General features: G+C 63.8%; 54 protein-coding genes, 1 tRNA gene and 1 pseudogene. 29 read left to right on the forward strand and 27 right to left on the reverse strand.

All coding sequences use genetic code 11. The features are described 5' to 3' along the window. Window positions 1-172: 172 nt before the first annotated feature. Complete coding sequence (locus FXV83_RS12405; RefSeq protein ID WP_148739462.1) at window positions 173-901, reverse strand: glutathione S-transferase family protein; 729 nt, start codon at window positions 899-901, stop codon at window positions 173-175. A 34-nt stretch (window positions 902-935) separates the two neighbouring features. Next, window positions 936-1,211 (reverse strand): hypothetical protein, encoded by a 276-nt coding sequence (locus FXV83_RS12410; protein WP_148739463.1) that lies wholly within the window; start codon window positions 1,209-1,211, stop codon window positions 936-938. Between the two features lie 112 nt (window positions 1,212-1,323). Between FXV83_RS12410 and FXV83_RS12415 the strand changes: the two genes are divergently transcribed. Then, the gene (locus FXV83_RS12415) at window positions 1,324-2,022 is read left to right on the forward strand and encodes a helix-turn-helix transcriptional regulator (protein WP_148739464.1); all 699 of its coding nucleotides are present in this window, start codon (window positions 1,324-1,326) and stop codon (window positions 2,020-2,022) included. Window positions 2,023-2,024: 2 nt separating this feature from the next. Further along, complete coding sequence (locus FXV83_RS12420) at window positions 2,025-2,351, forward strand: YkgJ family cysteine cluster protein (protein WP_187435859.1); 327 nt, start codon at window positions 2,025-2,027, stop codon at window positions 2,349-2,351. Between the two features lie 81 nt (window positions 2,352-2,432). On the opposite strand, the gene FXV83_RS12425 is transcribed toward FXV83_RS12420, so the two are convergent. Beyond that, window positions 2,433-2,831, reverse strand: a complete 399-nt coding sequence (locus FXV83_RS12425) for a hypothetical protein (protein ID WP_148739466.1) — start codon at window positions 2,829-2,831, stop codon at window positions 2,433-2,435. A 273-nt stretch (window positions 2,832-3,104) separates the two neighbouring features. Further along, the gene (locus FXV83_RS12430; RefSeq protein WP_235939491.1) at window positions 3,105-3,452 is read right to left on the reverse strand and encodes a DUF3307 domain-containing protein; all 348 of its coding nucleotides are present in this window, start codon (window positions 3,450-3,452) and stop codon (window positions 3,105-3,107) included. Between the two features lie 400 nt (window positions 3,453-3,852). Here FXV83_RS12430 and FXV83_RS12435 point away from each other — a divergent pair, with 400 nt between their 5' ends. Both FXV83_RS12435 and FXV83_RS12440 read left to right on the forward strand, forming a co-directional pair. Next, window positions 3,853-5,283 (forward strand): TAXI family TRAP transporter solute-binding subunit, encoded by a 1,431-nt coding sequence (locus FXV83_RS12435; protein ID WP_148739468.1) that lies wholly within the window; start codon window positions 3,853-3,855, stop codon window positions 5,281-5,283. Window positions 5,284-5,403: 120 nt separating this feature from the next. After that, entirely contained in the window at window positions 5,404-5,622 is a 219-nt protein-coding gene (locus tag FXV83_RS12440; protein WP_148739469.1) for a hypothetical protein, read from the forward strand. 4 nt (window positions 5,623-5,626) lie between these two features. On the opposite strand, the gene FXV83_RS12445 is transcribed toward FXV83_RS12440, so the two are convergent. Together FXV83_RS12445 and FXV83_RS12450 are read right to left on the reverse strand one after the other, a co-directional pair. Continuing rightward, window positions 5,627-6,502 carry a DUF6537 domain-containing protein gene (locus tag FXV83_RS12445; protein WP_148739470.1) on the reverse strand — a complete coding sequence of 292 codons (876 nt, stop codon included), beginning with the start codon at window positions 6,500-6,502 and terminating at the stop codon, window positions 5,627-5,629. 30 nt (window positions 6,503-6,532) lie between these two features. After that, window positions 6,533-7,204 (reverse strand): Crp/Fnr family transcriptional regulator, encoded by a 672-nt coding sequence (locus FXV83_RS12450; protein WP_148739471.1) that lies wholly within the window; start codon window positions 7,202-7,204, stop codon window positions 6,533-6,535. A gap of 260 nt (window positions 7,205-7,464) precedes the next feature. Between FXV83_RS12450 and FXV83_RS12455 the strand changes: the two genes are divergently transcribed. Both FXV83_RS12455 and FXV83_RS12460 read left to right on the forward strand, forming a co-directional pair. Then, a complete protein-coding gene (locus FXV83_RS12455) occupies window positions 7,465-8,574 on the forward strand; it encodes a cyclic nucleotide-gated ion channel (protein WP_148739472.1) in 1,110 nt (369 codons plus the stop codon). 12 nt (window positions 8,575-8,586) lie between these two features. Further along, on the forward strand, window positions 8,587-9,372 hold the full coding sequence (locus FXV83_RS12460) for an enoyl-CoA hydratase/isomerase family protein (RefSeq protein WP_148739473.1): 786 nt from the start codon (window positions 8,587-8,589) through the stop codon (window positions 9,370-9,372). 230 nt (window positions 9,373-9,602) lie between these two features. On the opposite strand, the gene FXV83_RS12465 is transcribed toward FXV83_RS12460, so the two are convergent. Further along, the gene (locus FXV83_RS12465) at window positions 9,603-10,247 is read right to left on the reverse strand and encodes a glutathione S-transferase family protein (protein WP_148739474.1); all 645 of its coding nucleotides are present in this window, start codon (window positions 10,245-10,247) and stop codon (window positions 9,603-9,605) included. Between the two features lie 87 nt (window positions 10,248-10,334). On the opposite strand from FXV83_RS12465, the gene FXV83_RS12470 reads away from it, so the two are divergent. Both FXV83_RS12470 and FXV83_RS12475 read left to right on the forward strand, forming a co-directional pair. Further along, the gene (locus tag FXV83_RS12470) at window positions 10,335-11,378 is read left to right on the forward strand and encodes a helix-turn-helix transcriptional regulator (RefSeq protein ID WP_148739475.1); all 1,044 of its coding nucleotides are present in this window, start codon (window positions 10,335-10,337) and stop codon (window positions 11,376-11,378) included. Window positions 11,379-11,476: 98 nt separating this feature from the next. Then, window positions 11,477-11,722, forward strand: a complete 246-nt coding sequence (locus FXV83_RS12475) for a hypothetical protein (RefSeq protein ID WP_148739476.1) — start codon at window positions 11,477-11,479, stop codon at window positions 11,720-11,722. A gap of 68 nt (window positions 11,723-11,790) precedes the next feature. Here FXV83_RS12475 and FXV83_RS12480 read toward each other — a convergent pair whose 3' ends face one another. The 3 genes from FXV83_RS12480 to FXV83_RS12490 form a co-directional block, all read right to left on the reverse strand. Then, window positions 11,791-12,738 (reverse strand): fatty acid desaturase, encoded by a 948-nt coding sequence (locus tag FXV83_RS12480; protein WP_148739477.1) that lies wholly within the window; start codon window positions 12,736-12,738, stop codon window positions 11,791-11,793. A 15-nt stretch (window positions 12,739-12,753) separates the two neighbouring features. Beyond that, window positions 12,754-13,770, reverse strand: coding sequence for an alpha/beta fold hydrolase (locus tag FXV83_RS12485; RefSeq protein ID WP_148739478.1), 1,017 nt, complete (start codon window positions 13,768-13,770; stop codon window positions 12,754-12,756). 154 nt (window positions 13,771-13,924) lie between these two features. Next, window positions 13,925-14,728, reverse strand: coding sequence for an MBL fold metallo-hydrolase (locus tag FXV83_RS12490; protein WP_148739479.1), 804 nt, complete (start codon window positions 14,726-14,728; stop codon window positions 13,925-13,927). 192 nt (window positions 14,729-14,920) lie between these two features. Between FXV83_RS12490 and FXV83_RS12495 the strand changes: the two genes are divergently transcribed. Beyond that, on the forward strand, window positions 14,921-16,123 hold the full coding sequence (locus tag FXV83_RS12495) for an MFS transporter (protein WP_148739480.1): 1,203 nt from the start codon (window positions 14,921-14,923) through the stop codon (window positions 16,121-16,123). 220 nt (window positions 16,124-16,343) lie between these two features. Here the strand turns inward: FXV83_RS12495 and FXV83_RS12500 are convergent, their stop codons facing one another. From FXV83_RS12500 to FXV83_RS12515, 4 genes are all read right to left on the reverse strand, one after another. Beyond that, window positions 16,344-17,957 (reverse strand): acyl-CoA synthetase, encoded by a 1,614-nt coding sequence (locus FXV83_RS12500; RefSeq protein WP_148739481.1) that lies wholly within the window; start codon window positions 17,955-17,957, stop codon window positions 16,344-16,346. 146 nt (window positions 17,958-18,103) lie between these two features. Further along, on the reverse strand, window positions 18,104-18,592 hold the full coding sequence (locus FXV83_RS12505; protein ID WP_148739482.1) for a DUF2059 domain-containing protein: 489 nt from the start codon (window positions 18,590-18,592) through the stop codon (window positions 18,104-18,106). Window positions 18,593-18,628: 36 nt separating this feature from the next. Continuing rightward, window positions 18,629-19,846 carry an OpgC domain-containing protein gene (locus FXV83_RS12510; RefSeq protein ID WP_148739483.1) on the reverse strand — a complete coding sequence of 406 codons (1,218 nt, stop codon included), beginning with the start codon at window positions 19,844-19,846 and terminating at the stop codon, window positions 18,629-18,631. 328 nt (window positions 19,847-20,174) lie between these two features. Continuing rightward, the gene (locus tag FXV83_RS12515; RefSeq protein ID WP_148739514.1) at window positions 20,175-23,234 is read right to left on the reverse strand and encodes an ATP-binding protein; all 3,060 of its coding nucleotides are present in this window, start codon (window positions 23,232-23,234) and stop codon (window positions 20,175-20,177) included. A 260-nt stretch (window positions 23,235-23,494) separates the two neighbouring features. Between FXV83_RS12515 and FXV83_RS12520 the strand changes: the two genes are divergently transcribed. Continuing rightward, window positions 23,495-23,989, forward strand: a complete 495-nt coding sequence (locus FXV83_RS12520; RefSeq protein ID WP_148739484.1) for a hypothetical protein — start codon at window positions 23,495-23,497, stop codon at window positions 23,987-23,989. Between the two features lie 182 nt (window positions 23,990-24,171). Next, entirely contained in the window at window positions 24,172-25,209 is a 1,038-nt protein-coding gene (locus FXV83_RS12525) for a thermonuclease family protein (protein WP_148739485.1), read from the forward strand. Between the two features lie 135 nt (window positions 25,210-25,344). Here the strand turns inward: FXV83_RS12525 and FXV83_RS12530 are convergent, their stop codons facing one another. Continuing rightward, window positions 25,345-26,097: an SDR family NAD(P)-dependent oxidoreductase gene (locus tag FXV83_RS12530; protein ID WP_148739486.1), complete on the reverse strand. Its 753-nt coding sequence runs from the start codon at window positions 26,095-26,097 to the stop codon at window positions 25,345-25,347. A gap of 95 nt (window positions 26,098-26,192) precedes the next feature. Here FXV83_RS12530 and FXV83_RS12535 point away from each other — a divergent pair, with 95 nt between their 5' ends. Further along, window positions 26,193-26,504 carry an ArsR/SmtB family transcription factor gene (locus FXV83_RS12535; protein ID WP_148739487.1) on the forward strand — a complete coding sequence of 104 codons (312 nt, stop codon included), beginning with the start codon at window positions 26,193-26,195 and terminating at the stop codon, window positions 26,502-26,504. Here the strand turns inward: FXV83_RS12535 and FXV83_RS12540 are convergent. After that, window positions 26,476-27,930 (reverse strand): MFS transporter, encoded by a 1,455-nt coding sequence (locus FXV83_RS12540; protein ID WP_148739488.1) that lies wholly within the window; start codon window positions 27,928-27,930, stop codon window positions 26,476-26,478. The two genes, FXV83_RS12535 and FXV83_RS12540, sit on opposite strands and share 29 nt — an antisense overlap. A 212-nt stretch (window positions 27,931-28,142) precedes the next feature. Here FXV83_RS12540 and FXV83_RS12545 point away from each other — a divergent pair, with 212 nt between their 5' ends. Both FXV83_RS12545 and FXV83_RS12550 read left to right on the forward strand, forming a co-directional pair. Further along, window positions 28,143-28,412, forward strand: coding sequence for a hypothetical protein (locus FXV83_RS12545; protein ID WP_148739489.1), 270 nt, complete (start codon window positions 28,143-28,145; stop codon window positions 28,410-28,412). Between the two features lie 20 nt (window positions 28,413-28,432). Next, window positions 28,433-29,341, forward strand: a complete 909-nt coding sequence (locus FXV83_RS12550) for an RNA polymerase sigma factor (protein ID WP_148739490.1) — start codon at window positions 28,433-28,435, stop codon at window positions 29,339-29,341. A 117-nt stretch (window positions 29,342-29,458) separates the two neighbouring features. On the opposite strand, the gene FXV83_RS12560 is transcribed toward FXV83_RS12550, so the two are convergent. Continuing rightward, window positions 29,459-29,535, reverse strand: a tRNA-Met gene (locus FXV83_RS12560). A gap of 393 nt (window positions 29,536-29,928) precedes the next feature. Here FXV83_RS12560 and FXV83_RS12565 point away from each other — a divergent pair. Then, window positions 29,929-30,079: pseudogene (locus tag FXV83_RS12565) on the forward strand (coniferyl aldehyde dehydrogenase); the annotation flags it as partial. A 207-nt stretch (window positions 30,080-30,286) separates the two neighbouring features. Here the strand turns inward: FXV83_RS12565 and FXV83_RS12570 are convergent. After that, window positions 30,287-31,048, reverse strand: coding sequence for an SDR family NAD(P)-dependent oxidoreductase (locus FXV83_RS12570; protein ID WP_148739491.1), 762 nt, complete (start codon window positions 31,046-31,048; stop codon window positions 30,287-30,289). 107 nt (window positions 31,049-31,155) lie between these two features. Here FXV83_RS12570 and FXV83_RS12575 point away from each other — a divergent pair, with 107 nt between their 5' ends. Both FXV83_RS12575 and FXV83_RS12580 read left to right on the forward strand, forming a co-directional pair. Continuing rightward, window positions 31,156-31,668, forward strand: a complete 513-nt coding sequence (locus tag FXV83_RS12575; RefSeq protein ID WP_148739492.1) for a CvpA family protein — start codon at window positions 31,156-31,158, stop codon at window positions 31,666-31,668. Window positions 31,669-31,795: 127 nt separating this feature from the next. Continuing rightward, the gene (locus FXV83_RS12580; protein WP_148739493.1) at window positions 31,796-32,578 is read left to right on the forward strand and encodes an SDR family oxidoreductase; all 783 of its coding nucleotides are present in this window, start codon (window positions 31,796-31,798) and stop codon (window positions 32,576-32,578) included. 178 nt (window positions 32,579-32,756) lie between these two features. Here FXV83_RS12580 and FXV83_RS12585 read toward each other — a convergent pair whose 3' ends face one another. Then, complete coding sequence (locus tag FXV83_RS12585) at window positions 32,757-33,233, reverse strand: DUF3775 domain-containing protein (protein ID WP_148739494.1); 477 nt, start codon at window positions 33,231-33,233, stop codon at window positions 32,757-32,759. 125 nt (window positions 33,234-33,358) lie between these two features. On the opposite strand from FXV83_RS12585, the gene FXV83_RS12590 reads away from it, so the two are divergent. From FXV83_RS12590 to FXV83_RS12625, 8 genes are all read left to right on the forward strand, one after another. Then, on the forward strand, window positions 33,359-34,210 hold the full coding sequence (locus FXV83_RS12590) for an MBL fold metallo-hydrolase (RefSeq protein ID WP_148739495.1): 852 nt from the start codon (window positions 33,359-33,361) through the stop codon (window positions 34,208-34,210). Window positions 34,211-34,398: 188 nt separating this feature from the next. Then, window positions 34,399-35,241, forward strand: a complete 843-nt coding sequence (locus tag FXV83_RS12595; protein WP_148739496.1) for a fumarylacetoacetate hydrolase family protein — start codon at window positions 34,399-34,401, stop codon at window positions 35,239-35,241. 165 nt (window positions 35,242-35,406) lie between these two features. Beyond that, complete coding sequence (locus tag FXV83_RS12600; protein ID WP_148739497.1) at window positions 35,407-36,018, forward strand: glutathione S-transferase family protein; 612 nt, start codon at window positions 35,407-35,409, stop codon at window positions 36,016-36,018. Window positions 36,019-36,033: 15 nt separating this feature from the next. Beyond that, entirely contained in the window at window positions 36,034-36,900 is an 867-nt protein-coding gene (locus FXV83_RS12605) for an MBL fold metallo-hydrolase (protein ID WP_148739498.1), read from the forward strand. Between the two features lie 131 nt (window positions 36,901-37,031). Then, window positions 37,032-38,180: an alpha/beta hydrolase gene (locus tag FXV83_RS12610; protein ID WP_148739499.1), complete on the forward strand. Its 1,149-nt coding sequence runs from the start codon at window positions 37,032-37,034 to the stop codon at window positions 38,178-38,180. A gap of 68 nt (window positions 38,181-38,248) precedes the next feature. Next, entirely contained in the window at window positions 38,249-39,220 is a 972-nt protein-coding gene (mbfA, locus tag FXV83_RS12615) for an iron exporter MbfA (RefSeq protein ID WP_148739500.1), read from the forward strand. Window positions 39,221-39,356: 136 nt separating this feature from the next. Continuing rightward, window positions 39,357-40,829, forward strand: coding sequence for an amidase (locus FXV83_RS12620; protein WP_148739501.1), 1,473 nt, complete (start codon window positions 39,357-39,359; stop codon window positions 40,827-40,829). A 490-nt stretch (window positions 40,830-41,319) separates the two neighbouring features. Further along, a complete protein-coding gene (locus tag FXV83_RS12625) occupies window positions 41,320-42,669 on the forward strand; it encodes a hypothetical protein (RefSeq protein WP_235939489.1) in 1,350 nt (449 codons plus the stop codon). 48 nt (window positions 42,670-42,717) lie between these two features. On the opposite strand, the gene FXV83_RS12630 is transcribed toward FXV83_RS12625, so the two are convergent. From FXV83_RS12630 to FXV83_RS42610, 3 genes are all read right to left on the reverse strand, one after another. Beyond that, window positions 42,718-43,806, reverse strand: coding sequence for a Zn-dependent alcohol dehydrogenase (locus FXV83_RS12630; protein WP_148739503.1), 1,089 nt, complete (start codon window positions 43,804-43,806; stop codon window positions 42,718-42,720). A gap of 193 nt (window positions 43,807-43,999) precedes the next feature. After that, on the reverse strand, window positions 44,000-45,784 hold the full coding sequence (locus tag FXV83_RS12635) for an acyl-CoA dehydrogenase family protein (protein ID WP_148739504.1): 1,785 nt from the start codon (window positions 45,782-45,784) through the stop codon (window positions 44,000-44,002). 45 nt (window positions 45,785-45,829) lie between these two features. Beyond that, window positions 45,830-45,994, reverse strand: coding sequence for a hypothetical protein (locus FXV83_RS42610; RefSeq protein ID WP_187435860.1), 165 nt, complete (start codon window positions 45,992-45,994; stop codon window positions 45,830-45,832). Between the two features lie 35 nt (window positions 45,995-46,029). Between FXV83_RS42610 and FXV83_RS12640 the strand changes: the two genes are divergently transcribed. Beyond that, a complete protein-coding gene (locus FXV83_RS12640; RefSeq protein ID WP_148739505.1) occupies window positions 46,030-46,731 on the forward strand; it encodes an SDR family NAD(P)-dependent oxidoreductase in 702 nt (233 codons plus the stop codon). Window positions 46,732-46,848: 117 nt separating this feature from the next. Then, window positions 46,849-47,679, forward strand: coding sequence for an enoyl-CoA hydratase (locus tag FXV83_RS12645; RefSeq protein WP_148739506.1), 831 nt, complete (start codon window positions 46,849-46,851; stop codon window positions 47,677-47,679). Window positions 47,680-47,818: 139 nt separating this feature from the next. Here the strand turns inward: FXV83_RS12645 and FXV83_RS12650 are convergent, their stop codons facing one another. Together FXV83_RS12650 and FXV83_RS12655 are read right to left on the reverse strand one after the other, a co-directional pair. Continuing rightward, a complete protein-coding gene (locus tag FXV83_RS12650; RefSeq protein ID WP_148739507.1) occupies window positions 47,819-48,442 on the reverse strand; it encodes a GNAT family N-acetyltransferase in 624 nt (207 codons plus the stop codon). 82 nt (window positions 48,443-48,524) lie between these two features. Then, window positions 48,525-48,728 (reverse strand): DUF1127 domain-containing protein, encoded by a 204-nt coding sequence (locus tag FXV83_RS12655; protein WP_148739508.1) that lies wholly within the window; start codon window positions 48,726-48,728, stop codon window positions 48,525-48,527. Window positions 48,729-48,838: 110 nt separating this feature from the next. On the opposite strand from FXV83_RS12655, the gene FXV83_RS12660 reads away from it, so the two are divergent. After that, window positions 48,839-49,738 carry a transcriptional regulator GcvA gene (locus FXV83_RS12660; RefSeq protein WP_148739509.1) on the forward strand — a complete coding sequence of 300 codons (900 nt, stop codon included), beginning with the start codon at window positions 48,839-48,841 and terminating at the stop codon, window positions 49,736-49,738. A gap of 62 nt (window positions 49,739-49,800) precedes the next feature. On the opposite strand, the gene FXV83_RS12665 is transcribed toward FXV83_RS12660, so the two are convergent. From FXV83_RS12665 to FXV83_RS12675, 3 genes are read right to left on the reverse strand one after another with little or no spacing between them, the layout of a single operon-like run. Continuing rightward, a complete protein-coding gene (locus FXV83_RS12665) occupies window positions 49,801-50,214 on the reverse strand; it encodes a Rieske (2Fe-2S) protein (protein WP_148739510.1) in 414 nt (137 codons plus the stop codon). Then, window positions 50,214-51,323, reverse strand: a complete 1,110-nt coding sequence (locus FXV83_RS12670; RefSeq protein WP_148739511.1) for an amidohydrolase family protein — start codon at window positions 51,321-51,323, stop codon at window positions 50,214-50,216. The genes FXV83_RS12665 and FXV83_RS12670 overlap by 1 nt, the downstream gene beginning before the upstream one ends. Before the next feature lie 25 nt (window positions 51,324-51,348). Further along, window positions 51,349-52,407 carry an amidohydrolase family protein gene (locus FXV83_RS12675; RefSeq protein WP_148739512.1) on the reverse strand — a complete coding sequence of 353 codons (1,059 nt, stop codon included), beginning with the start codon at window positions 52,405-52,407 and terminating at the stop codon, window positions 51,349-51,351. Between the two features lie 164 nt (window positions 52,408-52,571). Here FXV83_RS12675 and FXV83_RS12680 point away from each other — a divergent pair, with 164 nt between their 5' ends. Beyond that, window positions 52,572-53,054 (forward strand): CinA family protein, encoded by a 483-nt coding sequence (locus FXV83_RS12680; protein WP_148739513.1) that lies wholly within the window; start codon window positions 52,572-52,574, stop codon window positions 53,052-53,054. The last annotated feature ends 71 nt before the right edge of the window (window positions 53,055-53,125 follow it).

The following is a 53,125-nucleotide window of genomic DNA, read 5'->3' on the forward strand; positions in this document are numbered from 1 at the left end:
GGGAGGGGGGTGCCACACGGGGATTCTTTCCATCGCGCACCGCTTCGGTGCATCATCACAACCGGCACTTTTCCTGGGCTACCCCCCTCCCTAGCCCTCCCCCGCAAGGGGGGAGGGAACGCACCTCCTTCGGCGCGCTAATCGCGCTAGTCGGGTCTCATTCCATCAGGCTTCACGCCGCCTGCCGCAGCGGCGTCCAGGCGAACTCGGGATAATACGTGTCCATCATGCGGTCGACATAGGCAGTGAGGTTTGGAAACCCTTCGGCGCGCTCACGCAGGCGCGATTCGAAGAACGGCGTCAAAATTCCGGCGAGTGCGCCGAACGCGGTCGCATCCATGCCGCTTGGCTTGCTGCCCATCAGATAAGCCTTGTCGCCGAGCTGCACCGAGAGCGCGAACAGCGAGCGCAAGGCGAGATCGACGTCGTCGTCGGGCGCGTGGCGGCCGAGGCCGGAGAGCAGGTAGTTCTCGGCCACACGGAATTGCGCATCCTCGCGTAATTTTTCGCGATTATGCTCCGGTGCACCGTCGAAGAAATGCGCGGGTCCCTTGGCGAAGTTGACCGGATCGACCCAGCGTGCGCCGACCAGCGCCCAATAGACGTGGCTCTCGATCATGCGCTCGAACGCCCAAGCCTGCGCACGCTCGGCAAGCGTCAGCCCGGCGTCGAAGTCGAAGCCGTAGCGGCGCTCGATATGAGCACGGATGAAGGTGGAATCGGCCACCGCCTCGCCGCCATCGTCGATGAAGGGCAATTGTCCCTTGGGCGAGGCCGGCGGCATCGCCCGTTCCTTCCGATACGGCAGTCCCGCCATCTTGAGCTGCACCTCCGTCTTGGTGACGAAGGGGCTGATTTCCGGCAGGCCGAAACCGGTGCCAAAGCCATAAAGTGTGATCATGCAATTCTCCTGGACACGACAGAGTTGATGGAACCTATCGGCCGGCTGCTGCCACCATGGTGGCAGCAGCTGTGATATGTTCTGCGAAACGGGCCCCCCGCCAGGCGCGTCCCATGACATGACGAACGACATGGCGGACCAGCGCATCCGCCGCCTGCGCTACCGCGCGCGTCGCCACGCTCAGGAGCGCAAAGCGGAGGTCAACGGCCATGAGATCGAGGGACACGAGGCGACCGAACGCCCAGGCGTGCAGCGAAGCCTGGGCCCGCCACAGCGGACCGGCCGCTACGAAATGGGTGGGAATGATCATGGACAAATCCTCTTCAGTCGAAGCGTTGTCCCGGTATAGAACTCCCCTGCTGCCAACATCCTGTCAGCATCCACGCGCCGTTTCTTAATTCGCCACTGCAAAGAGAATTGTCATGAGACGCGCCGACCGGCTGTTTCAGATCATCCAGGTGCTGAGGCGCACTCGCAAACCGCTGACGGCGGATGCGATCGCGGCCGAGCTCGAGACCTCGAAGCGCACCATCTATCGCGACATCGCAACGCTGATCGGCCAGCGCGTGCCGATCCGCGGCGAAGCCGGCATGGGCTACATCCTGGAAAAGGGTTTTGACCTGCCGCCTTTGATGCTGACGCCGGACGAGATCGAGGCCGCGGTGCTGGGGGCACAATGGGTTGCGGGCCATGCCGACACGACACTGGCGCGCGCGGCCGAAGACCTGATGGCCAAGATCGCCGACACCGTGCCCGAGCGCCTGCGTCCCTTCGTGCTGGAGCCCGCGAGCCGCGCGCGGCCGAGCTGGAACAAGGAGCCGGACCGCCTCGACATGGCACGTACGCGTACCCAGATCCACGAAGGCAAGAAGATCATGCTGCGCTATCGTGACGAGCAGGGCCGCCCGAGCGAGCGCATGATCTGGCCGATTTCGGTCGGCTATCTCGAAGCGGTCCGCCTGCTTGCGGCCTGGTGCGAGCTGCGCAGCGATTTTCGCAGCTTCCGCACCGACCGCGTGGTGGATGCGACCTATCTCGACGAAAGGTATCCGGAGCGGCGCGACGTGCTGCGCGCGAAATGGCGGCAGAGCCTGGTCTGGGGCCCGCCGAAGGATACGTGACGATGGACGAGACACCCACCATCGATCTTTCGAGCTGCTGTCAGAGTTGCGGCGCCTGTTGCGGCTATTCGGCGAACTGGCCGCGCTTCTCGACCGAGAGCGATGAGGAGCTTGCGGCGATCCCGGAAAAGCTCGTCAACGAACGTCAATCGGGCATGCGTTGCGCGGGCGACCGTTGTTCGGCGTTACAGGGAGAGATCGGAAAATCGACCGCCTGCGGCGTCTACGCCGTGCGGCCAGAGGTATGCCGCACCTGCATGCCTGGCGATGCCGAATGCGCGATGGCGCGGCGGAAATTCGGGCTGCCGGCCATCGAGGCGGCTAGCTAGCGCATGATCCGGAAATGTGTGCAGCGGTTTTCCGGCAAGACGATGCGCCAACAAATATCCTAAGCCGTGATCGATCGCGCTTTAGGCCGGAACGGCTTCCGCGATCTCATCGTCGAACTCGTCCTCGAGCGGTGCAAGCACCGAGAGCGGCTTGGTCGACAGCGTGATCGGCTTGCGGCCCCCCGACAGCGATGGTGCCGATTTCGCCGCGCCCCCGCGCGACAGCGCGTAGAGCGTCGAGCCAACGCGGCCGCCGCTCTCGATCAGATCGCGCTCGGCGCAGCTTGCGGCGATCGCGACGGCCAGCGAGTGCAGATGGCTGCGGCGATAGCAAAACAGCGCCAGCATGGCGCGGACGTCGGGGGCAACAGTCTCAACCAGCCTCGGCAGGCCGCCTTCATTGGCGCGATACATCTCGCCAAGGAGTTCGTCGCGGACCGGGCAGAAATCGCTTTCATAGGCGTCGCGGCTTGAAAACATTGCAGTTCTCCTCGATGCCGAAGATGCAGCGCAATTCTCTAATGAAAGGTTAACCACGCCGCCCGGTAGTCACCCGGGGGCCTTGCGCCCTGTCCGGGAATGAGTAGTCGGGGCGGACGCTTCCCGTGGCCTATCCTTCGAGACGCCCGCCTTGGGCGGGCCCTCAGGATGAGGTCTTCTCGCTGTGAGATCGTCGACCCTCATGGTGAGGAGCGCCGCCTTCGGCGCGTCTCGAACCATAAGGCCGAGCACGCGGCGAAATTCGGCCAAGCCTCAGTTCGCAGCCATGAAAATGGAGAGGCCGAACCCGGTGAGATGGTGCAGCGCCTGGTCGACGCCGATCAGGGTCCAGAACCAGGGATGCTCCTGGTTGACGCCGAAATTGGCCGAGACCAGACCTTTGGCCCGGTCGATCGTGATGTGAATCGCGAAATCGATCACGGCCACGAACCAGAATCTGGGCGCGACGATCAGGATCAGCAGCAGCGCAACGGCAAAGTGAATCAGGCAGTGCACGAGCAACGGCAGGGCCCAGCCGTGCCTCTGGTCCTTGCCGTGCGCCATCCAGGCAGTTTGCAGCACGAAATCGGCTATGATGTGCTTGAAACTGAGCAGCAACATCCAGCCAATGAGCGCTTCAACGGGAATCGCCGATGACAGGGGTGGAAACGACAAGCTGACGCCCTCATTGACGTGACAAGAAAAATTGGAGCGTTCAGCGCAACTTCTTCTTGGACCGGTCAAATCGCCGGGACCTGTGATTTATGACATCTCCCGCGGCGGAATGCAGCCGGGGGAACCGGAAAATCGCCAACTGTGGCTAAACGGCGATAGGACGACCAACCGCCGCGGCGCGTCAAGTAAGGTTACCCTCGGCTCGAAATTTGCATTCCCTCCCCGGAGCGCTATCATCTCCAGGTAGAGGATTATCGTCCTTTTTTCAGACGCTTACGAATATTTGAGCGCATGGACCGGCAAACCGGCGGCGCTCGCCATCCAGAATTAAGGGCAGAGTGCTGCCATGAGTACTGAAGGCCCGACAATATCGACCGAGCAGCCGTCGCGGCGCCCCAAGGTTATCAAGACCAATCAGCAACAAGTCTTGCTATACGTCGTGCTGACCCTGCTGCTGTCGCTTGCCACCGTCTGGGCCGGCCGCACGCTGGTGCATAGTTCAGAGACGCTGACCTTTGCCGTCGGCGCCCCCAACAGCGACGAAGCGCTGTTCGCGGCCAAGCTCGCCACCGTCTTGAAGAACAACGCCTCGCGATTCCGGATCAAGCTCGTCAACAACCCTGACAATGCCAAGGCGGTCGCTCAGTTCGACCGCAAGCAGGCCGATCTGGCCATCCTGCGCACGGATGCCAAGGTGCCGCCGCGGGCGCGCACGCTGGCGATCCTGGAGCACGACCTCGTGCTCCTGCTCGGTCCCGGCAACAAGAAGATCAAATCGCTTGCCGAACTGAAGAAGAAGAAAGTCGCGGTCCTCGCCCAGAACGAATCCTCGCTCGCCTTCGTGCGCAGCATCCTCGACATTCCTGAGGGGCCCGATGCCGCAAAGATCCAGATGGCGCCGCAGGGCGCAACACTCGATAAGCTGTTTGCGCCGGGAAGCGGCTTTGGCGCGGTGGTCGGCATCGTCCACGCCTCCAGAGCGGTGCGGGACAAGGCTTATGAACAGGCCGCCAGGCGCGGCGGCTTCACGCTGAATGCCATCGACGAAGCCAAGGCGCTGGCACGCAAATTCCCCGGCATTTCCGCCGAGACACTGACGGCGGGCACGCTGTCTGCATCACCTGAGATTCCCGACGACGATCTCGACACGATCGGGCTCGAATGGCTCCTGGTGGCGCAATCCAAGATGTCCCTGACAACAGCCGGAGAGCTCGCGCGCATCGTCTACGAGAACAAGTCCGAGCTCGGGCTCGACAGCGGCTTTGCCACCAGGATCGAGCCGGCCTCGGTCGAGAAGGACGCCTATGTGATGGCGCATCAGGGGGCCGCCGACTACATCAACGACGACACCAAGTCGTTCATGGATAAATATAGCGACCTGATGTATCTCGGCGCCGCAGCGCTCAGCGTCATCGGCTCGATCTTCGCCGCGATCTACGCCAAGATCACCAGGATCGCGCCGGAGAAGGCCAGCGAGCTCTCCACCGCCATCCTCGACATCGGCGAACGCATCGAGCACGCCCATTCGCTGGATCAGCTCGAATGTCTCCAGGACGAGCTCGAAGGCATCTTGCGCGGCGCCGTCATAGGACTGCGCGACGGCACAATCAGTACCGACGGGCTCGACACCTTCAAGCTCGGCTACGAGTTCGTCCGCGATGAGATCGGGATGCGCCGCGACTACCTCAAACGCCACGCCAGCGAGGCCGAAAAAGCTGCCTCTCCCTCGCACGACGACACCAACGTCGTGGTGGTGAAGACCGCTCAGAGTGCCTGACCTATCGTCTGCAGAGCTTGGGCCCGGACCAACGGGCCTTTCTGATGGGATCGCCGCCCGGAACTCAGGAACCGTGCCGATTTGCAACCGTTGGCTCACGGCACAACCGGAGAACGCACCATGCGTATGCTCCTTCTTGTCCTCCTCACGGGAATACTGGTTGCGGTCGGTTATTTCGCCTATTCGGCCATGACGGTCGAGGGCGAGCCGATTCCGACGCAAGGGTATGTGGCTTTGGCCCTCGGCGCAGGGTTCTCCGTGATCGTCGGCGTCGGGCTCATGGTGCTGCTGTTCTTCAGCAGCCGCCGCGGCTACGACGAGCCGCCACATTTCAAGTGACGGTTCAGCCCAGCGCCGCCACAGCCGCCTCACCAAGTGTCCGTGCCCTGATCCTGGCAATGGCACGCTTCAGCGCCACCTGCTGGCGGTCCGGCTCGGCTGCGGCGCGGGCCTCGGCCATCGCGCCGGCGAGATCATCAAGCGGCAGCGCGCCGTCGAAGGTCGGCTTCGCCAGACCGTCAATGATGGCATGCCAGTCCGCGAGCCCGTGGCGGTAGGGATCGCCATGGCCGGTGATCATGTTGGCGCTGTCGATGATCGCCGGCACTGCCTGCGGCTGCTTGACCAGCGCGCGCGAGATCATGTGCAGCCAGCGTTCGACCCAGGCCCGCTCCTCGGCATAACGAATCGAGAACAACCGCCAGCGCTTCAGTGCGGCCTCCAGCTTCAGACGCCGGATTCCGATCCAGCTCGCGTTCGAGAAACGGATCGAGACCCGCCGGTGGCGCCATCCGATCATATCGAGTGCGTCGAGCATCGGCTCGCCGGCAATCGCCGGCAGCGCGCCGATCAACTCGTCGAAGCGGAATTTCCTGACCTCGACCGATGGCGGCTTGCCATCGGCAAGCTCCATCAGCTTCAGCTGCGCGATCCGGATCGGATCCTCATAGGCCATCCGCATCGCCATCAGGCGTGCGATATCGCGCAGCGCGCACTCGTCGTTACCGAGGCGGCCGACGAAACGGCAGACCCGGTCGACATAGAGCTGGGCATAGCTCGTGCCCTGATATTCGGTGAGCAGATGAATGCCGTCGCTGACGGCGAGCGCCGCGGCTTCGGGCAGCCCCTCGGGCAGGAATGGCGGCGTATCGTCCTCTTCTCCGATGATGTCCTCGAAGAGGTAACGGAGCGAAGCCAGGATGCCGTCGTCGTTCGACACGCGATCAATTCCCTCAAGCAAGGCGAGGCCTCAAACCGGCTTCGGTCCTGTCGTCGCCATCGCTGCGCTCTGCTGCGCCAGCCGCTGCTCCAGCGTGTTGAGGTTCTGGAACAGGCGCGCGCTTGCAAGCCGCAGGAAGTAGAAGCCGAAGGCCGGGTTCTGCACGTAGAGCTCCTCGACCTTGTTATAGCCGACGCTGAGGACGATTCCGGGCTCGACGCATTCGAGCGTCTGGGTGCGGGTGTTCGACGGCGAAAGCATGCCGAGCTCGCCGACGATGGCGCCGACCGGCAGCTCGATTCCGGATTCGACCAGGCGGAAGCGGCCGCTGACGATATAGGCCATGTCCTCGGCCTTCTCGTCTTTGTAGAACAGAACCTCGCCGGCCTTGTATTTGCGCTCGATCATGAATGGCTTCAGCCAGTCCATCGAGAGGTCGGAATTGACCGACTTGCGGACGTCGCGCACGAGTTGGAGCATCTGATGCAGGCGATAGCCGTTGAGCGCGAGCACCACGGTCTGCACGCCAATCACCAGATAATTATGCGCGGGGATGGCGGTCGCGATCAGGACGAGATTGGTGAGAATGCCGAACACGCGCAGCGGGATCATCGTCCGCATGGTCGTGGTGGCCACCACGAACACCGAGGCGAACAGGGCGCCGGCGGTTCCTGCGTGCTCTGCGATATGTGATGTATCCATCGGGCCAACAACCTTGAATGAATGGAGCGGGCTCGCCGGGGCGAGAAGGCCCGACATCGCGGCCGCGCATCCCATATATGGGGAAACCGCGCGGCTTGTCTGTGATTTGGCTCATTGGATGCGCGGATTCCGCCCCTCACGGCGGTCCGGCACGGCAGCCCACCGCGCGTCGTTGACGACCTCGGCCCGGGCGGGCACTTTGGCACCAACATCCCAGCCGGGACCTCAAATGCCACCCAAAGACCGGGCCGCCTTCGCGCATGTCCAAGCCTCTGATCTCCGCTCTGGCCCAGTTCGTGGCCGCCACAGCCGGCCGCAACATGACCAAGGCGGCCTATCTGGCCGTGACCGTCGGCGTCGGGACCATGGTGCTGTCGACGGTCAACCCCGCTTATGAGGCGGCACACCGCTGGGTCGATGCCCTGCTCTGGGCCTGCCTGATCTACTTCGTGTTCGAATGGCTGGTCCGGCTACGCCACATGGCGCGCCACGGACGGCTCTCGCTCTACCTGTCTTCATCCGCAGGCCTGGTCGATGCGGTCGGGGCGCTCGCCGTGCCGGTGGCGCTGACCGTCGGCCTCGAGCCGAGGACCGCCTGGCTGCTCAGCGTGCTCTGGGTCTTGAAGGTGGTTCCCGGCATTCCCGGCTTGCGGCAGCTTCGCCGGGTCCTCGTGCTGGAATCGGGCCCGCTGCTCAGCGTGCTCGTGATCTTCCTGATGGTGGTCTTCCTCGCCTCCGTCGCCGAATATTTTCTGGAGCGGGACGTGCAGCCGCAGACCTTCGGCAGCGTACCGGCCGCGCTGTGGTGGGCGGTGGTAACCTTGACCACGACCGGCTATGGCGACGCGGTGCCGGTGACCCCGCTCGGACGCATGGTGGCGGCGCTGGTGATGATCTCCGGCCTCGGCGTGTTCGGACTGTGGACCGGCATTCTGGCGACCGGCTTTGCCGCAGAGACCCGGCGCGACAATTTCCTGAAGACCTGGGAATCCGTCAGCAAGGTGCCGTTCTTCGCCGCGCTAGGGCCGGCTGCGATCGCTGACGTCACGCACATGCTGCGGACCATGGAGCTACCCGCCCGCACCATGATCATCCGCAAGGGCACGCAGGGCGACTGCATGTATTTCATCGCTGCCGGCGAGGTCGAGGTCGACCTGCCCGGCAAGAAGGTGCAACTCGGCGAAGGCGCCTTCTTCGGCGAGATGGCGCTGCTCGGCAACAACATGCGCGGTGCCAACGTCTCGACCACGAAGGTGTCGCGGCTGCTGGTGCTCGACCTCGTCGACTTTCGCGTGCTGATGGCGCGGCACCCCGATCTTGCCAACACCATCGACGCGGAAGCCAGGCGCCGCACGCTCGAAAACAGCTAAATGGAGACAAGAATGTCGGATACAGCCGACGCGGCCTCTGGTCCCGTGCTCGAAATTGGCGGCGCCCGCGCCACCATCCGCCTCAACCGTCCCAAGCATCTCAACCGGCTGCAGGCGGAGGACCTCGGCGAGCTGACGAAACTGTTCGACCGGGCCGAGGCCGATCCGGCGGTCCGCGTGCTGGTGCTGACCGGAACGGGACGCGCCTTCTCCGCAGGCTATGACCTCAACTCGGTGGCCGAGCGCGCTGTCAGCGCCAGCGAGCAGGAGAGCGCGGGCTCAGCGTTCGAGGCGGTCGTTAACCGGCTCGAGGATCTCGGCGTGCCGACGATCTGCCGGCTCAATGGCGGCGTCTATGGCGGCTCGACCGACCTCGCCCTCGCCTGCGATTTCCGCATCGGCATCGACAGCGCCGAGATGTTCATGCCGGCGGCGCGGCTCGGACTCCACTACTACAGCAGCGGCATCAAACGCTACGTGACGCGGCTCGGCATCGACAACGCGAAAAAACTGTTCCTCACTGCGCAAAAAATCAGCGCGCCGGAGATGCTGCGGATCGGCTATCTCACCGCCATGGTGCCGGAGGAGGCTCTCGACGAGGAAGTCGACAAGCTCGCGACGATCCTGGCTGGCAATGCCCCGGCCGCGATGCGTAGCATGAAGCGCGCGATCAACGAATTCGCCCGCGGCGAGCTCGACGAGCAAGCTGCCGACCAGCGCCACCGCGACAGCATGCGCGGCGACGAGATCAAGGAAGGCATCAAGGCGTTCGCGGAGAAGCGGCCGCCAAGGTTTTGAGGGGGCGATCGGTCAGGGTGTACGAGCGAGCGCCTCACACTCAACCGTCGTCCCGGACAAGCGCGCCTCAAGCGCGCGCAGATCCGGGACCCATACCGCGGAACCTATCGAATGCGGTTGGTAGGTGTACTGAACTCCGAATCTTCGCCAAACCAAATCCTGTGGTTATGGGTCCCGGGTCTGCGCTGACGCTTGCCCGGGACGACAGTGGAGATTGGCGCGCGCGCCGTTCACCCTCCAACGGCCGCAGCATGCCGCGCCGCCATCTCGGCGTCGGCTGCCGTAATCCGCTGGAATGCAGGCCGCGATGTCATGCGCTCGGCATAGCTTACGAAGACGTCTTTCTTCGGTACGATGCCGAACATCATGGTCCAGCTGAACGCGACGCCCCACAGAACGTCCGCGGCCGTCATACGTTCGCCGAGCAGGTACGGCCCCTTCGACAGTTGCGCCTCGAGCGCGCCAAGCATGGTGTCGTAATCGGCATAGGGCGATTGTGTGATCGGTGCTGGCTCCCGCTGCATGAATTTGTCGATCAGCGCCGGTTCGAACGAGGCGCCGTAGTAGGCGATCCACCGCAGGTAGGGACCGCGCAGCGGATCGTTGAGTCCAGGCGTCAGGCCGGCCTGCGGAAACAGATCGGCAAGATAGATGGTGATCGCGACCTGCTCGGTCACGAGCTCCCCGCCGCGGCGGATCGCCGGCACCTTGCCGAGCGGATTGATGGCGAGATAGGCGGGCTGGCGCTGCTCGCCCGCCTTCATGTTGAGGACATGGAGATCGTAGGGAGCGCCCAACTCCTCCAGCAGCACCCGCGTGCCGGTGGCGCGGCTTTGCGGCGAATAATACAGCGTGATGCGGTTCGGATCGGTCATGGCAGGTCTCCCATCTGGCGGGCTGGCGGTGGCGCATCTCTAGCGGACCATACCTGACATCCCCTGTCAGGTATGGTTTAAAGAACCATGCGTGCGAGCCGGATGCTGTCGATCCTTACCACCCTCCAGGCGCGGGGGCAGGTCACCGCGCCTGAGCTCGCGGAGGCCTGCGAGGTGTCGGTGCGCACGATCTATCGCGACATCGACGCACTCGCGGCGTCCGGCGTACCCGTCTACGCCGACCGCGGCGCGGAGGGCGGCTATCGGCTGCTCGACGGCTACCGGGTGCGGCTGAACGGGCTGTCGCAGAGTGAGGCGGAAGCGCTGTTCCTCGCAGCATTGCCAGGCCCGGCCGCGGCGCTCGGACTGGATGCGGCGATGCTCGCCGCACAGAACAAGATGATGGCTGCGCTGCCGGCCCATTTGCGCCAGGATGCCGGCCGGATGCAGGAGCGTTTTCATCTGGATGCGCCGGGCTGGTTCGGCGAGACGGAAGAACCAAAGCATTTGCGCGCCATCGCCGGCGCGGCTTTACGCGGGACGCTGATCAAGATCCGCTACCAGAGCTGGCGATCGGAGAAGCAGCGCCAGGTCGCGCCGCTCGGGCTCGTGCTGAAGGGCGGCAGCTGGTATCTCGCAGGCGAGGTCGATGGCAGCGTGCGGACCTATCGCGTCGCGCGCGTGCTCGACTGCACGGTGTTGGACGATCGGTTCGATCGTCCAGCCGATTTCGATCTTGCCGCCTATTGGCAGGCAGCAACGCTCCGTCTCGAGGCCGAGATGCATCCCAATGTCGCAATCGTCCGGCTGTCGCCGTTCGGCGTCAAGCTGCTCGATGCGCTGAGCCAGCCTTATGTCAAGGCGCGCATGCAGCTTGAAGAGACCGCCGACGCGGATGGCTGGCGCATTGCCAGAGTGCCGACCGGCAAGACGTCGTGGCACGCCGCAGCCGAATTGCTGCGGCTCGGCCCCGAGGCCGAAGTGCTGGAGCCTGCAGATCTCCGCGAGAAGATCGCGGAGCTGACGCAGGCGATGGCCGCGCGCTATCGCGCATCGTCGCAGGCCGCGGATCCGGCGGCGCGGAAAGCCTCGCGGCGGCGCGTTCTGCCGCAGCCCACGAAACAATCCTGAAACACGATTCTCCCCGGGCGGCTTGAACGCGTCTGCGCTCCGGCTCGACCGAGATGCAGGGACACAACAACGGCTCTGTGCCACACTGGAGAATGAAGATGTTTCGCAAGCTTGCACTTGGTCTGATCGCCGCCGGCTCGCTCGGCGTTGCCGCTCTCGCCCCCACCGCCGCCTCGGCCGGCGGCTTCCATCATCACTGGGGTAACCATTGGGGTCCCGGTTTTGGCTTTGGCGGGGTCTACGTCAACACTGGCGTCAACAACTGCTACCAGGAGCGCGTCGTCCAGACCCGCCACGGCCTGCGCGTGCGCGCGGTGAACGTCTGCGCGTACGGGATCTACTGATATCTGGCGTCCACGACAAAGCCCCGATCGCTCCGCGATTGGGGCTTTGCGCGCTGAACTCGCATTGACTAGCCGGGCTGTCGCTGCCGGCGAAACCAGGCCCAGGTCTCGCGTGTTGTCGCGATGTAGCCGCGGCCGCGATAGACGATCTCGCCGTCGACGATCTCGTTCAGCTTTGGCAGCGCGTGAAAAGGGATTGAGGGATAGGCGTGGTGCTCGACGTGATAGGGCATGTTCCACGCGAACCATTTGACGATCGCGCCGGTATAGGTGGTGCGGGTGTTTTGGAAGGCGCTGCGGGTGCGCTCGCAGCCGGTATGCTCGGCATAGAGATAGGGCCGCAGGAAGGATTGCCCGATGACCAGCGGGACGATCCAGACCCAGAGCAGCAGCGCTGACGAGAACCACAGCGAGAGCGCAAAGAGCGCGACATAGAATCCGGCATAGACGCGTGCCTCAATCAGGATGACCGCACGCTTGTTCTCGGGAATCCAGGGCACGGTGACCTTGCCGCTGATGGCGTGGCCGAGCATCAGCCAGAGACGGCCGGCAACCTGAAGCACACCGCTGTAGGCGATCGCGAGCTGCGTGTCGGATGCCGGTTTGACGCCGACGATGAGCTCCGGGTCCTTGTCCGGATCCTGGGTGTAGCGGTGATGGTCCCAGTGGAACAGGCAGTAATATTCGTAAGGCAACCCGATGATGAAGCCCGAGAGATAGCCGACGGCGAGATTGAGGCTACGGCTCTTGAACGCCGTCTTGTGCGCGGTCTCATGCACCGCCATGAATAGGAAGGCGACGAAATAGCCCTGCACCGCCATCAGCGGCAGCGCCCAGAGCACGCCATAGATCGAGGTAACCTTCCAGATCAGCGTCCCGATCAGCACGACCACGCCGTAATGGCACACGCTGCGCGCGGTGCCTTTGAGGTTTGAGCGAACCGATAATTCGCGCAGCATTGCCGGCGCCAACGGCTTCAGGCGATGGCCGGTCTCCGAAACGGTCGCGTCACTCATGATGGATAGCTCACGTTACTTGCTGAGAAGTTCTGCGATCTCGGCCTTGATGAAGGCGTGATCGCGCGGATTGTTGACGGGGTTGCCGGCACGATGGCCAAGCACCGACGGGATCGGGCGCAGCGCGGCGGATCTAGCATTGACGAGCCGGCCGAGCTCGTCCTCGTTGTCGCGCACGTCGAAATAGCGATCGGTCGCGCCCGGCATCAGCAGCATGTGCGCCTTGATCGCGCCGAGCGCGCGGTCGAAATCGCCGCCGAAAGCGGCGCAGCGGCTGATGTCGCCATTCTGCCAAATGTCGATCTGCGCCAGCAGATCGTTGGCGTCCCGCCGCGCGAAGGTCGCGTCCCAGGAGCGGACGAGATAATCCTCGAGCGAGGTGAAGCCTGCTTCCCGCCAGACCTCGTCGCGATAAAAACCGTGCGACATCGCCCAGCCGGCATAGACACGCCCCATCGCGCGGAAGCCCGCGACTGGCTGTTCGATGAAACGGCCATCGCGGAAGGCGGGATCGGCGGTCAGTGCGGCTTTGACGCCTTCCAGGAAGATGTGGTTGTAGGGCGCGCAGCGTGCGCTGCCGCAGACCACCGCCGCGCGCTCGACCATATCCGGATAGCAGGCCGCCCAGTGATAGGCCTGCATGCCGCCCATCGACCAGCCATAGACCAGCGCGAGCTTCGAGATGCCGAGACGTTCGATGAGCAGACGGTGCTGGACGGCGACTGCATCATGGTAGGTCACTTTCGGAAACGCCGCGTTCGAATTGGACGGCGAGGAAGACAGGCCGTTGCCGAGCAGGTTCGGGATGATGATGAAGTAGCGCGCGGGATCGAGCACGCCGCCGGGCTGGATCAGCCACTCGGTGTCGGTGTGCTGCGCGCTGAACGAGGTCGGATAGAGGATGACATTGTCCTTGGCCGGGCTCAGCGTGCCGTAGGTCTTGTAGGCGAGCTGCAGCGAAGGAAAGGCGGCTCCGGACTGAAGCGCGACGTCGCCCGCCTCGAATATCTCGCCATCGCGCTGCGCCGTCATTTCCAACCCCCGCTCACGCGGCCGCAGATCGCGCCGCTGGTTTGACGATGCATCGATCGTGCCGAGCCCAGGAAACGCGCACCGGCGCGCTTAATAACTGTACCAATAGTACAGTTATTAGATGAAGGCAAGGCGGATCTGAACCAGCCGTGGCTCAGGCGATGGCTGCGATATATCGCTCGACGGACGCTGCGAACGCGGCCTTGGCACCGGCGGCGATGTTGCGGCCCCACCACGCGCCGTAGATGCGGTCGAAGCCGAGCGGCGCGACAGCGTCGGCAATCCGTCGCACCGCGCGGGCATTGAGCGGCATGTAGTTCGGATAGGAATACATGAAGCTGACGAAACGGCGGTCCATTGTCACCTGCGCGATGTCGCCGGTGAGCAGTGCGCCCTTGCCGTCGGCACCGCGCGACCAATGCAGCATGGTGGCGCCAGCGAAGTGACCGCCGGTGCGCAGAAGCAGCAAATCGTCGGAGATACGAAGGCTGTCACCGGTCCAGTGCTCGATCGCGGCGTGCGGCCGCGTCACCCATCGGCGGTCGTCCGCGTGGAGATACACCGGGATGCCGCCGAAGGCATCGCTCCAGTCGGCGAGCGCGCCATAGTAGTGTGGGTGCGAGATCGCGATCGCCTTCAAGCCGCCGAGCGAACGGATATGCGCAACCGCCTCGGGCGTCGCCAGCGGCACGCAGTCCCACATCACGCAGCCATCTGCCTGCGGCACCAGCAACGCGCGCTGGCCGATGGCAAAGCTTGGCTCCAGCGCAAGGCCGGCGAGGCCGAGTTCGTCGCGCCACACCAGGCGATGGCTTTCCGTCAGCGCTTCGCGTGTAAGGAAGGTCTGCCCCTTCCAGTTCACGAACTGCCGTTCATCCTCGCAAATCGGACAGGACGCCGGCGGCGCCCCGCTTGCCGGAAATTGCGCGCCGCAGGTTTCGCAGGTCCAGAGGGACATGCCGTGCTCCCAAGAGAGACGATCCAGCTTCAATAAAGACTTGCCTGCCACAACCGCAAGGGGCCAACCACCCGTGCGAGAACCGGAACTAACCCGATCAGCGCCCGTTACACTCTCATCCACGCCAGAACGATTGGCTGAAAGGAACACGTCCACCTGCCGAATCCCGGCTGAGACCACGTTTTGGTATCGATGACATCGCGGTCCCCCTCCTCGTCCCGTATCTGGCCCCTGCTCGCTCTCAACTTCTTCATGGCCGACATGCAGTCGGGCATCGGACCGTTCGTCGGCGTCTTCCTCCAGGAGCGCGGCTGGGCGAGTGGATTGATCGGCACTGCGATGACGGTGGGCAATGTTGCGGGCATGCTGATCACGACGCCGATCGGCGGTTTCATCGATGCCAGCCGCAACAAGCGGCTGTGGGTCGTCATTCCCGGCATCTGTGTGGTCGCGGCGTCCGCGATCATCCTGATCTCGCAGAATTTCTGGGCCGTCACCTTTTCCCAGGTTGCGCAATCGCTGGCGAGCGCCGCGATCGTTCCGGCGGTGACCGGCATCACGCTCGGCATCGCGAAGCAGAAAGGATTCAATGCGCTGAACGGGCGCAACCAGGCATTCAATCATGCCGGCAACATGGTCGGCGCGGCGGTGTCGGGCTATCTGGGCTATAAATTCGGTTACGTCGCCGTGTTCGTGCTGGCGGCGCTATTCGGCGCCATCGCGGTCGGCTGCGTGATGATGATTCCCGCGAAGGCGATCGACGACCGCGCCGCGCGCGGCAGCAAGGAGGATGATCCCGACAGCCAGCCGGATGCGCTCACGATGCTGCTCAAGCACAAGCCGCTGCTCGTCTTGGCGCTGGCGCTCGCCCTGTTCCATCTCGGCAACGCGGCGATCGTGCCGCTCTACGGGCTTGCGGCGGTGGCCGAAAGCCAGGCCAATGGGCCGAGCTTCGTTGCCACCACCATTGTGATCGCCCAGGGCGTGATGATCGTGACCGCGCTGATCGCGATGCAAGTCGCGAGCAAGCGCAATTACTGGCCGGTGATCCTGGTCTCTTTCATGTTCCTGCCCATTCGCGGCGTGCTCGCATTCTTCGTCACGGGATGGTGGGGCGTCGTGCCGATGCAGGTGCTCGACGGCATCGGCACGGGACTTCAGACCGTCGCCGTCCCCGGCATGGTCGCCCGCTCGCTCAACGGCACCGGGCGCATCAATCTCGGCCAGGGCGCCGTGATCACCGTGCAGGGCGTCGGCGCAAGCCTCAGTGCTGCGCTCGGCGGCTGGATCGCCCAGTGGATCGGCTACGGCCCGACCTTCCTGCTGCTCGGCAGCTTCGGGCTGGCGTCGATGGCGCTATGGCTCGCGTTCGGGGCTGCGGTGAAGAAGTATTGAGGACATCTCACTGTCCCCGCTTGCGGCAGGACAATCGCATATGAGACGAGCGTTGGACGCGCTCAAGCTTCCACAGCGTCATGGCCGGGCTTGTCCCGGCCATCCACGCCTTTTCCGCTGCATGAAGAACGTGGATGCCCGGGACAAGCCCGGGCATGACGACACCTTGCGAGTGTTTAAATGCGATAGTCCTGCGACACGCGGGAGAGACGAAAAGCCCTCACGTGCCAAAATTCTTCTGGATCGCCTTGTCGAGCGTCTCGCCGCCGACGAAGCGCTGGCGCAGCTCGCGCTTGAGCAGCTTGCCGCTCGGGTTCTTCGGCAGGCTGTCGACGAAAATCACGCGCTTCGGCACCTTGAAATGCGCCATCTGGCCGGCGCAGTGCTTGATGACGGAGTCTTCGTCCAGCTTCTCGCCGCTCTTGACCACGACGATGGCGGTCACCGCCTCGATCCAGCGTGGATCCGGCAGGCCCACGACCGCGACCTCGGAGACCGCGGGGATGCGATAGACCATCTCCTCGACCTCACGGCTCGCGACGTTCTCGCCGCCGGTCTTGATCATGTCCTTGACGCGGTCGACCACGGTGATGTGGCCTTCGGCATCGACGGTGGCAAGATCGCCGGAGTGAAACCAGCCGCCGGAGAACGCCGCCGCGGTCTTCACCGGATCGTTGTAATAGCCGGACAACAGATGCGGCGAGCGGTGCACGATCTCGCCGACCTCTCCGACCTTGACGTCCTCCATCGACGTGTTGACCACCCGCGTCTCGACATTGAGCACGGGCTTGCCGGCCGAGCCGGCCTTGCGCAGCTGGTCCTCGGGCCGCAGCACGGTGGCGAGCGGGGCGATCTCGGTCTGGCCGTAGAAATTCCAGAATTTGACGTTGGGCAGGCGGCGCTGGAGCTCCAGCAGCACCTCCACCGGCATGATCGAGGCGCCGTAATAGCCCTTCTGCAATGTCGACAGATCGGTCTTGTCGAAATTCGGCGAGCGCAGCATCGCGATCCAGATCGTCGGCGGCGCGAAGAACGAGGTGATCTTGTGCGCCTGGATCAGCGCCAGGATGTTGTCGGCGCTCGGCTTGCCCGTGATCACGCCGGAGGCGCCGAGGTAAACTTGCGGCCCCAGGAAGACGTCGAGCTGGGCGCAGTGATAGAGCGGCAGCGCGTGCAGGAACTTGTCTTCCACGCTCATTCCGCCGTCGATGATGCAGCTGACATACTGCCACATCACGGCTTCATGGGTCAGCATCGCGCCCTTGGGGAGGGACTCCGTGCCACTGGTATAGACGATCTGCGCGAGATCGCGGCTGTCGACGGAGGCGTCCAGGAATGAGCTGTCATCGTGCAGCAGGTCGTCGAAGGTGGTGAGGCCCGCGGGCGCCGTCGCAGGATCCTCGCCCGGCAGCCAGATCAGCTTTTCGACGGCGCAGTCTTTGGCGCTGGCAGCGCGCGCGGGCTCGACGAAATCGGGGCCGGCCGCGAGCAGCTTGGCGCCGGAGCTCTTCAGGATGAAATTGACCTCATCCGGATTGAGCATGAAGTTGATCGGCACCAGCACCGCGCCGATCCGCGCCACCGCAAAGCGAAGCGCCGCGAAGGCATGCGAGTTGCGCGAGAGCACCGCGACGCGGTCGCCCTTCTTCACGCCGAGGCCGAGCAGGCCACGGCCAAGCCGGTTGCAGATCGCGTCGAGCTCGGCAAAGCTCCAGCTCACGCTGCCGCAGCTCACCGCGAGCTTGTCCGGCTCGCGGCCTGCCGAGCGGCGCAGGAGATCGCCGATGGAATGCTCGCGGGCTTTCGCGATGGTGTGAGTAAGGTCCTCGGCCATATTTCTCCCCATGAAATTCTTGCTTCCGGTGATGATGCACGACCGGAACGTAGGGCTCAAGCCAATGATGGCCCGCAGGTCGGACGAGGAAGCGCCGGCGTATCACCGGACGCTTCGAGTTCGTGGCGCATTGCGCGCCGAAACACTCAGAGCTTGTGTCCCTTCTGGCGCAGTGCCTCGATCAGGCGCTGCTTCAGCTCGTCGGCAGCCTTCTGGCTGACGTCCTGACTGATCTGCGCGCTGGCCTGCGCCAGCGCGTCCGACTTCTCCAAAAACTTCCGCCCTACAGGCCCGGCGTAGAACGCCTCGACCTGGCGCAGCTCGTCGAGGGTGAAGCTCGCGGCGTAGAGGGCCGCGATCTGATCGATCATCGAGGCGACGTACGGTGCATAGATCTCGGACCCGGGCGCCGTCACTACATCGTAGTCACGCTCGATCTCCGGCCTGTCCTGGGCGACCACGGGCCGGAGCTTGAGCAGCAATTGTGGCAACAGGGCACGATACTGGTCCGCAATCTTCAGCGTGACGACGAGCTTGCGCGCCGCATTGATCGCCTCGGGCGACGGCGTTTGCGCCGATGCACCGCAGACGAGGAACAGGAGCGTGCCGGCAATCGTCAACAAGCGTCTGGACATGGACCCCTCCGTGAGAACGCGGGCGGCGCGGTGATTTCAACGGCTCGCAGGCACCGCCGCGGCGGTCGCGGCCGGGACGCTTTCTGATGCGGTCTCGGACTCCTCGACCTCCGTCACCTTTACGAACAGGTTCGGCACCCGCTTGGCGCGATCGAGCAGCCACGCGGCTCCGATCATGATGACGATGCCGGCGATGGAGACGGCGAGCTGCTCCCACACGCCCTTGTTGTACTGGGTCAGGATCCAGTGCGCCGAGAACGACAGGAAGACGCCGAGGCAGAAGATCGGCAGCGAATGCTGGCCGCACAGGATCACAGGGCGCAGCCAGGCCCCGTGCAGCGCCCGCCATTTGCGCGAGATGAAATGGGTGATCCAGACCGCCAGCGCCAGGAAATGCGTGAAGCGCAGCATATCGAGATCGGTCTTGTCGATCGGGTAGATCGCCTTGATCATCCATTTCGGGATCAGCGCCTCGAGGGCGGGGACGTGCCAGGTCATCACGATCAGAAGCGCGAAGGCGAGCCAGGCGGCGGCCAGCGCCATCGTCGCCTTCGACCAGACCCATTTTGCGACCTTGTCGATCTGGCCGATGCCGCACCAGGCCGCGAACACGAACATCAGCTGCCAGCAGTACGGGTTGAAGTACCAGGTCGTGCCGGGCGGATAGGAGGCGATATTCCAGTTGAACCAGCGCGCCAGCACATAGAGCACAGCTGAGGCCGCAAGGGTCAGGTTCGGCCGGCGCACCAGGCACCAGACGATGAAGGGCGCGGCGAACACCAGCGTGATGTAGAGCGGCAGCACGTCGAGATTGACCGGCTTGTATTTCAAAACGATCGCCTGCCCGATCAGCTCGTCCGGATGCGACAGGAAATTGAACACGTTGAATTCGTGCTCGTACATCGGATTGTCGAAACGGCGCGCGGTGCGGGCGATCTGCGCCGTGAACAGAAGGAAAAGCATGATGTGGGCGACATACATCTCGGCCGCGCGCCGCCACAGCCGCTTGAGCGCCGCGAGAAACCAGCCGCCCGCGACGATCGGCCCGTAGATCCAGCCGACGAGATAGCCTGATATGAAGACGAAGAACTCGGCGGCATCGCTGAAGCCGTAATTGCGCAGCGTCAGCCAGGCGACGACGTCGTGCGGGATGTGGTCGAGGAAGATCATCCACAGCCCGATGCCGCGGAACAGATCGAGTCGCAGATCGCGCTCGATTGGCGCCAACAGAGCTTGCTGGTCCCGTGCAATCATGGCCCCGCCTCTTCCGGTGGGCGTCGCGCCGTCGCGGCGCCGATAAAATCGGATGCTAAAAAATGTGAATCAAGAGTCACCTGGCCCTGCGGCTAGGCCAACGGTAGCCGACCTCTGTCCGCGTGCAAGAGGCTTTCAGGGGGCTTTGTCACGGAGCGGACGGCAAGAGCGGGCGGCATGAGCGTGGCGTTCTCTGCCCTGCACAACGGGCAGGGCCTTTAAGAACGGCGAAAACAACCCCATGCACAGTAGCTAAGTCATTGTGCTGCCTGCAAGATTTATCTGACATATCGACTGCGCCGGCACACTGGTGGAGCCGAGAGAAGGATCAGGTCAGCTCATCGCCCCGGGCGAGCATCTCGCTCAACATCGCCTCGGCCTTCTGCCTGAGCGGCAGCGCACCACTCTCGGATGCGATCGCGATGGTGCCGCGCAGGGCAGCGAGAATAGCCGCCTTGTTCTCGTCGCTTGACGGCGGCGTCACCACGGCCTCGCCGAACAGGGCCTCGGCCTCGAGGCCAGCAAACCCCTGCTGTCGGGCGGTGTTGCGCGCCTCGCGCAGCATGTTCTGCGCGGCCTGGACATCGCCGAGCCGGCTGGTGGCAAGCGCCAGGTAGATCGAGCTGCGCAGCACTGCGGAGGTATAGCCGACCGCCTTCGCCTCCTCGCGCGCTTCGCCAAGCATGCCGCGCGCCCGGTCGAACAGTCCCTGCTCCAGATAGGCGATGCCGAGATGGCAGGCGAGCACGGGGACGAACAGCCGGATGCCATGCTTCTGCGCGAGGACAAAACCTTGCTCGAGAATGGCCGCGGCCGCCGCCGGATCGTTGCGGCCGAGCATCAGCCAGCCGCCGCTATAGGCTGCGGCGACGCGGTCATAGGGACGGCCCGTCTCCTCCGCAATCGCGGCGGCCTGCTGCCGAAGCTGCTCGGCGACATCGAGCCCGCCCATGACGGTGTGGGTGAAGCTCTTCATCATGCAGCAGAGCAGGAGCAGGGATCGGGGGGTCGTGCCAATCGGGGCGCCGGCCTCCGCACCCGTCAAATGGGCATGGGCAACAGCCAACGTCTTCTCCGATTCATGATAGCGACCGGCAAGGAAATAGGCCTGTCCCAGGCTATATTGTGCGAGATTGCGCCAGCCGGGATCACCCCACTCTCCCGCGAGACGAACGACTTCCTCGCCGATCGCGACAGCTTCAACGGGCGTACCATAGAAATTCTGTGCACCCGCTCTGACGGTCATCGCCGCCACCTTGCGTCCGATGTCGCCGATGGCATCAGCGCGCCGTTCGGCATCCTTTCCCAGCTCAAGGGCCTCGGCAACGCGGCCAGACCCCGCAAAAGCCAGGCGCGCCTCCATCCGCAGGTCAATGGCATCCGTTTCCCGCGAATGGGACACCGGCATCTTGTCGAGCGAGCCCATCGCGATCTCGAAGTAATCGACCGCATCGGCATATGCCGAGCGGGCCAGACATTTTCGAGCGGCGCTCCTGCCGTGGTGAAACGCCTTCTGCCACTCCTTCGCACGCGTCGCATGATAGCAGAGTGTATCCGGGCCATCGGACCACATCTCTTCGCTCTCGAAGGCCGCTAGAATTGCGGCATGAATGCCCTCGCGCACCTTTTCGACCATCGAGTCGTAGGTCACCTGTCGAACCATTTCGTGTCGAAATTCGAGGGAGTCCTCCAATTCACTGTCGATCCTGACGAGTAACTCGGCTCGATCGAGTGCAGCGAGATAATTCTGTAGGGCGTCCTCCGGCAGCGCCGCCACTTTGCGCAGCATGGCCTGGTTCGCGCGAGGGCCAAGCGAGGCGGCGATCTGGAGAAGCGAGCGTTCCTGCCGCGAGATCCGGTCCAGCCGGGCTGCGATCACCCCCTGGATGCTGCTCGGGATACCGAGCTCGTCAACAGGCCGCACGAGGGACAGGTCACCCCATTGGCCCAGAAGCGTGCCGCTGTCCTTCAGACTGCGGCAGACTTCCTCGATGAAGAGCGGGACATTGGCCGTGTGAGAAATGATCCGGTTCTTCAAGTCCACATTTGCCGTGGAAGGGCCAAGCATCTCTGCGAGCATGGCCAACCCTGAATCATTATCGAGCGGCCGCATCGCCACGATTTCTGCGTGACAGCGCGCGATCCAGACCGGCATTCCGTCAGGCCTGCTTGTGAGCAATACAAGCAGGTTGGGAATCTGCAATCCTGCAAGGGCAGCTATGACCGCGTCGCTGGCTCGATCAATCCAATGCAGGTCCTCGATGAAAAGGACGGTGCGCTGCTGACGGGCTACACGCTCCACAACCGCGCAGCTCGCATCGGAAATCGCGCGGCCCCGCGCGTAAGGCTCCAGTTCGCTCCAACTTGCGTCCGAAACGGGTAGATCCAATACGGCATCGAGCGCAAGCTGATGGATCCCCGACAGCTCCTTTCGGGGATCCGCCAAACGACCCGGCTCTCTGGCGGCCGCCTCCACGACCGAGAGCATGACGCGCTTGAGCGTGCTGAACGATGCACCCTGGAGATTCGGACTGCATTCGGCATCGATCAACCGCCAACCATCGGTCCGGAGGCCCTGCACAAACTCATGCGCCAGCCGCGACTTGCCAATGCCGGCGTCGCCCATCAGCAGAACGGTCTGCCGGCTTGCGCTCACCCTTTCGGTAGCACGCCAGAGCAGAGCGCGCTCCGTCGTGCGATCGACGAACCGGGAGACGCTGCGCGCTCGTCGCACCCGCCAGCTCGAAAGATCGCTCGCGCCCATGACCCGGTAGACGGGGAGCGGCTCGCTGAAGCCGCGCAGTGCCTTGCGGCCCAAGGCTTCGAACCGGACATGCCCATCCGCGAGCTTCTGACAGGCTTCCGACACGTAGATCTGATTTGCTTCGGCGGCCGACTCCAGCCGCGCCGCCAGATGCTGGGCAGCGCCGCCGATCTCGTAGACTTTGGAGAACTCGCTGGCGACCATGTAGGCCACGACGTGGCCGGAGTGGAGACCGACCCGAACCTGCAGTCCGGGATCGCCCAGGCTCGCGACACGCCGGACCAGCTCGATGGCGGCGTGACAGGCCAGCGGAGCATGGTTGTCGTCCGCGATCGGTGCACCAAACACCGCCGCCACTCCGTCGCCTAGCTCCTTGCTGACGATTCCGCCGAACTGGCGTACCGCTCCCCTCATGGCGGCCAGAGCGGGCTCCAGGCGCGAGACAGCCTCCTCCGGCTCCAGTTCGGCAACAAGCCCGGTGGAATCGACGACGTCGGCCCGGAGAATTGTCACAAATCGTCGTTCGCTGTCGGGATCGACGCGCAGACGGCGCACCGCTGCTCCACATTTGGAGCACCAGCTATCACCCGGATCAATCGCCGACTGACACGCGAAGCAATGCATTCCAGCGCTTCCAACGACTGCCGTGGCAGCCCCGCCCCAACGCCCCGGGGCGTTCCGCCTTACATTACCGAACAGGAGATGCATGGCAATCAGGTATGCGACATACGCGATGTTACAGGATGGTGGCTCTCTGGACGAAGTACAGTCCTGGGTGGTAGCGTAATGCGCACACCAAATCGGGTGATCGGCCGCAGCGTGACGCGTATTTTCGGCCAACGCGGTAGAGGTTTTGACAAACAGATATATCGAGGAAAGAGGCGATGGCCGGACTGACATATAGCGGCAAGGCATTTCGAGATTTGATGAACAGCAATTACTATCCTCTGGCGAATATGAAAAAGAGCGTCGCGAAGCTCAAGGCATCGGACGACATCGATCTGCCGACGTTGGAATACGGCCAGTACCACCTGATTTTGGCCCCGGCATCGCAGTGGCCGCAGGGAAGCGCCAAGTACTGGCACAAGGAGAAGGGCCGGGCCCGCGTCGACCTCAGCAGCCAGCCGAACACGATCCCATTGTCCAAGGATGAGCCCGGCGTCATCCCCCTGACGCGATGCGATCTGCTCGATGCCTGCGTCCGGAAATGCTTCAACTCCGAGCCGCCGATCCCGATGAAGACGAAGATCATCACCCACGCAGCCAGCGATGCCTACGCTCACCGGCACGAGATCCGGCTGGAGTGGGAATACAAGAAGGGCGAGGACAAGGCGCCGACGCTGCTCTATCTGACGATGGTCTGCCCGCACAGATCCTGATTCAGCCGAATCCGAGCCGGTCCGTCGCGCCTCGCTCTGCGCCACGGATTGATCCTGCCCTGTCGCGTGCGACCGGCACCTCCCGTCATGGGACTGTCGCACGAAGATGATCCGCTGCTCGCAAGTGTGCGCGCGCCCCCTTCTCCGAAACGACAGCCGCGCCCGTTTGACAGGAGCGGCCGATGCCCGCGGGACTGCTGGAGGTCGAAGGCACGATCGATGTCGGCCAGTTCTGGCCGGAGGGGCGATCGGACGCCGACACCACCAAGGTCGTGGTGAACGTCGCGCCCAACGCGATCCGCTTCCGCAAGAATGACGCCTCGCCGTCCCGGCCGACCCGTGTCTTCGACGATGCCAAGGTCAAAGGGCGAACCAACACGGCGCCGATCAAGAACGGCAAGCTCACCGTTCGCCTCCAGGGCATCGACGCGCCGGAGTTGCACTATCAGCCGTCGCCGCTGTCGGCCGCCGAGAAGAAGGGGCTGACGGACGCCAAGCGCGCGGCCTATCACGAGGTCACGCATCCTTATCGGCAATTCCTCGGCGCGACCTCGAGCAAGGCGCTGCATGACTTCCTCGCCAGCAGCGGCGAGGCGACGCTGGCCTGTCGGGTGTTCACCCATGTCGATGCGCCGAACGAGGTGTTCGACACCTATGGCCGGCTGGTCGGCGACATCGAGTTGACGGTCGGCGGCAAGACGATCGACATCAACCACTGGCTGGTCGCACAGGGCTTTGCCTATCCGACCTTCTACTCCTCGATGAACGAGGACGAGATCAAGGCCTTCCTCGCGCTCGCCAAGACCGCGCGATCGAACAAGCTGCCGGTCTGGAAGCATCTGGCGAAAACCGTTCCCGCCTTCGACTTCGACCTGCGCGAGCCGAGGGCCAACGAGACCGGCGTGCTCGCCACTGACAAGGGCCCGGTGATCCTGCCAAAGCTCTACCGCCGCCAGACCAACTGGTCGGCGCGCAAGAAGGCAAAGGTGACGAGCAAGAACTTTCAGAAGTTTTTGGCGGAAGGATCAGGCGGCAAGCCCGACACCTGCTACGCGATCGACGATTTCCTGACCAACGGCGTGCATTCGGCGACGCCGCGGAATTTTGCGGAGTTCGTCGAGGGCGGGACGAAAATCAGGTTTCAGCCGGAGGGGCTGGTGTTTGGGGAAGCGCCGTCGAGTTTGGTAGGGGCGGATGGAAAGGCGATCAAAGAGTTCTGAAGGCGCTCGGAGCTCGGAGCAAAATGACCCGCAAGGCGGGCCATTTTGCTCGTCACGGCGTACCTGGTTGCAGACTTACGCAAACGACCAGGGACGACGGCCTTCAGCACCGTCGAGCCGCCAAGCGAGCCATCCTCAGCGCAGGCCGCCGGCGACGTGAAGTGTCTCGCCCGTGACGTAGGACGCGTCGTCCGAAGCGAAGAAGGCCACCGCGGCAGCGATCTCCTCGACCTTGCCGACGCGGCCAAGGGGGGTGGCGGATTCGATCCAGTCGCGCATGTCGCCCTCGTGCAGGCCGGCGGATACGACGCCTTCGGTGACGATCATGCCCGGATTGACGGCGTTGACGCGGATCTTGCGCGGCGCCAGCTCCTTCGACAGCACGGCGGAGATCGCATCCACCGATGCTTTCGTCGCGGTGTATACGGCGGTGTTCGCCGGCGCGATGGTCGATACGCCGGAACTGATGTTGATGATGCTTCCGCCATTGGGATTGAAGTGCCGCACCGCTTCCCCCGAGATCAAGAGAAGGCCGAGCACATTGAGGTCGAAGTGCTTGTGGAAGTGCTCGGCGGTGATGGCCTCGAGCGGCGCGAACTCGTAAATACCCGCGTTGTTGACCAGAATGTCGATAGCGCCCAACGCCTCCACAGTCCCCGCGACCACGCTTTTCACGTCATTGGCGTCGGCGAGGTTACCGCGAACTGCGACGGCTTTGCCACCCTTGGCGATGATGGCGGCGACCACGCGGTCGGCGGCCTCTTTGCTGGCGCTGTAGTTCACGGCGACCGCCGCACCCTCAGCTGCGAGCCGGGCGGCGATTGCGGCGCCGATGCCTTTGGATGCTCCGGTCACGAGCGCAACTTTTCCTTCAAGTCTCTTGGTCACTGCACATCTCCACGATCCGGCGGGGCTGCCGATGTTCGATAGTTCAGTAATAGTGAACTATTGAAGGAGATCAAGGGAGCTGCTATATTTTAGGCATGGCGCAGTTTGTTCACCCGGCGCGGGACGAGATTTCACTGGCCGGAGTGCTGGGAGCCCTCGCGGATCCCATGCGGCTGCGCATCGTCAAAAGCTTGGCCGCGCAGAAGGATTGCATGTCGTGCACCGAGGCAGCGCCTTGCCCCGATATGGCGAAGTCGACCCTGTCGAACCATTTCCGGATTCTGCGAGAGGCCGGCCTGATTCGGACGTCAAAGCAAGGCGTCCAGCACCGCAACATCCTGCGCGAGGACGACATCAACGCGCGGTTTCCGAAATTGCTCAAGCTGATCCTGAGCTTTCCGGACTGAAGGCGTTCGCTCGCGTTTCACCCGTTCCTTGCGGCGCCGAGGCGGTCGACACCGATTCCCGAGCCGGCAGCAACAGGCCGATCCACGCGCCGGCCAGCGACAGTAGCGCCGCCAAGGTCATCGCAGCCCCAAAACCATCGGCGAAATGCGCCGGGCTATCCATTGCACCATTCGCCGCGAACGTGGCAACCAGCGCAGCAATCCCGAACATGCCGCCGAGAAACCGGCCCATATTGAATATACCGGAGGCCTTTGCCATCTCAGGCAACGAGACCGAGCTCAAGATGGCGCTCTGCGCTGCCGGCATTGCCATGGATACGCCCACGCCAGCAACCATCAGCGGAACGACGAGCGCGCCATAGCCGGCATCGGGCGAGGCGATCAAGGCGATCCAACCGAGCCCGATGGCCTGCATGATGAGACCCGTCACCACCAAGGGCCGCTCGCCGAATTTGCCGACCACCGCGCCCGCTATCGGGGCGGTCACAAACAGGGTCGCGGTCCATGGCAACAGGCGCAGCCCGCCGCCGAAAGCGCCGAAATGCAGGGTCACTTGCAGGAACTGCGGCAGCAAAAATAGCACCCCATACATCGCGGCATAAAACAGGAAGCTCAGCGAGAGCGCCGCGGAGAACGGCCGTGACGCGAACAGCCGTAACGGCACCATCGGCGCGGCGGCGCGCGACTCCCAGATCAGGAACGCGGCCGCGAAGGCGAGACCAGCGACAATCGCACCTACGACTTCCGCGCTGGTCCAGCCGACGGTGTTGCCGCGCATGAGGCTCCAGACCCAGGCCAGTGAGGCAGTGGCGACCAGCGCCAACCCGATGATGTCAAGTGTTGCCGCCGGTCCAAAGCTTTCACGCAAGCGCGCCCGTACCAGCGTGGCTGCGATCGCGCCAATCGGCAGGTTGATCCAGAAGATGGAGCGCCAGCCCAGTTGCTGGGTGAACAGGCCCCCCATCGCAGGCCCGACAATGAGTGCAAAGCCGGTAATCCCGGAAAAAATGCCGAGCGCTTTTGCACGTTCCTCGCGCTCGAACGTACCGCTCAGGATCGCCATCGCAAGCGGCATCACCAAGGCCGCCCCTGCGCCCTGCACTGCACGCGCCGCGATCAACCACTCGACCGTCCGTGCCAGCGCGCAAGCGGCGGAAGCGAGTGTAAACAGCACGATGCCGCCGGCGAACATCCTGCGCCGGCCGAACCGGTCGCCGAGCGCGGCCCCGGACAGCAGTAACACGGCGAATGCGAGATTATAGGCGTTGACGGTCCATTGCAGTGTCTCGACCGTGCTTGAGAACTCGGTGCGGATATCTGCGAACGCCGTCGTAAGCACCAAAGCATCCAACGCCATCATGAACGAGGCGAGTGAGGTCAGAGCGAGGACCCAGGTCTTCTCAGCGGGGTTGGGAGCGTCTTGCATCTGGCAATCTCCATCCTGGCGCCAGAACGGCGCCGTCGCACGGAGGACGAAGCAAAAGGGCCCAAGGATGCGGCCTCAAAAAAATTATGCGGGCCGCATCCTTTGGGCCCAGGCAGACGTCTTATGTGGTTGAGAAGCCGCAGCGGCGCTGCGGCCGAGGCGAGGAGGCAACCATGAAAAGAACAGTGATCCGTTACAAGACCAGACCCGAAATGGCCGACAAGAATGCCGAGTTGGTCGCGGCGGTGTTTGCCGAGTTGAAGGCGGCGCAACCAGATAACGTGCGTTACTTGACGCTGCGGCTCGAGGACAACAGCTTCATCCACATTGTCGAAACAACCGCCGAGAACGATTCGTCACCGATCACGAAGCTTGCGGCCTTTCAAGCGTTTCAGAGCGGTATACGCGACCGCTGCGCCGAGCCGCCGGTCTTCAATAGTGCTATCGTCGTCGGCAACTATCGCATACTGGCGGAGCCATAGGGCTTGGTGGTGGAGGCATCATGAATTCGGCTCAGGAAGTCGCAGCACACGACATTCCGGCGGTCCTGCTAACCATGCGGCCGCGGCTGCACCGCTATTGCGCGCGCATGATCGGATCCGCCATCGACGGGGAAGACGTGTTGCAGGACGCACTGATGAAGGCTGTGGAGGCGGTCTCCACGGCCGGCCCGATCCGCAATCCGGAGGCCTGGCTGTTCCGGATCGCCCACAACACGGCGCTCGATTTCCTGCGCCGTCGCAACCGGCAGGAGGCACTGCATTCGCTTCAGGAGGTGGACATGATCGTCGACGAGATCGATACCGTCGCAAGCCGCCAAATCGCCGCGACCAGCCTGCGTACATTCATGCGCCTGCCGGTTGGCCAACGCGCAAGCGTTATCCTGATGGACGTGCTCGGCTGCTCGCTTCAAGAGATTTGCGATGTCATGGACTTGAGACTGCCGGCAGTAAAGGGCGCGTTGCATCGCGGGCGCGCGAGGCTGCGCGAACTTGCTGAGGAACCCGACGATGCGCCGCGTCCGCGTCTATCGACAGCCGACCGCGAGCGGCTCGCCAACTATGTCGACCATTTCAATGCGCGGGATTTCGATGCGATCCGCACCATGATTGCCGAGGACGTCAAGCTCGATCTGGTGAACAAGTCCCGGCTGGATGGCAAAGCCGAGGTGTCCCGCTACTTCGGCAACTACGCCAAGATCAATGACTGGCACCTCGTACCCGGCCTCGTCGAGGGCCGTCCGGCCATCTTGGTGCTCGATCCCATGGCGACCCTCGGCGCAAAGCCGAAATACTTCATTCTGCTCGGCTGGTCGGCGGGCAAAGTCGTTAGGATTCGGGACTTCAGGCACGCCGCGTACGTCGCCGATGAGGCTGACATCCAAGTTGACCAGGACAACATCAGGCGCTAGCAGCCCGACCGGCCATGCTACGCACGAAATTCAGTGCGGCGGGACCCGCCAAGATCATGAAAAGTCCACAAAAAACGAACACTCCCGCAGAAGTCGCTGCGGGAGTGTTCATTATCTTGGTTGCGGGGATAGGATTTGAACCTATGACCTTCAGGTTATGAGCCTGACGAGCTACCGGGCTGCTCCACCCCGCGTTAAACCGTTGCTTTGCCTTCGCGAAAAATGCCGGGGACGGTGGATAGAGGGCCGACGCTGCTCGCGTGGCTTGCTTCTTCCGTCCCAAAGGCTTCCTTGGAAGGCAACCCCGGGCAAGGCCCGTCGGGTGCAGGGCGTATCTATCAACACGGGCTGCCTTTGGAAAGGGCTGCGGGAACGTTTTTTTCGACTTTATGACAGGCGCATGGACCGAATTCGGGTCCATTTGGCGCGCCCTTGCCAGAAGTTCCGCAAAGGGACAGCTTGCGGCAACAAAACAGCGGCGAAACGCCATTTTAGGGAGGAACGGCTTGGACCCATCCCTGGAGCCATCCTCGGACCGATCCCCGACGAGCGCTCCGCTGAGGGCACTCGAGGACGCCTTCCATGCCATGCTCGCGCGGTCGCGGGCCGAACCGGCGCCTGATCTAGCCGAGCGGCTCGACCCGGCTGGCGCGGCTGCGGGCCGTGGTCGCGGACAACGAGGAGCGCTTCCGGCAGGCGATCTCGGCAGACTTCGGCCACCGCTCGGCGGTGGAAACGGCAAGATCGCGCCGCTGGAGAAGCTGATGCGGTTCATGTCGTAACCGTCTCAACACCCGTCATTGCGAGCGAAGCGAAGCAATCCAGACCTTCGCCGCGGAGGGATTCTGGATTGCTTCGCTTCGCTCGCAATGACGACAACAACAAAAAATATTCGCAGGAACGACAACTGGCGACAGAGGCCGCACGCGGAGAGGCGAAGAAAAATCAATTCAGCAAGAACCCGCCGTCCACCGTCACCACGCTGCCCGTCATGTAACGCGAGGCCTGCGAGGCCAGCAGCAGGATGGCGCCGTCGAGATCGGATTCGGCGCCGACGCGGCGCTGAGGGATGCGTTTGGTCAGGCGCTCGCCTGGTGGCGTCGACCAGAACGCGTGGTTCATCTCGGTGTCGATATAGCCGGGCGCGAGCGCGTTGATGCGGATGTTTTGCCCGGCCAGCTCCAGCGCCATCGCTTTCGTCGCCTGGATGATGCCGGCCTTGGAGATCGCGTAAGGAGAGACCGCCTTCAAGACGCCGGTGCCGAGCACCGAGGCGATGTTGACGATGTTGCCTGACTGCTTGCGCGCGATCATGCGCCGCGCGACTTCGGTCGCGAGGAAATACGCGCCCTTGAGATTGGCGCCGATCACCGCATCCCAATCGGCCTCGGTCTGCTCGGTCGCAAGCTTTTCAATTGCGATGCCGGCATTGTTGATCAGCACCGTGACCGGGCCGAGCGCGGCTTCCGCGGCATCCACGGCCCTGGCGATCGAGCCGGTGTCGGTGACGTCGAGGGCGACGGCGGCGGCGCGGCCGCCCTTGCCGCGGATCTCATCTTCGAGGCTCTTCAGCTTGTCAACTTGCCGCGCCGCGAGCGCAACCGCTGCGCCATGCGCTGCCAGGATCCGGGCAAATTGCCGCCCTAGCCCCTGGCTTGCCCCGGTCACGAGGATGGTCTCTTTACTGACATCGAACAGGTCTGACATGAGCGAGTTTCCGGAAGCTTTGGAGCTCATCAATACAGACCATTTTAACGATCTGAAACCGGAATGATCGGTTCGGCGTTCATTCGTTCCATGGCAGGGTCTGGTGCATGAACAGTTTCGATCTGGCGGTCTATGCGGCGCTCGCGCTCGCGATCGGCTTCGGTTTCAGGACCGGCCTGCTCCGCAGCGCCATGACCATCCTCGCCTATCTGCTCGCCGCGCCCATCGCGGTCGCGCTGATGCCGCTGATTGCGCCGCAGATCACAGGTAATCCGAATTCGCCGCTGCTGCAAAACTGGATATGGTTCTTCGGCATCTTCGTGGTCGTCGGCATGCTGTTCGGGCACATCGGCCGCGTGGCGCTGAACGACACCATCGGCGAGGCCGGCATCGGCGATCGCCTCGGCGGCGCCGCGCTCGGCGCCATCAGGGTCGGTCTTGTCGCCACCACGCTGGTCCTGGTGTTCGATCAGATCGAGCCGGTCAATCGCCAGCCCCCCTTCCTCGCCGGCTCGCAGCTGCGACCACTGTTCTCGGCGGCCGGCCAGATGGGCTTCAAGTCGCTGCCGCCGGAGGCCGCGGCCGCGATCGACCGCCTCAAGCAGGAGCGGCGGATCTGATCAGGCGCATTTGCATCGCCGCGCGGAGGCGCATGCATTTTGATGCGAGCCCGTGGCTTATCAGCGGCGCCGAGGTTGGCTAGAGTGCCGCCCGCTAAAACCTGCCTGATATTACGGGAGTGAAACAGTGGATCTTGGGATCAAGGGTCGCCGCGCCATCGTCTGCGCATCAAGCAAGGGCCTCGGCCGTGCCTGCGCCATCTCGCTTGCGGATGCAGGCGTTCATGTCACGCTGACCGCGCGCGGCGCTGAGGCCCTGAAGAAGACCGCCGACGAGATCCGCAAGGCCTATCCGGACGTGACCGTCACCGAGATCGTCGGCGACATCACGACGCCGGCGGGGCGCGAGGCCGTGCTGAAGGCCTGCCCCGAGCCGGACATCCTGATCAACAATGCCGGCGGGCCGCCGCCCGGCGATTTCCGCAACTGGACCCGCGACGACTGGATCAAGGCGATCGACGCCAACATGCTCACCCCGATCGAACTGATCAAGGCAACCGTGGACGGCATGATGGCGCGCAAGTTCGGCCGCATCGTCAACATCACCTCGGCCGCGGTGAAGGCGCCGATCGACATCCTCGGCCTCTCCAATGGCGCGCGCGCCGGCCTCACCGGCTTCATCGCCGGCCTCTCGCGCAAGACCGTGATCAACAACGTCACCATCAACGGCCTGCTGCCGGGCCCGTTCGAGACCGACCGTTTGACCGGGACCGCGAAGGCGGAGGCCGACAAGCGCGGCATCACGCCGGAGCAGATCCTGGCTGAGCGCGCCAAGCTCAACCCGGCGGGCCGCTTCGGCCAACCCGACGAGTTCGGCTACGCCTGCGCCTTCCTCTGCGGCGCCAAGGCCGGCTTCATCACCGGGCAGAACCTTTTGCTCGACGGCGGCGCCTTCCCGGGGACGCTGTAGATCCATCACGACGCAAAAAATCTTCGAGACTTCGTCATGCCCGGGCTTGTCCCGCCTGCGCGGCCGAAGCCGCTTCGGCGAGGCGAAGGCCCGGGCATCGACGTTCTTTGGACGACGAGGCACGACGTGGATGGCCGGGACAAGCCCGGCCATGACGGCGCGGAATGAGCGAGAATAGTCACCGCTGCTTGGTGATCTCGTTCTCGTCCCGCTCGCTGGGATCAGAGGAATCGGCGGTGAGCTGCTCGTCGGTCCAGTCGATCCCGAATGCGTCGAGCCCGTCGGCGAGCAGATCGCCCAGCATCGGCTCGCCGAGCAGGTATTGCACCGTTTCACGGCGCGGGCTGCGATACTCGGACCGTGCCTCCACGGCACGGGCGCGCAAATCGTCCCAATCGTCGATCGTGCCGTCGCCGCGACCGAGCCAGGTCAGCGTGACGAGATCGAGCTGCTCGTCCTCGTTCAAGGCGATCATGAAGCCGCCGAGTTCGTTGCGGACCGGATCGGAGCCGTTGTCCTCCAGGACGTCGACCGCGTCGTCATCGGTCGGGTTCGAGCCCGAATCCGGATCGGTATCCGTCTCTTTGACGTCGAATTCGCGCGCCTTCTCGATGATGAAGGCCACCTTCTCGGCGGAAATGGCAAGCTCTGGCATGACTGCGCCTTTTGGCTGTCGCTGGGTTCCCGCGATAACGCCGCATCGCGTCAGATGATCCATTGCGCTTGCTGGCGGAAACCCGCATCTTTGCTGCCAAAATAAGAACAAGGAGGGCGCGCCACATGCAATGGACAGTCGGCAGGGTCAAAATCACCAGGGTGGTGGAATTGGAGACGGTCGGTTCGACCCGCTTCATCCTGCCCCTGGCGAGCAACGACGAGATCCGGAAGCTGCCCTGGCTGATCCCGCATTTTGCGACCGAGGAAGGCCGGCTGAAGATGTCGATCCACTCGCTGGTGGTTGAAACCCCGACCCGGCGCATCGTGGTCGATACAGGCCTCGGCAACGACAAGCAGGGCCGCAGCGTCCCAACCTGGAATAGTCGCACCACGCCATTTTTGGAGATGATGATTGCGGCAGGCTTTGCTCCTGGCAGCATCGACACCGTGCTGTGCACGCATCTTCACGTCGATCATGTCGGCTGGAACACCAAGCTGGTCGACGGCAAATGGGTGCCGGCCTTTCCCAAGGCGCGCTATGTGTTCGGCAAGACCGAATACGAGCACTGGCGCGACCATTCGACCGAGCCGGACAAGCAGGCTGTGTTCAACGATTCGGTAAAGCCGATCATGGACGCCGACCGCGCCGACCTGATCCCAAGCGACCATCGGCTCTGCGAAGAGGTCAGTATGATCCCGACCCCGGGCCACAGCCCCGGGCACATGAGCGTGTTGATTCAGTCGGACGGCGAGCAGGGGCTTCTGACCGGCGACGTCGCCCATCATCCCTGCCAGATGGCGCATCTGGCCTGGTCCTCGACGGCGGATTCCGACCAGATACAATCGGCCGCGACGCGCCGCGAATTGTTCAGTCGCTTTGCCGATACGCCGACGCTGGTGATCGGCGGCCATTTTTCGGCCGGGCACATCAAGCGGGATGGCGACGCGTTCAGATTTGTGGCGCTGCAATCGTAGGGTGGGCAAAGCGAAGCGTGCCCACCATGCCGCGTTAGCCACAACGTTGGTGGGCACGGCACTTCGCGCCTTTGCCCACCCTACATAGGAAGGGCTGCAATGCGCCCCACTTTGAGCGGTTGAATTTCCCGCCGCGCTGTTCCATGAAGCTAGCCAACCGATCGATCCATCTTGAGGGAGAAACGAGAATGAAGCTTGTTCGTTACGGCGAAAAGGGTGCGGAAAAGCCCGGCCTGATCGACAAATCCGGCCAGCTGCGTGACCTGTCGGCGCATGTGAAGGACCTGACCGGCGAGGCCTATTCGCCTGAGTCCCTGACGAAGCTGGCGGCGCTCGATCCCGCCTCGCTGCCCGCCGTCTCCGGCAAGCCGCGGTTCGGCGCGCCGGTCACCGGCATCTCGAAATTCGTGGCGATCGGCCTCAACTACAGCGACCACGCCAAGGAGACCGGCGCTGCGATCCCGACCGAGCCGATCATCTTCATGAAGGCCAACACCTCGCTCTCCGGTCCCAATGACGCGGTCGAGAAGCCGCGCGGCTCGACCAAGCTCGACTGGGAGGTCGAGATCGCCGCGATCATCGGCACCCGCGCCAAATACGTCTCGGAGGCCGACGCGCTGAACTACGTTGCCGGCTACTGCGTCTGCAACGACGTCTCCGAGCGCAACTTCCAGACCGAGCGCCTGGGCCAGTGGACCAAGGGCAAGTCGCACGACACCTTCGGCCCGCTCGGCCCGTGGCTCGCCACCAAGGACGAGATCAAGGACGTGCAGAACCTGTCGATGTGGCTCGACGTCAATGGCCAGCGCCGACAAACCGGCTCGACCACGACCATGATCTTCTCGATGGCGAAATGCGTCTCCTATGTCTCGCAGTTCATGACGCTGCTGCCCGGCGACATCATCACCACGGGCACCCCGCCCGGCGTCGGTCTCGGCATGAAGCCGCCGATCTTCCTCAATGTCGGCGACGTCATCACGCTCGGCATCGAAGGTCTCGGCGAGCAGCGCCAGGAAGTCGTTGCGGCGTAAGGTCTCCGTCCTCTCCCCGTCATTGCGAGCGAAGCGAAGCAATCCAGAATCCCTCCGCGGCGACACTCTGGATTGCTTCGTCGCACCAGCGCAAAACTGCTTCGCAATTTTGTCGCGGGCTCCTCGCAATGACGAACTACAAACTTTCATTTTGGGATGCCCGCCATGAAACTCACCTTCTCCCCCGCCTCTCCCTTCGCGCGCAAGGTGCGCATCGCTGCGATCGAGCTCGGGCTGATCGACAAGATCGAGTTCACGCCCGCGACCGTGGCGCCCGGGCAGGCCAACGAGGATTATTCGCGCATCACGCCGCTGAAGAAGCTGCCGGTGCTGATCACCAATGACGGCGATGTGATCTTGGATTCTTACGTCATAGTCGAATATCTCAACGAGATGGCCGGCGGCAGCCTGATCCCCGATTACGGCCCGCGGCGCTGGAAGGCCAAGACCAACCATTCGCTGATCAACGGCATGCTCGATTCCATGCTGCTATGCCGCTACGAGAAGATGGTGCGGCCGCAGGGCCTGCAATGGCAGGCGTGGTCGGACGACCACTGGAACCGGGCCTGGACCGGCATGGCGCGGTTCGAGAACATGCCTGATGTCCTGGACGGCCCGTTCGACATCTCGCAGATCGGTCTCGTTTGCGTGCTCGGCTATGCCGATTTTCGCTTCGCCGATTGCGGCTGGCGCAAGGCCTATCCGAAGCTCGACGCCTTCCATCAGAAGACGCTGGAGCGGCCCTCGGTCAAGATCTCGGTGCCGCCGGCAGCGTAAATTGCGGGAGTCCTCATGAGCCTCAAATTCTCAGTCGGCGATCTCACCATCCAGCGCATCATCGAGCAGGAAACGTCTTTCGTGCCGGCGCTGGAGATGTTGCCGGGGCTGACACCGGAGGTGCTGGCCGAGAACAGGGCATGGATGCGCGACGCCAAGGCGCTGGATGATCAGGACGTGTTGCTGCTGTGCTTCCAGTCCTACGTGATCAAGACGCCGCATCACACGATTCTGGTCGACAGCTGCATCGGCAACGACAAGCCGCGGCCGCGGCCGAAATGGAACATGAAGACCGACGACGCCTATATGCGCGGACTTGCCGCCGCCGGCATCTCGGTCGACGACATCGACTTCGTGATGTGCACGCACCTGCACGTCGATCACGTCGGCTGGAATACGCGGCTTGAGAACGGCCGCTGGGTGCCGACCTTCCCGAAGGCGCGCTACGTCTTCGCGAAGAGCGAGTTCGACTACTGGACCGAGCAGAATGCAAAGGCGCAGGTCGCGCCGTTCGTTGACAGCGTGCTGCCGGTCGTCGAGGCCAAGCGCCATGAGCTCGTCGGCAACGATCATCAGATTGGCGATCACGTCCGCATCCTGCCGACACCAGGCCACACGCCCGGCCACGTCGCCTTCACCTTCGGCCGCGGCAAGGACGATGCGGTGTTTTCCGGCGACCTCATGCATTCGCCGCTGCAGACCCTCTATCCGGAGCTCTCGATCAAGTTCGACGTCGATCCGGCCGCCGCGGCGAAAACGCGCCGCAGCTTCCTGGAGCGCTATTGCGACACGGGCACGCTGTGCTGCACCGCGCATTTCCCGTCGCCGTCGGTGGGAAAGATCAGGCGCAAGGGTAGCGGCTTCGTTTGCGCGGCGGTGTGAGCGAGACGCGGTAATCGTAGGGTGGGCAAAGCGAAGCGTGCCCACCAATCCAGGCGCTTGCGAAAGAGTGGTGGGCACGCCGCGCGATGCGCGCCTTTGCCCACCCTACGATTCCATCCACGGAGGAAACGATGACAATGCTCCCCGAGATCCCCCTGCCCGCCGGCATTCGCTCGCGTTACGTTGACGGCATCAACGGCTTGCGCATGCACGTGCTCGAAGCCGGGTTCGAAACCAAGGGCCGGCCCTGCATTCTGCTGGTGCACGGCTTTCCGGAGCTCGCCTTTTCCTGGCGCAAGATCATGCCTGCACTTGGCCAGGCCGGCTATCACGTGATCGCACCCGACCAGCGCGGCTATGGCCGAACCACGGGATGGAATGCAGATTACGACGGCGATCTCGCGCCGTTCCGCCTCTTCAACCTCGTCCGTGACGCGCTCGGGTTGGTGTCGGCGTTCGGCTACAGGCAGGTTGACGTGGTCGGGCATGATTTCGGCAGCCCGGTCGCGGCCTGGTGCGCGCTGATGCGGCCCGACGTATTCCGCTCGGTGGTGATGATGAGCGCGCCGTTCGGCGGGCCGCCGTCGCTGCCGTTTGGCGCGGCCGACGCCCCGGTCGCGCCGCCGGCCGAGGATCCCGTGCATCGCGAGCTCGCCGCGCTGCCGCGCCCGCGCAAGCACTATCAATGGTACTACTCGACGCGCCCGGCCAATGCCGACATGCAGCACGCGCCGCAAGGACTGCACGCCTTCCTGCGCGCGTATTATCATCACAAGAGCGCGGACTGGACCGCTAACAAGCCGTATCCGCTGAAGTCGTGGTCCGCAAATGAGCTTGCAAAGCTGCCGACCTATTATGTGATGGACGCCGGCGAGACCATGGCGGAGACGGTGGCGAAGGAGATGCCGTCGCCGGCCGATATCGCCGCCAATCGCTGGCTGCCGGACAGCGAGCTTGCTTACTACAGCGCCGAATATGGCCGGACCGGATTCCAGGGCGGGCTGCAATGGTATCGCTGTGGCACCTCGGGCGATTTCAACAACGAGCTTCAGCTGTTCAGCGGCCGGACCATCGACGTGCCCTCCTGCTTCATCGCAGGCAGGCAGGATTGGGGCATCTATCAGCGTCCCGGCGCGATCGAGGCGATGCAGGCCGGCGCCTGCACGAACATGCTCGGCTGCCATCTCGTCGACGGCGCCGGCCATTGGGTGCAGCAGGAGCAGCCGGCCGAGGTGAGCCGGCTGCTGCTCGACTTCCTGGCAAAGGTCCGGGCCGCCTGATTTGACCGGGGAACTACGACAGCCTATATAGTTTAGAACTATTCTAAACTGATGAGAACAGGGCCGTCGTGAAGAACTTTGCCGATCTGACCGAGCGAGAGGTGCTTGCGGTCGCGATTTCCTCCGAGGAGGAGGACAGCCGCATCTACATGTCCTTTGCCGAGGACCTCAAGGAGCGTTATCCGGACTCGGCCAAGCTGTTCGAGCAAATGGCCGAGGAAGAGCGCGGACATCGCCACATGCTGCTGGAAATATACGAGCAGCGCTTCGGTCCGCACCTGCCCCCGATCCGCCGCGAGGACGTCAAGGGCTTCCTGCGCCGGCGCCCGGTCTGGCTCACCAAGAACCTGTCGCTCGACACCATCCGCAGGGAAGTCGAGACCATGGAAATGCAGGCCGAGCGCTTTTACGTCAAGGCGGCCGAACAGGCGGAGGATGTCGGCGTACGCCGGCTGCTCGGCGACCTCGCCGAAGCCGAGAAAGGTCATGAAGAGACCGCCGCGAAGCTGACGGGCGAGATCCTGAGTTCCGACGTGCGCGCCGAGGAAGACCGCACCCATCGCCGCATGTTCGTGCTGCAATATGTGCAGCCGGGCCTCGCCGGCCTGATGGACGGTTCGGTCTCGACCCTGGCGCCGCTGTTCGCCGCGGCCTTTGCCACGCATCAGAACTGGCAGACCTTTCTGGTCGGCCTTGCTGCCTCGATCGGTGCGGGCATCAGCATGGGCTTTGCCGAGGCGCTGTCAGACGACGGCTCGCTCACCGGTCGCGGCTCGCCCTGGCTGCGCGGCCTCACCTGCGGCTTGATGACGACGCTCGGCGGGCTCGGCCACACCATGCCTTATCTCGTGCCGGACTCCTGGCCCAACGCATTCTGGATCGCGACCGCAATCGCAGGCGTGGTCGTGTTCTTCGAACTATGGGCGATTGCCTTCATCCGCGCGCGCTACATGGACACGCCGTTCCTTCAGGCCGTGTTCCAGATCGTACTCGGCGGCGGCATCGTGCTGGCGGTGGGGATCTTGATCGGGGCGGCGTAGTAGCCTTCGCTCTCGGTGTCATCGCGCGGTCAAGCCGGGCGATGACAGCTAGCGACATTTCAATCGCTATCAAACGGCGGTTGCGACATTCCGGCAAACTACGCATGATCCCGCCAAGGAAACGCAGGAGCATGTCGTGGCCAAATCGGAATGGAGTTTCAAGAGCGCGGCCGAGCTGTCGGCCGCATTGACCGCGAAGAAGGTCTCGGCGGTCGAGCTCACGCAGGATGCGATCGCCCGCATCGAGCGTCACGACGGCAAGATCAACGCGATCTGCGTGCGTGATTTCGATCGCGCGCTTGCCGCCGCGCGCGAGGCGGACGCCGCGCTGGCGCGCGGCGAACGGAAGCCGCTGCTCGGCCTGCCCATGACGGTGAAGGAATCCTTCAACATCGCCGGCCTGCCGACGACCTGGGGCTGGACGCCGCAGAAGGATTTCAAGCCGGCGGAGGATGCGCTGTCGATCACCCGGGTCAAGAACGCGGGCGGCGTTATCCTCGGCAAGACCAACGTTCCGGTTGGGCTCGGGGACTGGCAGAGCTACAACGACATCTACGGCACGACCAACAACCCGTTCGATCTCGGCCGCACGCCGGGCGGCTCATCGGGCGGCTCGTCCGCGGCGCTCGCGGCAGGCTACGGACCGCTTTCACTCGGATCCGACATCGGCGGCTCGCTGCGCGTGCCCGCCTTCCATTGCGGGGTCTATGCGCACAAGCCGACCTACAATCTCTGTCCAACGCGTGGCCATACGCCGCCGCCATTTCCCGCGATCCCGATGGAGCGCGATATGGCGGTGATCGGTCCGATGGCGCGGAGTGCGGCCGATCTGACCCTGCTCCTCGACGTGATGGCAGGCCCCGATCCGCTGGACCTCGGCATCGGATACAAGCTCGCGCTGCCGGAGGCGCGACACCACGCGCTAAGGGATTTCCGCCTGCTGGTGATCGACAGCCACCCGTTGCTGCCTGCGAATGCCGATATTCGTGGCGCGATCGAGCAGCTTGCGGGACAATTGTCGGGTGCTGGCGCGAGCATCGCGCGCGAAAGCCCGCTGTTTCCCGACTTCACGGAAGCCTCCCGCCTCTACATGCGCATGCTGATGAGCTTTCTCGGCGCCTTCCTTCCGCCGGACATTCTCGCCGGCGCGCGTGCCGGCGCGACGCAGCTCTCCCCCGACGACAAGAGCCTTGCTGCCGAGCGGCTGCGCGGCATCACCAGCACCCATCAGGCCTGGGTGTTCGACGAGGGCGCCCGCGCCGGGCTGCGCGCGCAATGGCGGCAATTATTCAAGACATTCGATGCGGTGATCTGTCCGATCATGCCGACCCCGGCCTATCCGCATGATCATTCGCCGGAGCAGGAGAAGCGCCGGATCAACATCGACGGCAGGGACCATGTCTATCCGGACCAGTTGGCCTGGCCCGGCATCGCCACGCTGACGGGCCTGCCGGCAACGGCTGTTCCGCTCGGTCTGTCGAAGGACGGCCTGCCGGTCGGCGTTCAGATCATCGGCCCCTTCCTCGAGGACCGCACGCCGCTCAAGCTCGCCGAGTTGATCGAGCGCGAGTTCGGCGGGTTCGTGCCGCCGAAGGCGTTCGATGATTAGTGTTCTCTCGTCATTGCGAGCGAAGCAAAGCAATCCAGACTATCGCCGCGGAACGATTCTGGATTGCTTCGTCGCAAGGGCTCCTCGCAATGACGGAATAGCGTGATTCAAGAATCAAACATGATCACGCTGCGCAGCTTCTTGCCGCTTTCTTGCGGAACTCGACAGAGTGGATGACATTCGCCAGACGTCAGCCAAGTACGCGGCTCACGCTCTCGCTGCCAGTCATTTCGATGACGGCGTTCCTGTAAAGCAATCGCTAACCAAACAATATTTTCCCGACCAATTCGCGAACTTACGTCCGATCTTTATACAACTCGCAATTGTTCGTCCGTAGAGATTTGCAAGCCACAACATGGTGCTCGAAGGCTTGCTTCGATCTCGGCGAAGTCACCATGGACGCGTTGCCAAGCTTGGAGTGCCTCTGTGTCGGTCGATGGTCAGGCTCAAATCCAGCAAGAGTGATGGCGTGACAAAGGACGCTATTGGGATGAGCGCCCTCGGCGGGCCCGGTGATCGCGTCACTCCGGATGAGACGCCGGCCAAGAGCTGGCGCGTTGCGTTCGCGGTAGCGATCGGGTGCGGGTTGGCGGGCCTTGTGCTCCGTTACCTTGCGCGGGAGCACGCGACCGCCGACGCCATTGAGTACCGGGCCTGGTATGCCTTCGCCTGGGATCACGGCATTGGCGGACTGGGCGAAGCTTTCACCAACTACACCCCGTTTTACAGCTACCTCCTGCTGATTGCCGCCCGATTCGATGGGCTCGGCCAGCCACTTTCGCTCGTGAAGATGATCTCGGCACTATTCGAGTTCGGTTGCGCGATCGTCGTGGCCCAGATGGTCTGGCGAGCGACAAAGCTGCCGTTGCGGGCGTCCCTCGCCTTCTGCGCGATTTGGCTTGCGCCGACGGTGCTCTTCAACGGCGCAATGTGGGCACAGGCTGATTCAATCTGGACCTTCTTCACGCTGTTGTCCGTGGCGCTGTTCATGCGGGACCGGAATGGTGTCCTGCCATTCGCGGTGGCTGTTTCGGTGAAGGCCCAGGGCGTATTTCTGGGACCCTTCGTCTTGGGCATGATCTTGCGCCGCAGGATCCATCTGGCATGGCTCGCCGCTGTTCCCGCGGTCTATGTGATCCTCGCCATTCCGGTTCTCGTCGCCGGCAGATCCCTGGTCTCGGTGCTCGAGGTCTATCTCGCCCAAGCTCACACCTATCATCGCCTCACGATGAATGCAGCGAATCTGTGGGTGTTCGCCGGTGGCACACCTTACGAGATCGGAGTCGCCGCCGGCCTGGTGCTCGCGGCGGCGAGCGGCCTTGCCTTGTCGATCTTCATCGCCCACTCCAGGCGGGAGGGGCCGGAGTTCGTTCTGCTCGCCGCCTGTGTCTCGCTCATGCTGATGCCCTACCTGCTTCCGAAGATGCACGACCGCTATTTCTACGCGTTCGAACTTGCGTCCATCGCGCTGGCCTTCCTCAATCCGCGCTATCTGCCGTTCGCGGTGATTGCCCAGGTCGACGGCGTGTTATCCTATCTCGGATTCGAGAGCGGGATCGTCATGGGTCTGCTGCCGGCGGCATTCGGCAACACCTTTCTTGTGTTCTACCTCGTGCTTGATCTTTGGCGCGGCGAGCGCGGATTTCGCGTTCCGAGATTAGCCTGGCTCGGCTTCACCGTGTCGACTGCGGGATTGTTCTCCTATCTTATGATCGCCGGCGCCGGTTGGGACATGTCTCCCGCGTACCTGCTGGCCGCGGGTCTTGCCACGGCTATGACGCTGCTGCTGGTAAAGGAGTCGCGTTGCGCTTCGGCCGACGGTCTGGACCGGTCGCCTTGACCTTGACTCCTAGGCATGTGTTGCCAGCCGATGACGGCACCACGCGCGCTAGCTATCAAACATGATTACGCTGCGCAGCGTCTTGCCGGCCTTCATGTTGGCAAAACCTTCGTTGATCTCGCTCAGCTTCAGCTTGGCCGAGATCCAGTCCTCCAGGTGCAGCCGGCCGCGCAGGTAGAAATCGACCAGGCGCGGCATGTCGACGCGAAAATGGTTCGAGCCCATCGAGGAGCCCTGGATCCTGCGCTCGCGCAGGAAGTCGAAGCCGTGCAGTTCGATCTTCTGGCCGAACGGGATCATGCCGACGATGGTGGCGGTGCCGCCCGCGGCCAGCATGGCGAAGGCCTGCTCGGCGGTCTCCTTGCGGCCGAGCACCTCGAAGGAATGATGCACGCCGCCATTGGTGAGATCGCGCACCTGCTTCACGACGTCGCCGTCGGCGGGATTGATGATGTCGGTGGCGCCGAGCTTGGTCGCGAGCTGGAGTTTTGCGGGATTGGTGTCGATGGCGATGATGCGGCCGGCACCTGCGATCTGCGCGCCGTTGATCGCGGCCATGCCGACACCGCCGCAGCCGATCACCGCGACGGTCTCGCCAGCCGTCACCTTCGCGGTGTTCACCACCGCGCCATAGCCGGTGATGACGCCGCAGCCGATCAGCGCGGCAAGATCGAGCGGCATCTCCTTACGGATTTTGACAATCGCATTCTCGTGCACGAGCATCTGCTCGGCGAAGGACGAGAGATTGAGGAACTGGTGCAGCTTCTCAGGTTTCGACCACTGCATCCGGTTCGACGCGCCCGGCAGCAGTTTCACCGTGGTGTCGGTGCATAGCACGGTGCGGCCCGTGGTGCAGTTGTCGCAGGTGCCGCAGAACACCGACAGGCAGGTGACGACATGATCGCCCGGCTTCACGTAGGTAACGTCCGAGCCGACCTGCTCGACCACACCGGCCGACTCATGCCCGAGCACCGCCGGCAGCGGGTGCGGATAAAGCCCTTCCATGAAATGAAGATCGGAGTGGCAGAGGCCGGCGACCGACGTGCGGATCAAAACCTCGCGCGGGCCGGGCTTCGGCAGGCTGACATCCTCGATGACCAGCGGCTGGTTGACTTCGTAGAGCACGGCGGCCTTCATCGGTGTTTCCTCGTTTTATGATTTTCGTTGTCGCTCATGCGGCGTCGGTCTTCACCTCTCCCGTAGGGAGAGGTCGGAAGCGCATCAAAGATGCGATTCCGGGTGAGGGGTTCAGGTCCCTTGATGAAGGGTAACCCCCTCACCCGGATCGCTGGCGCGATCCGACCTCTCCCTTCGGGAGAGGTGAAATAGCCTACGCCGTCAGAACCAGTTCGCCAACCTCGCTCATGCCGGCCGCACGCTCGCCGAGCAGCAGCGCGGCGATCTTCTGCTGCACGGCATTTTCCGTCAGCCGGAACGGGTCGTTTGGCAGCACGCGATGATCGATCACAAGACGCGAGAGCAGCAGCCGGCGCGCATCGCCGCGCATGTCGTGGATGCGGTGCGCCTCCCAGGCCAGCGCGACGGCGCTCGCGACATGATAGAGCAGGCTCGTCGCACGCCGCGCATCGGCCTCGTTGTCGGCCTTGCCCGCGACCTCGCGCGCAAAACCGACGGCGCGGTCGGTCAGGCCGCGAAGGCGGTCGCGCCAGGCCTGCGGTATGGAGGCGCTGTCATCGAGGCGGGCATACAGATCGGCGGCGAGCGCGGCTTCGGCGCCGTGACGGCCGACGGCGCGCCGCAGCGCATCGATCGCGACGATGTTGCCGGTGCCTTCCCAGACCGAGCCGAGATGCGCATCGCGCAGCAGCCGCGCAGTGGCGAACTCCTCGATATAGCCGATGCCACCGCGCATCTCGAGCGCGTCGCCGCACACCTTTCGCGCATCGCGCGTGGCGCGGAATTTCAGCGTCGGTGTCAGGATACGAAGCAGCGCAGCCGCATCCTGGCTGCCGGCCTCGGCGCGGTCGAGCGCGTCCGCGGTGAGGAAGCTCATCGACAGCGCCTGCTCGACCGGAAGCATGATCTTCAGCATCTGCCGCCGCCCGAGCGGCAGGTCGATGATGCGGTTGCCGAACACCACGCGGTTCTTCGCCACTGTCATCGCGTCGTGATAGGCGCGGCGCATCAGCGCGGTGGATTTCACACCATTGGACAGCCGCGACGAGTTCACCATCTCGGCCATCTGCACGAAGCCGCGGTCGAGCTTGCCGACCGCGTAGGCGATTGCGCCTTCCAGCTTGATCTCGCCCGAGGCCATCGAGCGGGTGCCGAGCTTGTCCTTCAGCCGCACGATCCGGTAGTGGTTCTGCGCGCCGTCGTCGAGGAAGCGCGGCATCAGGAACAGGCCGACGCCGCGCGTGCCGGGGCCGGCGCCTTCGGGCCGCGCCAGCAGCATGACAACCTTGGCGTCCGCGTTCGAGCAGAACCATTTCTCGCCATAGAGGCGCCAGTGCTCACCCTCCTGCGCTGCGCGCGTCGTCAGCGTGCCGACGTCGGAGCCGCCTTCCTTCTCCGTCATGAACTGGCCGCCCTGGGTCAGCTTGCTCATGTCGGTCTGGGTCAGGCCGTCGAGATATTTTGCCTTCAGCGCCTCGCTGCCGAAATTCGCCAGCAGTTTTGCGCAGCCGTCGGTGACGTTGATCGGACAACCCATGCCGAATTCGGTCTGGTTGAACAGAAAAGTGAAGGCGTGTTTGGCCACGACGGGATATTTGTCCGGCCAGCCCATGATGCCCTTGCGGATCGAGAGCGCGTGGATGCCGAACTCGCCAAACGCTGCCTTCTCCAGCTCGCGATAGGCTGGGTGGTATTCGATCCACTGCACGTCGCGGCCGAACTTGTCGCGCTGGTGCAGCACCGGCGGATGCCGGTCGGCGAGGCGCGCGCATTCGTCCAGAGTGCCGCCGGCAAGCTCACCGAGACGATCGAGATGCGGCTCGATATGGCGGAACAGCGCGTCCGGCAGATGGATGCGCAGCAGATCCGTCAACGCCGGATCGGCGCGGTAGAAGTTCATGCCTGACGTATCGGGGGCCAGCAGGCCGGCCTGCCCGGCCGCGTCATTTTTCCGCTGCGCTGTGCCCGGCTTCTGCATGGTCGTCCTCGTCGTTTCCGCGCCCTGCGGTCGTGTTGCGCCGCTTTAGCGCTTGCCGCTTGGGATGATGTCGATCATGCTCCAGCCGAGAGATTGGATAAAGCCGCAAATTGTCAGGGCGGCATGATCGCCGTGAAGGAGCAATTCGCTCTGCGGAATTGTGATCAAGCCAACCGGCGCCCCGGCTGGTCGTTTGCGCAGCCCGTGCATAAATCAGCGGCTCCCTGTTTTCGAGAGATCACGCCATGGAACACCCGACATACAAGATCGCGCTCATCGTCGGCGCCGGCGAAGGCTTGAGCGCCTCGTTGGCGCGGCTGCTGTCCGCGCAGGGCATTCGCGTCGCGCTCGCCGCGCGAAAAATCGAAAAGCTCGGCGCTCTCTGCAGCGAGACGGGCGCAAAGGCCTATGCCTGCAACGCCACCGACCCTGAGGAGGTCGAGCGGCTGTTCGGCCTCGTCGAGCGCGAGATCGGCACGCCCGACCTCGTCGTCTACAATGCCAGCGGCCGCGCGCGCGGGCCGTTCGTCGATCTGGTCCCGGCCGAGGTGGCGCAGGCGATGGCGGTCAGCGCCTATGGCGGATTCCTGGTGGGCCAGCAGGCGGCCAGGCGCATGCTGCCGAACAGGCACGGCGCGATCCTGTTCACCGGCGCCTCCGCCAGCGTCAAGGGCTACGCGCAGTCCGCGCCGTTCGCGATGGGCAAGTTCGCGCTGCGCGGCCTCGCACAGAGCATGGCACGCGAACTTTCGCCGCAAGGCATCCACGTCGCGCATTTTGTCATCGACGGCGGCATCCGCAGCGCGGCGCGGACCGAACCTGGCGACAAGCCGGATTCGATGCTCGATCCCGATGCGATCGCGGCGAGCTACTGGAACGTGCTGCAGCAGCCGCGCAGCGCCTGGAGCTGGGAGCTGGAATTGCGGCCCTGGGTGGAGAAATTTTGAGGCGCGCTGCCGTAGGGTGGGCAAAGGCGCGGAGCGCCGTGCCCACCTTCACGAACACTGAACAGAAATTGGTGGGCACGCTTCGCTTTGGCCACCCTACAAGAACAGAGGAGCGACATGACCACCGAAACCACCATCGATACCGGCACCGACGAGCTGCTCTGCGTCATCCGCGACCGCGTCGCGGTGATCACGCTGAACCGGCCGGAGGCGCGCAACTCGTTGTCCGACAGGCTGACGCCGGCGCTGCGTACGATGATCCGAACCTGTGGCGAGGATCCAGGCGTCGGCGCGCTGCTGATCACCGGCGCGGGCCAAGCGTTCTGCGCCGGCGGCGACGTCAAGGGCATGGGCGCACATCGCGATCCGAAGAAGCTGGAGATGTCGCTTGAACAGCGCGTCGCCGATCTGCAGGAGCGGCAGCGGCTGCTCACCGGCGCGCTGATCTCGGTCCGCAAGCCGACGATCGCCGCACTGCCGGGGCCCGCGGCGGGCGCCGGGCTTGCCATCGCCATGGCCTGCGACATCCGCATCGCCGCGCAATCGGCCTTCGTCGCCACCGGCTACGCGCGCATCGGGCTGAGCGGCGACTATGGCATCGCCTGGCTGTTGACGCGGCTGGTCGGCACCGCCCGGGCGCGCGAATTGATGTTCACCGGCGACAAGGTCGACGCCGCGAGGTGCGAGGCGATCGGCCTCGTCAACCGCGTCGTGCCCGACGACAAATTGCAAGCCGAGGCCTTCGCTCTGGCCAAGTCGCTCGCCGAGGGCCCGCGCCTCGCGCTGCGCTACATGAAGGACAATCTCGACGAGGCCCAACAATTCGATTTCGAGACCGCCCGCGACCACGAAGCCGAGCGGCTGATCCGCCTGACCAATACGGCCGATCACAAGGAGGCCGTGCAGGCCTTCATCGAGAAGCGCAAGGCGGTGTTCACGGGGAAGTAGCAGGCCAGTAGCCCGGATGCAGCGCAGCGAAATCCGGGACGCCTGCGAATGCCGCGCGAATCCTGGATTACGCTTACGCTCCATCCAGGCTACAAAAAATGCCCGGCTCTGGTTCACCAGGGCCGGGCTTGCAGTGGTGTCAGGCCGAGGCTGAGGGACTGTCGGCCTGACGGGAAAGAGCGGCGAGACGCCAGCTCGCGCAGGGAATGTCCTTGGGCGCGAGCCTGATCTCTTTGTCGAAGCGTACCAGCTTCCAATCGTCCGGATGGTTGACGAATGCGAAGCCGGATTTGCGCGCGAGCGAGATCATGGTCTCGTTGGCGCGCAACGTGTCGCCAAACATGTGCTCGGCGCCAAGCGCGGCGGCGCGGCATTCGAGATTCCGAAGCAGCGCGGTCGCGATGCCGCGGCGCTGCCAGCGGTCGCCAACCGAAAGGCCGAATTCGAGTGTCGCGCTCTCCTCATGAGGGGCATAGCGCGCTTCGGCGACGATGGTCTCGAACCCGTCCACCATCATCGTTGCGACGACCGTGAAGCGTTCGCGCTCACCAACCTGGAGGAAGTCGTGAAGCAGGCCTTTCGGCAACTCGCTGATCGCGCCGAAGAAGCGGTTGTAGCGGGAGCGGGTCGAGAGCGAACGGAAATAGTGCTGGAGCTCGTCGGTGTCGCGCGGCTCGATGAAGCGAACGTTGAGCGCCTCACCTTGCCGGGTGCGCAACGTGTCCGAATATTGCTTCAGGTCTTGCAGCCGAAGGAGGCTCATGACAGGCGCCTTAAGAAATTTGCCTTGCGCAAAAGGGACCGCCGGCGCCCCTGTGATCAGGCGGCGCCGGCCTGACGGCCAATCAGGCCCGCCAGAAGGGTTTGTCGGCCTCATAGGCGATGTCGGTCCAGGACAGGCCAACGTCGTGGAGATCGCGGGCGGTCCAATGGGTCAGCTCACGCCGGGTCCGGTAGCGCTCATGCCAGACGTGAAGGGTCTCGCCGATCTGGGCGAGGAAGCCGGATGCATGATGATTTGTCATCGAATTGTCGGTCAACGTAGACATTTTCAGCTCCTGGAGCTAAGTTGATGGCCAATATCTGCTCGGCTAGTCCCTTCGACAAACGACAATTTGTACCCCTTCGCATGAAATAAGCTCATGCATCATGTTGCCAAATGACTGCCAGATTGCCGTCTCTGAATGGGTTGCGGGCGTTCGAGGCAGCGGCGCGCCACCTCAGCTTCACGCTGGCCGCCGCCGAGCTGAACGTGACGCAGACTGCGATCAGCCATCAGATCCGCAGGCTTGAGGAGGAGCTCGGCCTCCGCCTGTTCATCCGGCAGAATCGTGCGCTGGCGCTGACGCCGGAGGCGCGCGACTACCTGCCGGGCGTCCGCGCCGCCTTCAACGACCTCCGGCTTGCGACCGACCGGCTGCTGCGCAAGGACGACGACAAGGTGCTGACGGTCTCGACCCTGGCCTCGCTCGCCGCCAAATGGCTGCTGCCGCGGCTGACGGATTTCCAGGAGCAGCACCCCGGCATCGACGTCCGCATCACCACCTCGACCAGCCTGGTCGACTTCCAGCGCGACAATGTCGATGCCGCGATTCGCTACGGGCGCGGCCAGTGGCCGGGCCTGCGCGCGGACTGGCTGATGGCCGACGAGCTGTTCCCGGTGTGCAGCCCTTCGCTCTTGCGCGGTGACAAGCCGCTGTGCCGGCCGGAAGATCTGAAAGACCATCCGCTGCTGCACACATCCAATGCCAACAGCGACGACTGGCGGCTGTGGCTGACGGCGGCGGGCCTGCCAGCCGACCTCGCCAAGCAGCCCGGCATCACCTTCGACATGATCTTCATGACCATCCAGGCCGCGATCGACGGCATCGGCGTGGCGATGGGACGGACCTCCTACGTCCAGGACGACATCGCCAAGGGCCGGCTCGTGGTCCCCTTCAAGATCGCACTGCCAGCCGACGCCGGCTTCTACGTGGTCGCGCCAGATGGCCGCCGCGAAGCGCCGAAGCTGGCCGCCTTCCGCCAATGGGTGGTCGCTGCAGCGCAAAATAAAGCCTGAAAAATCATCAGCTTCTGCGGTCCAAGAACGGGGTGAGGCAGCGCAGCTCCAGCGCGGCGGAGCTACAGCTCCACCACCACGTAGTCGCTCTCGACCTGCACCGGAATCGTCTCGACGACATACGGTCCCTTCACCACGCTCGCGCCCGGCTCGACATGAGCCGGATACGCCTTCACGCGGAAACGGCGTGGATCGCAATAGGACTGGCCGGTGCGGACGTCGAACTCCCAGCCATGCCAGGGACAGCGGATGATCTCGCCGAGTTTCGTATATTCGATCTCACCGGGGTCGCTGGATTGCGCGAGGCCGATCAGCGGGCCCTCGCACAGCGCCGCGCCCTGATGCGGGCAGCGGTTCATCAGGCCGAAATACTCGCCCTTGATGTTGAAGATCGCGATCGGCCGCCCTTCGATCTCCAGGAATTTGCGTGTCCCCGGCGGAAGCTCGTCGACCGGCGCAATCACGTGTCGCGCCATCAACCAATCCCGTAGAGCTTCTTGGCATTGCCCAGATAAAACGCCTCGCGATTGGCCTCGCTGACGCCGGCCGGCAGCACGCGCGACGGCTCGTCGTAATCCCAATGCGGATAGTCGGTCGCGAACAGCAGCCGGTCCCAGCCGATCCACTTGATGACGTCGAACAGATCCTCGCGCCGCTCCGGATCCTCCATCGGCTGCGTGGTCCACCACACCTGCTCGCGGATGTATTCCGACGGCGGCCGTTTGACATGCGGCACCTCGCTGCGCAATCGCTGCCAGACCTTGTCGAGACGCCAGGCCAGCGACGGCGCCCAGCCGAAGCCGGCCTCGATCATCACCATCTTCAGTTTCGGGAAGCGCTCGAACACGCCTTCGAGCACGAGGCTCGCAAGCGCCGATTGCTGGCACTGCGAATGGCCCACCATTTCCTCGATGTAGTAGCTCGGCCAGCCCGACGGCGTGATCGGGTTGCCGCCGAAACCGAAGGCGTGGACGCCGACGGGCAGGCCCGCTTCTTCCGCGGCCTGATAGATCGGCCAATAGCGGCGCTGGCCAAGCGGCTCGACATTGCGGCTGAGCAAGAGCACCTGCACGAAATTCTTGTCGCCGGCACGCTCGCGGATTTCGGCGGCCGCCGCCAGCGCATCCTCATTGCCGACGACGATCGAGGCCTTCAGCCGCTTGTCCTTGCTGGTCCATTTGTCGATCTGCCAGTCGTTGACCGCAGAGCACAGCGCGGCCGACAGCTCGTGATTTCGGATCCCCTGCCCGGTATTGAGCGGATTGAGCACGCCCAGTTGCACGTTGTTGGGATCGAGCAGCTGTTGCTGCATGAAGGAGAGCGACGAGCCCTGCGGACCGCCCTCCGGCGGATAGGCATCGCGGCGCGAGGCGTTGGGCTGGGCCTTCGGATAGGGTGGCCCCTCCATCATGCCCTGATAGGCATGGACGCCGTAGACTTCGAGATGATGCTGCCATCGTTTGGCGAGATAAGGATAGAGCTCGGTGCGGGTCGCGCGTGCCGGGTGGATGTCGCAGTCCGCGATCGCGGTTTTGGTGGTCAGGGGGGAAGCGGCTTCTTGGCTCTCGCGGAACTGGATATTCATCGCCTTGCCTCCTTTGGCAGTGGGCTCACGTCAGGCGGGGATAGGTTGCATGCGGATTATCGATCATGATCTTGCGCACGAGATCGGCGGTGAGACCTTCGGGCAGCGCGTCCTGGCCGTCGAACTGCCAGTGCGGATAGTCCGTGGAGAATAAGACCAATTCGTCCGACTGCATATGATCAAACAGGCGAATTAATGTCGCCTCGTCCGGCGGCGCGTCAAATGGCTGTAACGAGAAGCGGATGTTGCTGCGCACAATCTCGAGGGGCGCGCGGTCGACCCACGGCGTCTCCATTCGCACCCCGCGCCAGAACTTGTGCAGGCGCCAGAGATAAGGGGAGATCCAGGAGACGCCGGATTCCAGCAACACCGTCTTCAGCCGCGGGTGGCGGACAAACACGCCCTCGATGATCAGGCTGGTGAGCTGGGTCTGGAACGCCTGGGCCTGACCGACATAGTCCTCGATGTGATAGGACCCCCAGCCCACTGCGGTCGGCGGATTGTGATAGGCCGAACCGGCGTGGATGCCCACGGCGAGTTCCAGGCGTTCCGCGGCCTCGTAGATCGGCCACAGCGTGCGCTTGCCGAGCGGTGTGTCGCCCATCACCAGCATCAGCACCTGCACGAAGCGGCGATCCGCCGCACAGCGCTCGATCTCGGCAACGGACTTCTCGACACTCTGCGTCGGGATCACGATCGAGCCGCGCAGTCGCGGGTCGCGGTCGAGCCATTCCTTGGCCAGCCAGTCGTTCAGCGCGCGGCAGAACGCGGCTTGCAGATCCTCGGAAAACACCATCTGCACGCCGTAGATCGGATTGCAGATGGCGCGAGAGACCTGGAAGGGATCGAGCACGTGGCGCTGCATGTCCTCCAGGCTTTCGCCCGGCTTGCCGCTCGCGGGGCGCCAGTCGGGGCGCGCTGTGATCGGCGAGTTCTGCGGATAGGATTGCGAGACGAGATCGACCATGCCGCGCGTCGTCACTTGGTCGCGCCAATAGTCGCTCAGATATGGCAGCAGGCTGGTCAGATGCGGCACGGCCGGATGCACGTCGCAATCCACCCCGCCGGCAATCAGGGACGCCATGACGTCTCCCTTTTACGTTTCCTCATGTCTGTTGCGCAGCGCTTCGCCGCACCTCTTTGAGTCCCGCCATTCAATCAGGCCTGCCCGCCGCCCGCAACACGGCCAATGGCGCTGTCATATGCTAGGAAGGCACAGCTCGGTTGCGATGGGGTGAGGTACTGGACATGAAAGAGCTCGTCGGCGTTGCGGAACAGGTCGCGGCCAAACTGATCGCGCGCAAACAGACCATCGCGGTCGCAGAATCCTCGACCGGCGGCCTGATCTCGGCCAGCCTGCTCGCGGTGCCCGGCGCGTCAGCCTATTTCCTCGGTGGCGCCGTGGTGTACACCCGCGATGCACGGCGCGTGCTGATGGATATTTCGGATGACGGCATGAAGGGCTTTCGCTCGTCGTCGGAGCCTTATGCGAAGCTGCTGGCCGAGCAGATGCGGAGCCGTTTCAGCTGCGACTGGGGACTGTCCGAGACCGGCGCGACCGGCCCGAGCGGTAACCGCTACGGCGATGCAGCCGGCCACAGCTGCATGGCGGTTGCAGGGCCGGCGTCGGAGGTGATGACGCTGGAAACGGGTAGCAACGATCGCCTCGCCAACATGCAGGCGTTCGCGGCGACGGCGCTGAAATTATTGCTGAAGAATTTGGAGGGGTGACTGCTGCGCCGGCAGCGATCACACTTTCAGTGCCGTCATCCTTGTATGGGAAGTGAGTTGTCAAGAGGGCG

The sequence above is a fragment of the Bradyrhizobium hipponense genome (genome assembly GCF_008123965.1).
GTDB classification, from domain to species: Bacteria; Pseudomonadota; Alphaproteobacteria; order Rhizobiales; family Xanthobacteraceae; genus Bradyrhizobium; species Bradyrhizobium hipponense.

Excerpts from the sequence above, each read along its gene's own strand:
- FXV83_RS12405 (WP_148739462.1), bottom strand. The coding sequence starts at position 901 with ATGATCACACTTTATGGCTTTGGCACCGGTTTCGGCCTGCCGGAAATC.
- FXV83_RS12410 (WP_148739463.1), bottom strand. The coding sequence starts at position 1,211 with ATGATCATTCCCACCCATTTCGTAGCGGCCGGTCCGCTGTGGCGGGCC.
- FXV83_RS12415 (WP_148739464.1), top strand. The coding sequence starts at position 1,324 with ATGAGACGCGCCGACCGGCTGTTTCAGATCATCCAGGTGCTGAGGCGC.
- FXV83_RS12420 (WP_187435859.1), top strand. The coding sequence starts at position 2,025 with ATGGACGAGACACCCACCATCGATCTTTCGAGCTGCTGTCAGAGTTGC.
- FXV83_RS12425 (WP_148739466.1), bottom strand. The coding sequence starts at position 2,831 with ATGTTTTCAAGCCGCGACGCCTATGAAAGCGATTTCTGCCCGGTCCGC.
- FXV83_RS12430 (WP_235939491.1), bottom strand. The coding sequence starts at position 3,452 with ATGTTGCTGCTCAGTTTCAAGCACATCATAGCCGATTTCGTGCTGCAA.
- FXV83_RS12435 (WP_148739468.1), top strand. The coding sequence starts at position 3,853 with ATGAGTACTGAAGGCCCGACAATATCGACCGAGCAGCCGTCGCGGCGC.
- FXV83_RS12440 (WP_148739469.1), top strand. The coding sequence starts at position 5,404 with ATGCGTATGCTCCTTCTTGTCCTCCTCACGGGAATACTGGTTGCGGTC.
- FXV83_RS12450 (WP_148739471.1), bottom strand. The coding sequence starts at position 7,204 with ATGGATACATCACATATCGCAGAGCACGCAGGAACCGCCGGCGCCCTG.
- FXV83_RS12455 (WP_148739472.1), top strand. The coding sequence starts at position 7,465 with ATGTCCAAGCCTCTGATCTCCGCTCTGGCCCAGTTCGTGGCCGCCACA.
- FXV83_RS12460 (WP_148739473.1), top strand. The coding sequence starts at position 8,587 with ATGTCGGATACAGCCGACGCGGCCTCTGGTCCCGTGCTCGAAATTGGC.
- FXV83_RS12465 (WP_148739474.1), bottom strand. The coding sequence starts at position 10,247 with ATGACCGATCCGAACCGCATCACGCTGTATTATTCGCCGCAAAGCCGC.
- FXV83_RS12470 (WP_148739475.1), top strand. The coding sequence starts at position 10,335 with ATGCGTGCGAGCCGGATGCTGTCGATCCTTACCACCCTCCAGGCGCGG.
- FXV83_RS12475 (WP_148739476.1), top strand. The coding sequence starts at position 11,477 with ATGTTTCGCAAGCTTGCACTTGGTCTGATCGCCGCCGGCTCGCTCGGC.
- FXV83_RS12480 (WP_148739477.1), bottom strand. The coding sequence starts at position 12,738 with ATGAGTGACGCGACCGTTTCGGAGACCGGCCATCGCCTGAAGCCGTTG.
- FXV83_RS12485 (WP_148739478.1), bottom strand. The coding sequence starts at position 13,770 with ATGACGGCGCAGCGCGATGGCGAGATATTCGAGGCGGGCGACGTCGCG.
- FXV83_RS12490 (WP_148739479.1), bottom strand. The coding sequence starts at position 14,728 with ATGTCCCTCTGGACCTGCGAAACCTGCGGCGCGCAATTTCCGGCAAGC.
- FXV83_RS12495 (WP_148739480.1), top strand. The coding sequence starts at position 14,921 with ATGACATCGCGGTCCCCCTCCTCGTCCCGTATCTGGCCCCTGCTCGCT.
- FXV83_RS12500 (WP_148739481.1), bottom strand. The coding sequence starts at position 17,957 with ATGGCCGAGGACCTTACTCACACCATCGCGAAAGCCCGCGAGCATTCC.
- FXV83_RS12505 (WP_148739482.1), bottom strand. The coding sequence starts at position 18,592 with ATGTCCAGACGCTTGTTGACGATTGCCGGCACGCTCCTGTTCCTCGTC.
- FXV83_RS12510 (WP_148739483.1), bottom strand. The coding sequence starts at position 19,846 with ATGATTGCACGGGACCAGCAAGCTCTGTTGGCGCCAATCGAGCGCGAT.
- FXV83_RS12515 (WP_148739514.1), bottom strand. The coding sequence starts at position 23,234 with ATGCATTGCTTCGCGTGTCAGTCGGCGATTGATCCGGGTGATAGCTGG.
- FXV83_RS12520 (WP_148739484.1), top strand. The coding sequence starts at position 23,495 with ATGGCCGGACTGACATATAGCGGCAAGGCATTTCGAGATTTGATGAAC.
- FXV83_RS12525 (WP_148739485.1), top strand. The coding sequence starts at position 24,172 with ATGCCCGCGGGACTGCTGGAGGTCGAAGGCACGATCGATGTCGGCCAG.
- FXV83_RS12535 (WP_148739487.1), top strand. The coding sequence starts at position 26,193 with ATGGCGCAGTTTGTTCACCCGGCGCGGGACGAGATTTCACTGGCCGGA.
- FXV83_RS12540 (WP_148739488.1), bottom strand. The coding sequence starts at position 27,930 with ATGCAAGACGCTCCCAACCCCGCTGAGAAGACCTGGGTCCTCGCTCTG.
- FXV83_RS12545 (WP_148739489.1), top strand. The coding sequence starts at position 28,143 with ATGGCCGACAAGAATGCCGAGTTGGTCGCGGCGGTGTTTGCCGAGTTG.
- FXV83_RS12550 (WP_148739490.1), top strand. The coding sequence starts at position 28,433 with ATGAATTCGGCTCAGGAAGTCGCAGCACACGACATTCCGGCGGTCCTG.
- FXV83_RS12570 (WP_148739491.1), bottom strand. The coding sequence starts at position 31,048 with ATGTCAGACCTGTTCGATGTCAGTAAAGAGACCATCCTCGTGACCGGG.
- FXV83_RS12575 (WP_148739492.1), top strand. The coding sequence starts at position 31,156 with ATGAACAGTTTCGATCTGGCGGTCTATGCGGCGCTCGCGCTCGCGATC.
- FXV83_RS12585 (WP_148739494.1), bottom strand. The coding sequence starts at position 33,233 with ATGCCAGAGCTTGCCATTTCCGCCGAGAAGGTGGCCTTCATCATCGAG.
- FXV83_RS12590 (WP_148739495.1), top strand. The coding sequence starts at position 33,359 with ATGCAATGGACAGTCGGCAGGGTCAAAATCACCAGGGTGGTGGAATTG.
- FXV83_RS12595 (WP_148739496.1), top strand. The coding sequence starts at position 34,399 with ATGAAGCTTGTTCGTTACGGCGAAAAGGGTGCGGAAAAGCCCGGCCTG.
- FXV83_RS12600 (WP_148739497.1), top strand. The coding sequence starts at position 35,407 with ATGAAACTCACCTTCTCCCCCGCCTCTCCCTTCGCGCGCAAGGTGCGC.
- FXV83_RS12605 (WP_148739498.1), top strand. The coding sequence starts at position 36,034 with ATGAGCCTCAAATTCTCAGTCGGCGATCTCACCATCCAGCGCATCATC.
- FXV83_RS12610 (WP_148739499.1), top strand. The coding sequence starts at position 37,032 with ATGACAATGCTCCCCGAGATCCCCCTGCCCGCCGGCATTCGCTCGCGT.
- FXV83_RS12625 (WP_235939489.1), top strand. The coding sequence starts at position 41,320 with ATGAGCGCCCTCGGCGGGCCCGGTGATCGCGTCACTCCGGATGAGACG.
- FXV83_RS12630 (WP_148739503.1), bottom strand. The coding sequence starts at position 43,806 with ATGAAGGCCGCCGTGCTCTACGAAGTCAACCAGCCGCTGGTCATCGAG.
- FXV83_RS12635 (WP_148739504.1), bottom strand. The coding sequence starts at position 45,784 with ATGCAGAAGCCGGGCACAGCGCAGCGGAAAAATGACGCGGCCGGGCAG.
- FXV83_RS42610 (WP_187435860.1), bottom strand. The coding sequence starts at position 45,994 with ATGCACGGGCTGCGCAAACGACCAGCCGGGGCGCCGGTTGGCTTGATC.
- FXV83_RS12640 (WP_148739505.1), top strand. The coding sequence starts at position 46,030 with ATGGAACACCCGACATACAAGATCGCGCTCATCGTCGGCGCCGGCGAA.
- FXV83_RS12645 (WP_148739506.1), top strand. The coding sequence starts at position 46,849 with ATGACCACCGAAACCACCATCGATACCGGCACCGACGAGCTGCTCTGC.
- FXV83_RS12650 (WP_148739507.1), bottom strand. The coding sequence starts at position 48,442 with ATGAGCCTCCTTCGGCTGCAAGACCTGAAGCAATATTCGGACACGTTG.
- FXV83_RS12655 (WP_148739508.1), bottom strand. The coding sequence starts at position 48,728 with ATGTCTACGTTGACCGACAATTCGATGACAAATCATCATGCATCCGGC.
- FXV83_RS12660 (WP_148739509.1), top strand. The coding sequence starts at position 48,839 with ATGACTGCCAGATTGCCGTCTCTGAATGGGTTGCGGGCGTTCGAGGCA.
- FXV83_RS12665 (WP_148739510.1), bottom strand. The coding sequence starts at position 50,214 with ATGGCGCGACACGTGATTGCGCCGGTCGACGAGCTTCCGCCGGGGACA.
- FXV83_RS12670 (WP_148739511.1), bottom strand. The coding sequence starts at position 51,323 with ATGAATATCCAGTTCCGCGAGAGCCAAGAAGCCGCTTCCCCCCTGACC.
- FXV83_RS12675 (WP_148739512.1), bottom strand. The coding sequence starts at position 52,407 with ATGGCGTCCCTGATTGCCGGCGGGGTGGATTGCGACGTGCATCCGGCC.
- FXV83_RS12680 (WP_148739513.1), top strand. The coding sequence starts at position 52,572 with ATGAAAGAGCTCGTCGGCGTTGCGGAACAGGTCGCGGCCAAACTGATC.